Annotated in this window: 46 protein-coding genes; 1 reads left to right on the plus strand and 45 read right to left on the minus strand. The window is 31.5% G+C overall.

The window, feature by feature from the left end:
- Positions 1–420 precede the first annotated feature (420 nt).
- The 11 genes from hisIE to B5G32_RS07420 form a co-directional block, all read right to left on the minus strand.
- Positions 421–1,065: a bifunctional phosphoribosyl-AMP cyclohydrolase/phosphoribosyl-ATP diphosphatase HisIE gene (gene hisIE, locus B5G32_RS07370; RefSeq protein WP_087243278.1), complete on the minus strand. Its 645-nt coding sequence runs from the start codon at positions 1,063–1,065 to the stop codon at positions 421–423.
- Positions 1,066–1,071: 6 nt separating this feature from the next.
- Positions 1,072–1,836: an imidazole glycerol phosphate synthase subunit HisF gene (hisF, locus tag B5G32_RS07375; RefSeq protein WP_087936288.1), complete on the minus strand. Its 765-nt coding sequence runs from the start codon at positions 1,834–1,836 to the stop codon at positions 1,072–1,074.
- Positions 1,806–2,543 (minus strand): 1-(5-phosphoribosyl)-5-[(5-phosphoribosylamino)methylideneamino]imidazole-4-carboxamide isomerase, encoded by a 738-nt coding sequence (gene hisA, locus B5G32_RS07380; protein WP_087243280.1) that lies wholly within the window; start codon positions 2,541–2,543, stop codon positions 1,806–1,808. Before hisA ends, hisF begins: the two co-directional genes overlap by 31 nt.
- Positions 2,540–3,145: an imidazole glycerol phosphate synthase subunit HisH gene (gene hisH, locus B5G32_RS07385; protein ID WP_087936289.1), complete on the minus strand. Its 606-nt coding sequence runs from the start codon at positions 3,143–3,145 to the stop codon at positions 2,540–2,542. Before hisH ends, hisA begins: the two co-directional genes overlap by 4 nt.
- Before the next feature lies 1 nt (position 3,146).
- Positions 3,147–3,734, minus strand: a complete 588-nt coding sequence (gene hisB, locus B5G32_RS07390) for an imidazoleglycerol-phosphate dehydratase HisB (RefSeq protein WP_087304048.1) — start codon at positions 3,732–3,734, stop codon at positions 3,147–3,149.
- A complete protein-coding gene (gene hisD, locus B5G32_RS07395) occupies positions 3,709–5,034 on the minus strand; it encodes a histidinol dehydrogenase (protein WP_087936290.1) in 1,326 nt (441 codons plus the stop codon). The genes hisB and hisD overlap by 26 nt, the downstream gene beginning before the upstream one ends.
- Positions 5,035–5,038: 4 nt before the next feature.
- Positions 5,039–5,656 carry an ATP phosphoribosyltransferase gene (gene hisG, locus B5G32_RS07400; RefSeq protein ID WP_087243284.1) on the minus strand — a complete coding sequence of 206 codons (618 nt, stop codon included), beginning with the start codon at positions 5,654–5,656 and terminating at the stop codon, positions 5,039–5,041.
- Complete coding sequence (locus B5G32_RS07405; RefSeq protein WP_087936291.1) at positions 5,653–6,615, minus strand: ATP phosphoribosyltransferase regulatory subunit; 963 nt, start codon at positions 6,613–6,615, stop codon at positions 5,653–5,655. The genes hisG and B5G32_RS07405 overlap by 4 nt, the downstream gene beginning before the upstream one ends.
- Before the next feature lie 252 nt (positions 6,616–6,867).
- On the minus strand, positions 6,868–8,610 hold the full coding sequence (locus B5G32_RS07410) for a hypothetical protein (protein WP_087936292.1): 1,743 nt from the start codon (positions 8,608–8,610) through the stop codon (positions 6,868–6,870).
- 3 nt (positions 8,611–8,613) lie between these two features.
- Entirely contained in the window at positions 8,614–9,471 is an 858-nt protein-coding gene (locus B5G32_RS07415; RefSeq protein ID WP_087936293.1) for a damage-control phosphatase ARMT1 family protein, read from the minus strand.
- Entirely contained in the window at positions 9,458–9,850 is a 393-nt protein-coding gene (locus tag B5G32_RS07420; RefSeq protein ID WP_087936294.1) for a hypothetical protein, read from the minus strand. Before B5G32_RS07420 ends, B5G32_RS07415 begins: the two co-directional genes overlap by 14 nt.
- 224 nt (positions 9,851–10,074) lie before the next feature.
- Here B5G32_RS07420 and gdhA point away from each other — a divergent pair, with 224 nt between their 5' ends.
- Positions 10,075–11,418 carry an NADP-specific glutamate dehydrogenase gene (gdhA, locus tag B5G32_RS07425; RefSeq protein ID WP_087936295.1) on the plus strand — a complete coding sequence of 448 codons (1,344 nt, stop codon included), beginning with the start codon at positions 10,075–10,077 and terminating at the stop codon, positions 11,416–11,418.
- Between the two features lie 74 nt (positions 11,419–11,492).
- On the opposite strand, the gene B5G32_RS07430 is transcribed toward gdhA, so the two are convergent.
- From B5G32_RS07430 to B5G32_RS07595, 34 genes are all read right to left on the minus strand, one after another.
- Positions 11,493–11,777: a hypothetical protein gene (locus tag B5G32_RS07430; RefSeq protein WP_087936296.1), complete on the minus strand. Its 285-nt coding sequence runs from the start codon at positions 11,775–11,777 to the stop codon at positions 11,493–11,495.
- A gap of 42 nt (positions 11,778–11,819) precedes the next feature.
- On the minus strand, positions 11,820–13,574 hold the full coding sequence (locus tag B5G32_RS07435; RefSeq protein ID WP_087243361.1) for a phosphoenolpyruvate carboxykinase: 1,755 nt from the start codon (positions 13,572–13,574) through the stop codon (positions 11,820–11,822).
- A 96-nt stretch (positions 13,575–13,670) separates the two neighbouring features.
- The gene (locus tag B5G32_RS07440) at positions 13,671–14,168 is read right to left on the minus strand and encodes a hypothetical protein (RefSeq protein WP_087936297.1); all 498 of its coding nucleotides are present in this window, start codon (positions 14,166–14,168) and stop codon (positions 13,671–13,673) included.
- A gap of 27 nt (positions 14,169–14,195) precedes the next feature.
- Positions 14,196–14,696 carry a signal peptidase I gene (gene lepB, locus B5G32_RS07445; protein ID WP_087936298.1) on the minus strand — a complete coding sequence of 167 codons (501 nt, stop codon included), beginning with the start codon at positions 14,694–14,696 and terminating at the stop codon, positions 14,196–14,198.
- Positions 14,697–14,725: 29 nt separating this feature from the next.
- Entirely contained in the window at positions 14,726–15,451 is a 726-nt protein-coding gene (locus tag B5G32_RS07450) for a SigB/SigF/SigG family RNA polymerase sigma factor (RefSeq protein ID WP_087243293.1), read from the minus strand.
- On the minus strand, positions 15,438–15,869 hold the full coding sequence (spoIIAB, locus tag B5G32_RS07455) for an anti-sigma F factor (RefSeq protein WP_087243294.1): 432 nt from the start codon (positions 15,867–15,869) through the stop codon (positions 15,438–15,440). The genes B5G32_RS07450 and spoIIAB overlap by 14 nt, the downstream gene beginning before the upstream one ends.
- Positions 15,866–16,207 (minus strand): STAS domain-containing protein, encoded by a 342-nt coding sequence (locus B5G32_RS07460; protein WP_087243295.1) that lies wholly within the window; start codon positions 16,205–16,207, stop codon positions 15,866–15,868. Before B5G32_RS07460 ends, spoIIAB begins: the two co-directional genes overlap by 4 nt.
- 129 nt (positions 16,208–16,336) lie before the next feature.
- Entirely contained in the window at positions 16,337–17,482 is a 1,146-nt protein-coding gene (locus B5G32_RS07465) for a D-alanyl-D-alanine carboxypeptidase family protein (RefSeq protein WP_087936299.1), read from the minus strand.
- A 588-nt stretch (positions 17,483–18,070) separates the two neighbouring features.
- Complete coding sequence (locus tag B5G32_RS07470) at positions 18,071–19,000, minus strand: DUF1848 domain-containing protein (RefSeq protein WP_087936300.1); 930 nt, start codon at positions 18,998–19,000, stop codon at positions 18,071–18,073.
- 3 nt (positions 19,001–19,003) lie between these two features.
- Complete coding sequence (locus B5G32_RS07475) at positions 19,004–19,678, minus strand: TIGR00266 family protein (protein WP_087936301.1); 675 nt, start codon at positions 19,676–19,678, stop codon at positions 19,004–19,006.
- The gene (gene mgsA / locus B5G32_RS07480; protein ID WP_087298119.1) at positions 19,675–20,055 is read right to left on the minus strand and encodes a methylglyoxal synthase; all 381 of its coding nucleotides are present in this window, start codon (positions 20,053–20,055) and stop codon (positions 19,675–19,677) included. Before mgsA ends, B5G32_RS07475 begins: the two co-directional genes overlap by 4 nt.
- A 57-nt stretch (positions 20,056–20,112) precedes the next feature.
- Entirely contained in the window at positions 20,113–20,919 is an 807-nt protein-coding gene (locus B5G32_RS07485; protein ID WP_087936302.1) for a Cof-type HAD-IIB family hydrolase, read from the minus strand.
- A gap of 12 nt (positions 20,920–20,931) precedes the next feature.
- Positions 20,932–21,684 carry a MurR/RpiR family transcriptional regulator gene (locus B5G32_RS07490; RefSeq protein ID WP_087243301.1) on the minus strand — a complete coding sequence of 251 codons (753 nt, stop codon included), beginning with the start codon at positions 21,682–21,684 and terminating at the stop codon, positions 20,932–20,934.
- Between the two features lie 191 nt (positions 21,685–21,875).
- Positions 21,876–22,679, minus strand: coding sequence for an MATE family efflux transporter (locus B5G32_RS07495; RefSeq protein ID WP_158093991.1), 804 nt, complete (start codon positions 22,677–22,679; stop codon positions 21,876–21,878).
- Between the two features lie 55 nt (positions 22,680–22,734).
- Positions 22,735–23,169: an MATE family efflux transporter gene (locus B5G32_RS07500; protein ID WP_087936304.1), complete on the minus strand. Its 435-nt coding sequence runs from the start codon at positions 23,167–23,169 to the stop codon at positions 22,735–22,737.
- Between the two features lie 182 nt (positions 23,170–23,351).
- Positions 23,352–24,203: a Cof-type HAD-IIB family hydrolase gene (locus B5G32_RS07505; RefSeq protein WP_087936305.1), complete on the minus strand. Its 852-nt coding sequence runs from the start codon at positions 24,201–24,203 to the stop codon at positions 23,352–23,354.
- 72 nt (positions 24,204–24,275) lie between these two features.
- Positions 24,276–25,577 carry a pyrimidine-nucleoside phosphorylase gene (locus B5G32_RS07510; RefSeq protein ID WP_087936306.1) on the minus strand — a complete coding sequence of 434 codons (1,302 nt, stop codon included), beginning with the start codon at positions 25,575–25,577 and terminating at the stop codon, positions 24,276–24,278.
- Between the two features lie 3 nt (positions 25,578–25,580).
- Positions 25,581–26,222 carry a helix-turn-helix domain-containing protein gene (locus tag B5G32_RS07515; RefSeq protein WP_087936307.1) on the minus strand — a complete coding sequence of 214 codons (642 nt, stop codon included), beginning with the start codon at positions 26,220–26,222 and terminating at the stop codon, positions 25,581–25,583.
- A 118-nt stretch (positions 26,223–26,340) separates the two neighbouring features.
- Positions 26,341–26,838, minus strand: a complete 498-nt coding sequence (locus B5G32_RS07520) for a GyrI-like domain-containing protein (RefSeq protein WP_087936308.1) — start codon at positions 26,836–26,838, stop codon at positions 26,341–26,343.
- A 110-nt stretch (positions 26,839–26,948) separates the two neighbouring features.
- Positions 26,949–27,899, minus strand: a complete 951-nt coding sequence (gene fmt / locus B5G32_RS07525; protein WP_087936309.1) for a methionyl-tRNA formyltransferase — start codon at positions 27,897–27,899, stop codon at positions 26,949–26,951.
- Between the two features lie 62 nt (positions 27,900–27,961).
- Complete coding sequence (locus tag B5G32_RS07530; protein ID WP_087936310.1) at positions 27,962–29,374, minus strand: ROK family protein; 1,413 nt, start codon at positions 29,372–29,374, stop codon at positions 27,962–27,964.
- 133 nt (positions 29,375–29,507) lie between these two features.
- Positions 29,508–30,458 carry an Abi family protein gene (locus B5G32_RS07535; RefSeq protein ID WP_087936311.1) on the minus strand — a complete coding sequence of 317 codons (951 nt, stop codon included), beginning with the start codon at positions 30,456–30,458 and terminating at the stop codon, positions 29,508–29,510.
- A gap of 213 nt (positions 30,459–30,671) precedes the next feature.
- A complete protein-coding gene (locus tag B5G32_RS07540; protein WP_087936312.1) occupies positions 30,672–31,688 on the minus strand; it encodes a CapA family protein in 1,017 nt (338 codons plus the stop codon).
- 9 nt (positions 31,689–31,697) lie between these two features.
- The gene (locus B5G32_RS07545; RefSeq protein WP_087936313.1) at positions 31,698–32,456 is read right to left on the minus strand and encodes a MurR/RpiR family transcriptional regulator; all 759 of its coding nucleotides are present in this window, start codon (positions 32,454–32,456) and stop codon (positions 31,698–31,700) included.
- Positions 32,457–32,578: 122 nt separating this feature from the next.
- A complete protein-coding gene (locus B5G32_RS07550) occupies positions 32,579–32,971 on the minus strand; it encodes a DUF5301 domain-containing protein (RefSeq protein ID WP_158093992.1) in 393 nt (130 codons plus the stop codon).
- A 28-nt stretch (positions 32,972–32,999) separates the two neighbouring features.
- Positions 33,000–33,227, minus strand: a complete 228-nt coding sequence (locus B5G32_RS07555; RefSeq protein WP_087297983.1) for a phosphopantetheine-binding protein — start codon at positions 33,225–33,227, stop codon at positions 33,000–33,002.
- A 4-nt stretch (positions 33,228–33,231) separates the two neighbouring features.
- Positions 33,232–34,413: a diaminopimelate decarboxylase family protein gene (locus tag B5G32_RS07560; protein ID WP_087936315.1), complete on the minus strand. Its 1,182-nt coding sequence runs from the start codon at positions 34,411–34,413 to the stop codon at positions 33,232–33,234.
- A complete protein-coding gene (locus B5G32_RS07565; RefSeq protein ID WP_087936316.1) occupies positions 34,406–35,914 on the minus strand; it encodes an amino acid adenylation domain-containing protein in 1,509 nt (502 codons plus the stop codon). Before B5G32_RS07565 ends, B5G32_RS07560 begins: the two co-directional genes overlap by 8 nt.
- Before the next feature lies 1 nt (position 35,915).
- The gene (locus B5G32_RS07570; protein ID WP_087936317.1) at positions 35,916–37,037 is read right to left on the minus strand and encodes a hypothetical protein; all 1,122 of its coding nucleotides are present in this window, start codon (positions 37,035–37,037) and stop codon (positions 35,916–35,918) included.
- A gap of 11 nt (positions 37,038–37,048) precedes the next feature.
- Positions 37,049–38,407, minus strand: coding sequence for an MBOAT family O-acyltransferase (locus B5G32_RS07575; protein WP_158093993.1), 1,359 nt, complete (start codon positions 38,405–38,407; stop codon positions 37,049–37,051).
- Between the two features lie 438 nt (positions 38,408–38,845).
- The gene (locus B5G32_RS07580; protein ID WP_087936319.1) at positions 38,846–39,427 is read right to left on the minus strand and encodes a TVP38/TMEM64 family protein; all 582 of its coding nucleotides are present in this window, start codon (positions 39,425–39,427) and stop codon (positions 38,846–38,848) included.
- 141 nt (positions 39,428–39,568) lie between these two features.
- Complete coding sequence (locus tag B5G32_RS07585) at positions 39,569–40,045, minus strand: pyridoxamine 5'-phosphate oxidase family protein (RefSeq protein ID WP_087936320.1); 477 nt, start codon at positions 40,043–40,045, stop codon at positions 39,569–39,571.
- A 268-nt stretch (positions 40,046–40,313) separates the two neighbouring features.
- Positions 40,314–41,003, minus strand: coding sequence for a GSU2403 family nucleotidyltransferase fold protein (locus tag B5G32_RS07590; protein ID WP_087936321.1), 690 nt, complete (start codon positions 41,001–41,003; stop codon positions 40,314–40,316).
- A complete protein-coding gene (locus B5G32_RS07595) occupies positions 41,000–41,311 on the minus strand; it encodes a hypothetical protein (RefSeq protein WP_087936322.1) in 312 nt (103 codons plus the stop codon). The genes B5G32_RS07590 and B5G32_RS07595 overlap by 4 nt, the downstream gene beginning before the upstream one ends.
- Between the last annotated feature and the right edge of the window lie 296 nt (positions 41,312–41,607).

Raw genomic sequence — 41,607 nt, forward strand, 5'->3', positions numbered from 1 at the left:
GCCTATTCGACCCAATAGACTCTTTGGAAGATGGAATGTCTATACCAAGAAACCAACAACACTCAAATATAGAGTTGATGGCAAACGAAATCCCAAAGTTAGAAAAATGAAAAAGGGATTTTTGCGTACAAAATACTAATCAGTAGTATAGACATCATTTTCTAAAAAAATTATAACTTAAAAACTTAAAAAAATCATTAAAAATGATCAGTATCTTTTTGTGCTTTTTTAGCACAGAAAGAAAAAAAGGGAGAATTTTGAATTTGATCAAATATTCTCTCTATTTTAATGTCATTAAATTGACGACATTGACCCATACACATACTCCTTTCTTCTTCATATGTTCATTATAACATAGTTTGAAAGCGCTTAATATTAAATTTATTTGTTTATCAAAACAAAAAAAGATTATCAGAATCACTAATAATCTCCTCTTTGATGAAATTCTTTTTTATTACCACTGATTTGATGTCTTTCCCTCAATTTCTCTTCTATATCCTCAACCTGAATACCTTGTTGATACATCAAAACCAATACATGATAAAATAAATCACTGATTTCACCAATTAATTCTTCTTGATTGTTGTTTTTTGCTGCAATAATTGTTTCACTGGCTTCTTCGCCTACTTTTTTACAGATTTTATCAACACCCTGTTCCAATAAATAATTTGTATATGATTTTTCAACAGGATGTACCTGTCGATCTGCAATGACATCATAAACTTCATGAAAAATATTCTTTTCAAAAATGTAAGGTATGACTTCCTGAAAGAAACATGAATAGGCTCCAGTATGACAGGCTGCTCCAACCTGTTCAACCAGAATCAGTAAAGTATCCTCATCACAATCTAAATACATCCCTTGAATATATTGGAAATGTCCAGATGTTTCTCCTTTATGCCAAAGTTCCTGACGTGAACGTGAATAAAAATAAGTTTCTTTGGTTGTCAACATTCTTTCATAGGCCTCTTCATTGACATAAGCTAACATCAATACATCCTTTGTTTTGACATCTTGTACAATCGCTGGGATTAACCCATTTCCTTTTTCAAAATCTGGTTTCATCAATTCTCAATTCCTCCTTACTGGAATGTGATGACTGGCACATAATGCTTTCACATCATCAATAGTTGCTTCCTGATAGTGAAATAAAGAAGCTGCCAAGGCCCCATCACAATTTGTTTTTTCAAATACTTCCACAATATCTTCCTGATTCCCACACCCACCACTGGCTATGACGGGAATAGAAACAACGTCAAGGACTGCATTTAACATATCAATATCGAATCCATCACGGGTTCCATCTTTATCCATAGATGTCAATAAAATCTCACCAGCTCCCAGCTGCTCACATTGTTGAACCCATGTGATTAAATCCAATCCCGTATTTTTTCTACCACCAGCCATATAGACATCATAACCACTTTGATCATCACGCATCTTGGCATCAATTGCTACAACGACACACTGCACACCAAATTCATCTGCAGCCTGTTGGATCAATTGTGGATTTAAAATCGCTGCTGAATTGATAGAAACTTTATCTGCTCCACTGGATAAAATCATACGAAAATCATCTAAAGTACGAATACCCCCACCGACAGTTAATGGAATCGACAATTCACTGGCTGCACGTTGAATCAGATCTTTGATAATATCACGATTTTCATAAGTTGCTGTGATATCTAAAAAAACAACTTCATCAGCACATTGTTCATCATATCTTTTCGCAATTTCAATAGGATCACCCACATTTTTTAATCCTACAAAATTCACTCCTTTGACAACCATACCATCTTTAATATCTAAACAGGGAATGATTCTTTTGGCAAGCATGATATCACCTCTTTCAAGTCAATCTGACCTTCATAATAAGCTTTTCCAACAATACAGCCATAATAACCTTGTCTGGCTGCTTCCAAAATATCTTCAGCTCCTTTTACACCGCCAGAAACAATGCAATGTAAAGATGTTGTGTCTTTGATTTTTTGATAGATGGGAAATGATGGTCCCTGTAATGTACCATCTTTAGAAATATCTGTACACACAATATATTGAACTCCCATTTTTTCTAATTCCTGTAAAAAATCTAAGTAGTATATCTGTGTATTGACAAGCCATCCTGAAGTCGATACAAATCCATCTTTGATATCCACGCCCACAACAATACGTTTAGCTCCATATTTCTTTAAAGCTGTTTTTAAAAATTCAGGATTTTCAATAGCTGCCGTACCTAAAATCACACGATCAATCCCTATTTTTTCTAAATATAGTTCTACCGTATCCATTGTTCTGATACCACCACCGACTTCAATAGGAATAGAGATGGTCTGACGAATTTTTTGAATTGTTGAAAGATTTGTTGTTGTCCCATCTTTAGCCCCATCTAAATCTACTACATGTAAATAATTGGCTCCCATATTCTGAAACTGTAAAGCCAGCGTTTCTGGTGATGAAGAATAGACTGTTTTTTGTTGATAATCACCTTTATATAAACGCACTGCCTCACCATCTTTTAAATCAATTGCTGGAATAATAATCATTGCACCATCTCCTTAAACGCTAATAAAATTTTTCTTCCGACTGCACCACTTTTTTCAGGATGGAACTGACATCCCATGACATGATCCTTTGCAACAACAGCCGTGATTCTGGCTTGGCCATATTCACAACAGGCAATGAGTTCATCATCGGTTGGATAAGCCATATAAGAATGAACAAAATAAACATAATCTCCATTTTTTATATTTTTCATTAAGGGATGATCTTGTGTGAGAATCAGTTCATTCCATCCCATATGTGGGATTTTGGCCTGCACATCCATCAATTTGACTTCTCCCTTTAAAAAGCCTAATCCTTCCGTTGGAGTCACTTCATAACCTTTTTCAAATAAAATTTGCATTCCTAAACAGATTCCCAATATTGGAATACCCGCTTCTTTTCTTTCTTTTAAAATATCAATCAGATCATATTTCTTTAAATGTTCCATTGCTACTGGAAATGTTCCTACACCAGGCAGTACAATTCCTTTAGCCTGTCGAATCACATCGTGATCTCGACTCACCACAACATCCATACCAAGTTTCAAAAAAGCATTTTGCACACTCATTAAGTTTCCAACATGATAATCAATAATCACAATCATCCTATAAAACTCCTTTTGATGACACAATCTGATCTTGATGATTTTCATCAATCATGACTGCCTGTTTTAATGCACGTGCAAAGCTTTTAAACATCGCTTCAATAATATGATGGGTATTTTCACCATAGCTTTCATGAATATGCAAAGTCATCATAGCATGATCACTGACTGCTTTAAAAAACTCTTTTGTCATCTCCGTTTCATATTGACCAACTTTCATACAAGGCAATTGTGCATGATAAACAAGGTAAGGACGACCACTTAAATCAAGTGTTGTTGTGACGAGTGCTTCATCCATGACAATAGCCATTTGACCATAGCGATAAATGCCTTTTTTATCACCTAATGCTTCTTTGATACATTCTCCTAAAACAATTCCTAAATCTTCTATTGTATGATGACTATCTACGTTTAAATCACCATGACAAATCACTTTTAAATCAAAACCACTATGGAAAGCCCATAATTCAAGCATATGATCCATAAATCCAATACCTGTATCAATTTGAGCTATCCCTTGACCATCTAGATTTAAGGACATATCAATAGATGTTTCTCTTGTTTCACGCTTTATTTGACTTTTTCTCATATGTATCCTCCTCAAATCTCACTGCAACACTATTGGCATGTCCGTCTAATCCTTCTTTTTTGGCAAATGTGATGACATCATCTTTCAATGCTTCTAAAGCTGCTTTTGGATAATAACTGTATGATGAATATTTCACAAAATCATAAACACCTAAAGCACTATAAAATTTAGCTGTTCCTCCGGTTGGTAAAACATGATTTGTTCCTGACATATAATCACCAAGTGGTTCTGGTGTATATTCACCTAAAAATATAGATCCAGCATTATGAATCAGTGGTAAAGTATTCATTGGATTTTCTACAAGCACTTCAAGATGTTCAGGCGCAAACTCATTAGAAACCTGAAAAGCTTCTTCAATCGAATTCACAATAAATGCTCCACCATAGTTCTGTAACGATTCTTCAATAATTTCTGTTCTTGGTAATAACTGTATCTGTCGTTTCAACTCTTCATTGACCTTTTCAACAAGTGAAGGCGATGTTGTGACCAAAAGAGCACTGGCTAAACGATCATGTTCCGCCTGACTTATTAAATCGGCTGCAATATATTTAGGATTGGCTTTGTCATCTGCCACAATTAAAATCTCACTAGGTCCAGCAATCATATCAATGTCTACTCGGCCATAACAGCATTTTTTAGCTGTCGCTACATAAATATTGCCTGGTCCGACAATTTTATCAACTTTTGGTAAGGTTGCTGTTCCTATCGCAACTCCAGCAACACCATGAGCGCCCCCTACCTTATAAATTTCATCAATCCCACAAACATAGGCTGCTGCTAAAATGCTAGGATTCACTTTTCCATCAGCTTTTACTGGCGTGATGATAATCAGGTTTTGAACTCCTGCAAGCTTCGCAGGAATTGCATTCATCATAACAGTTGATGGATACGTTGCTGTTCCTCCTGGTACATATAAAGCCACTTTTTCTAACCCTCGTACTAACTGTCCCATCATGACACCATTTTCCTTATATAATGACCATGATTTATCCACCTGATGTTGATGAAAAGCTATTAACTGTTCTTTAGTACGCTCTAAAATACGCATAAAGTCTTTACCAACACTTGTGACACCATCCAAGATTTCTTGTTTTGAGACAATCAAATCTTTAGGATTATCAATCATGAAGCCATCTAAATCTCGACAATACTTCATTAATGCCTGATCTCCATTTTTTTCAACATCTTCAATCATATTCATGACAGTATCATTGACCTGTTTGGTCATTTCAGTTTTACGTGATGAAAACTTTTGCACAACATCCTTAAACTGCCCTTGTAAATCATAAACTTTTAACATCTTGTTACTCCCCTTTCAATTTATAAATCAAATCAAAGATTTCTTCTTTTTTAAATTTTAAACTCACTTTATTGACAATCATTTTTGTAGAAATATCACTGATTTTTTCAATAACCTCTAAACCATTGGCTTTAAGCGTTGAACCTGTTTCTACAATATCCACAATAGCATCACTTAATCCCACAACAGGCCCCAGTTCTACTGAACCTTCCAGCTTTATGATTTCAACATCTTCCTGTTTTTGGTTAAAATAATCCTTAGCCACTTTGGTATATTTAGAAGCAATACGTTTACGACGATGAAAAACTTTATCTTTGTAACCAGGATAAGCAGCGACTGCAAAATAACATTTTCCTATATCCAAATCCAACATTTCATAATAATCCTGGAAATCACTATCTTCTAAAGTATCTTTTCCTACAAAACCGACATCAACGATCCCATGTTCTAAAAAAGTCAAAACATCATTGGCTTTCGCAAAAATCATTGATAAACCATCTGGAGTTTCAATCATGAGTTCACGGTCTTTATGAAAAATAGGTTCCATATCAAATCCCTGTTTTGATAACAATTGACAAACCTGCTTTTCAATGCGCCCTTTTGTAATGGCTATTTTAATCATGCTTCTTCCTCCTTTTCTAAAGCTTTGAGAATATGACTTAAATCATAACTAAATCCAATCGCAGGAACCTGCCTTTGAAAATGATTCATAAGTTTATCATAACGTCCACCATTCATAATAGGTTCAGCACTATAAGGCGAATACCCCTTTAACATAATACCTGTATAATATTTCATCATTGGCGTCATAGCTAAATCAAATGTTAAAATGTCTTTCATCTTTGATTGTTGATATAAATGAATGCACTCTTCAATAGCCTCTTTTAGTAATGGATCATCTATCAGTGATTGAACCTGATATAAAACTTGAATATCACCAAAAGCTTGAGGTAACATCAACAACAAATCATGGAGATGATTATCAAAATGATGACTCTCTACAAAGTCTTTCATAGCACTTAAATCACGTCTTTTTAATATATTGACGAATTTCTCATCATCCACTATTTCAACTAAACGGTTATAAAATTGAGCCGATCCCATTTCAATACGTAATGTCTTTAATCTTAAACACTGCATTGTTTCTAAAACAAGCTCTAAGCATTCTAAATCTCCCGCAACACCTGCTTTTCCAAGCAATTCAATACCTGCCTGAAAAAATTCACTGCTTCTTCCTTTATGTCTTTTTTCTTTACGATAAACCTTCCCAAAATAACAATATCTTTTTTCACCATTTTCTTTTTGTGAGCTATACAATCTTGCTAGTGGAACTGTAAAATCCACTCTCAATGCCACTCTTTTGCCTTCATAATTGATATATTGAAACATCTTTTCTTCATCAATTCCAATATCCATATCATTATAAAGTTCCACATATTCAAATGATGGCATCAAAACTTCTAAATAGCCATGTTCAACAAAAATATGTCTTAAATCATTTTCAATATCTCTTAACTTAGACACATTATTCATAATGGCATCAATACTTTCTTCAGGTATTAAATATTTAAACTCTTCCATGTCAATCCCCCTTTAACAAAAAAGACGAGTCTTAATGACTCGTCCAAACCTTCTATAAGTCATTAGATACACCCATTTATAAAGTATATGCAAAACGGGCTGTATCTTTCATAGATATAACCCTAAGTGTTCCAATGGTGATGGCGATGAAATTGTTGATTTAAAATTGTCTTTTTCATAAATATCACCTCATTTTTTATCATTTTAACACACTTTAATAAATAAAAAAAGAATTTTTTGAAAATTCTTTTTTTACCATGCATTTTCCACAACCTGATGACCATCAATGCGATAAAGATAGTCAGTTGTTTGACGTGTTTCATATTCACCATTATTGGTAGGATGATCAGTTGGCATATAACTTATATCATAAAGTCTTGTTCCAATATAATCATGACCATATTTCTTCATGAAAATGATTTCTTGAAACGTCTGACTTTCTTCAACAGAAGAATCAACTCGCCTATTAATATAAATACCATATTCATCATTATTTTGATGATAAATCAACATTGATAAAATTTGGACATCTAGAATAGTTCCTTCTTCATTATTGATTCGTGTGATTTCCCTATCCAATGACTTAATCACTCGATAAATATCCGTATTTTCGTCATGAACTTTCACAACATCCTGTGTAGACTGGAAAGATGTCATATCATCTTGTTGGATAGCCTGTTGATAAGCCTGATATCTTTGTTGATCTTGTTTTTCTCTTCTTTTTTCTATTTCTGATTTTTCTTCTGGCTGTGATGTTGAAGCTGTCACTGTTTCATTGTCTTGGTTCTCTTCTTGACTTTTCTTTTCCTCATTTTCTATATCGTTATCTTGAGAAGTAACATCATTCATATAATCTTCTTGTAAAACAACTGTATGTCCTCTATCTAACTGATAAAGTTCACATCGAAAATCTTTGAATTGAATGATATAAGGATGCTGTAACTTGACATATAACATATGATCACCAATCAACTCTGCCTGATAAGGTTTTGAATTGATTTTAATGACATTTTTATCAATCATTATATTGATATCCTGATGACTATAAGAACTACCCTCATATTCCTCATATAAATCTTGAAGTGTTTGATGTGGTGTCGTTAAACTATAGAATTGATATTGTTGCTGACTTTCAACATACACAACATCATGAAAAGTTCCTATATCATCTATCGAATCTACATACATCAAGGTCGCATCTTTTCCAAACACATAAGCAACATCGCGATAAATCTGAACCCCATTCACATCTTCACGATAAGCTATAGCACCTTGATCAACAAGCAATTGTGTTACATGTGTCATTGGAGACATCAATGACCAAAATGCCACTATCACAGATACTGTATAAAAAACAATCTTATACTTCTTCAATATATTCGCTAAAAAAACACAAATAAAGATAAAAGCAAGAGTCCCTATATCTCCAAATAATCGACTGATATCTATAATCGTTGTTGAAGTCGATAGACAATAAATAATGCCCCCTACTATTTTCATTATAATAATGACACCAAAAAGCATATCTATCATCAATAGCATAAAAGATATTCTTCCAATCTTGGTTGTCTTTTGATTAATCAATTGAGAATATGAATCTTTTAATTGATTGAAAAGAGTTTTCTGATACTCTAAAACAACGATATCATTTTCAAATTCCAAATAAATAACGCGACGCAGTAAATGAATTTTTATTAACTGATGAAAATCAAAAACTTTATCTTGATAAACAAAACATTGGTTTTCATCAACATCCACAACTTCACTCTTTAATCTTTTCAAATCAAAAAAGCTTTTTATATTTTGAATATAGCTTGCTATTAAAACAATTATAATGATGAAAAATAAAAGAAAAAACATGATATAAAAATGATAGGTGATCATGACAACTGGTAAACTAAATAAAAACAAAGCCCCTATCAAATAGTATTTTTGATTGTTTTGTTGTGTTTTCCAAGAAGCTCTATCTATTATTTTTTTCACATGAAGTTTCATTGGCTATCCTCTCTTTCTTTGAGATAGACAGACAAGCGATTTTTCTAAAGCACCTATATATTGACTGATCACTCCACATTTAACCATCAATAAAAAATAAATATTTTTCTTTTCTTCACTTAAGCTTTCAAAATGAGCCTGTCCTTTTGCTATCACTATATCCACCTTATGATAGATTTCAAGAAACTCTTCACTGACACGTGAAAGAACTGTTCCTAATGAACTGTCACCATTAGATATAATGGTTGCATATTCATCAATACCTACCTGATAGGCATCTTCTAATATAGAATCATTAACCACAGCTGCTCCTCTTGTCGCAAAATACAATGTAATATCAGGATTGATATCCTTGATTCTTTTCAACAATAATTTATCTAAACAGATTTCTCCACAATTATCTCCCAAATATAATAAAGATGAAGATGTCTTAATATCAGCTTTTAAATCTTCAATATGGTCAATAGTTAATGATAACTGATCTATATTTTGAAAATACTTTGTTACATCTTGTTTTACATTTTGATGAAGAGGACTAAAATCTATAATATTTCCTACTATTGCATATTTAACAGCCTTTTCAAAAGAATGAATCTGGTTATCTAATTGATTCAGTTGTTTTAAAAACATCTGATTATAATCATGTCTTAACTGATAGTAAGGATCATCATGATGAATATACGCTTTGACCATGGCAAAAACTTCACCTATAATTTCAGGGTTTGTTTTTGTAAAATCAACCTGACTCATATAGGCAAAAAACTGGTGAAACAATTCATCCTGATTCAGACATCCTGTCATACTTGCCATCTTGACAACCTGATTAACCAGACATGGTAAACATTGTTTATTCATTTTCATTGATTTTATCCTCTTGAGTGAACTCATTATAAGTTTCTAAAAAAGCATCACTATTAAAAACATAGATATGACTTGTTTTTTGATGCTCAACAATAATATGATGCTTAGACTTTTTTTGAATGGATTGAATATTTTGATAAGGAATCAATGTTGGTAACATAGCTGCAACTTTCCACTCATAAATCATCATTTCATTATCAAATAAAATAATCTTATATCTTGTAGTCATTAATAAAAGTGCAATCAATGATAATAAAAGACAACCTATGGCCTGTGGTAAAGCTTTTTGCATAAAAGCATAAAGACTTAAAATCATCAATATAATAAATAAGAAAAGACAAAATAAAAATGTTCGATATTCTTTAAATTTTTTCATCATTTTTTATCACCTCTTGTAGTTTAACATATTTTATAAAGAATGAAAACTTTATTCATAACATTATAAAAAATTATTATTTTCAAAACAAATCTATCATTTAATTCTATTTATACTAAAAAATAAGAATTATTTTATCTAAATTTCAAAAAATGTAATAATTTTTTATTAAAATGCTTGTTTTTTATTTATCATTGTATATAATAAGTTCAAGGAGGATTCAAACTATGAAATATATTGAAAGAGTTTTAGAAGATGTAAAAAGAAAAAATGCTGATCAGCCTGAATTTATTCAAGCTGTAGAAGAAGTCTTGGAAAGCTTAGAACCTGTTATTGAAGCTCATCCTGAATACGAGGATATGGCTATTTTAGAAAGATTGGTAGAACCTGATAGAGCCATTATGTTCAAAGTTCCTTGGCAAGATGATCAGGGAAAAGTTCATGTCAATAGAGGATATCGTGTTCAATTCTCAAATGCGATTGGACCATATAAAGGTGGTTTAAGATTACATCCATCTGTCAATTTAGGAATTATTAAATTCTTAGGTTTTGAACAAATCTTTAAAAATTCATTAACAACTTTACCAATTGGTGGAGGTAAAGGTGGTTCTGATTTTGATCCACAAAGAAAATCAGACAATGAAATCATGCGTTTCTGTCAATCATTTATGACTGAATTATATCGTCATATTGGACCAGACGTTGACGTACCTGCTGGGGATATTGGAACAGGTGCCAGAGAAATTGGATATATGTATGGACAATATAAAAGAATCAGAGGAGCCTATGAAAATGGTGTCTTAACTGGTAAACCATTACCATATGGTGGATCTTTAATTCGACCTGAAGCAACTGGATTTGGTGCTGTTTATTATGGTAAAGAAGTTTTAAAACACTTCAATGATTCTTATGAAGGTAAAACAATTGCATGTTCAGGTTATGGAAATGTTGCCTGGGGTGTATGTTTAAAAGCAAGAGAATATGGTGCAAAAGTTGTATCTATTTCTGGTAGAGATGGGTATGTTTATGATCCTGATGGAATTACAACTGATGAAAAGATTGATTTCTTATTAAAAATCAGAAGTTCAAATGATGTCAAACTTAAAGATTATGCTGAAAAATTTGGATGTGAATTCCATGCTGGTGAAAAACCATGGGGATTAAAAGTTGATATGGCTTTCCCATGTGCAACACAAAATGAAATCGGATTAGAAGAAGCTAAACAATTGGTTGCTAATGGAGTGAAATACATTATTGAAGGTGCTAACATGCCTACAACACCTGAAGCCATTGCTTACTTCTTAGAAAATGGTGGAACTTTAGGACCTGCAAAAGCAGCGAATGCTGGTGGAGTTGCTGTATCTGCATTAGAAATGGCTCAAAACTCTATGCGTTATAGCTGGAGCGCTGAAGAAGTTGATCAGAAATTACATGATATCATGGTTGATATTCATGACTCTTCAGTCAAAGCTGCTCAAAAATATGGTTTAGGTTACGACTTAATTAAAGGAGCTAATATTGCTGGATTTGAAAAGGTTGTAGCTGCTATGATTTCTCAAGGAATCTATTAATAAAAAAAGATTGTCAAGATATCATTGATATTTAGACAATCTTTTTTATTTTCATAAATAAAGCATCATACTTATTAACGATTCTTACGATAACTTAATAATAATGGTATGACATTCACCACAAAAGAACCTATTACAAATATCCATAGCATCATAGATAATGTTGGTGCAACATCTGCAATAGCACTCCAATCCCCTGCTAAACTCCAAGACGCTATCATTTGATACTGATCGCAAAGTGTCAATGCCATCAAGAATAAGGAAAGAGCCATAAAAATATGATAATTTTTACCAGCATTATACATATACAAATTCAATAAAGTCATGATAAGAGTTAATATTCCAAATATAATCCACATATATTTCTCCTTTTAAAAAATAGGAAACATTGCTGTTTCCTATTATTCTTCAACAGGTAATTCTTTTAATTCTTCCTCACCTGTTACATATTTTAAAATGGCAATAGCTGCATCTTTTGGTCCTTGATGTTCGTTTCCTTTAATACCTAAACGTGTACGCAACTGTCCAACTTTTACACCTTGCTTAAACATTCTTTTAAAATAATCCTGTAAAATAGGTTCAGTCTGTTCTCTTCTTTGAACTGGTCCAAATGGATTCGCAAAATAGCTTCCTACAAGTCCATATTCTGTTGTTGTTCCTTTTGCCATACGATTTCCTGCTCTGAAGACTTCTAAAGCTTCTTCTGGTGTATCAAAGAAACTTAATGCTTCACCATCTTCATCATAGTTATTTGCATATAAGAACAAATCAACATCATGTTTTGCCACAACATCTTTATAGTCTGTAATTGGAATGACAATACGTGCATTGACTTTATCTGGATTCATAAAGACTGAACGGTCTAATTCTTTAAAGCTATATCCTGCATCCAAGTCATCTAATCTAACAAAAGCCCCAATTTCAGTTCCTGAAGTCTTCACTTTTCCTTTATCACCAAGTGAAAGTACTCCCATATCATCATAGATTGTCTTTAAGTCTGTAATATAAGCAGCTCCAATCACTTTAATCTGTTCAATTGTTTCACTCTTACCAGCTCCACTATCACCCATAACAACGATATTTTTTGTTTCACCATTATGAAGTGTCATTTTAACCATAGCTCCATGGATTGGTAATTCACGATGATTAATCTTTTGAACATTATGCAATGTTAAACACATTTTTTTCATATATCCAAAATAATCAAAATCATCACTTGCTGATAATAAAGCAACAATCATATCATTAGATTCATCCTGATAGAAAGCCTGATTCATTTCACCATCTTCATAACCATAAACATAAATTAAATCTGGTTTACGATTACGATATTCAGATTCATCAGCCAAATCAAACAAGTTACATAATGTTACACCTTGTGCCATAAATTTTACGTTAAAGTAAACAAAACATAACAAATCTCCTACTTTTGCAGGATAACATAACCATGATTCTGCATCAAACTTTTTATCTTCAATAGGATTTGTTTTGATTTCTGGAAAGACTCCATCACGTTTATTACGTTTAGAATAAGCAATAAATGGTGGATGAATAACAACAGATTCAATAAATGGAATTTCATCTAAATTACGATATTCATATGGTAAAAATGGTCGCATATGTGTTACAGCTAAACCAGCATTTACCCCTGCAGTAATCTGACGTAAAACTTTATCTTTCTTTCCAATCGCTGATTGAATAGAACGATAAACTTCTAATACCAATTCTTCAAATTCACTTTGTGCATCTGCAAACTGAACATTTTGATAACCTGCTCTTTTTGTTTCATTAAAAACAATTGCATATCTTTGTAAACGACGCCAGAATAAATAAATATCTTCAACCAAAGCAATAAACATATCACGATCTTTAAAATATGCTTTTGTCTGAGAACGCATAGCACAAACTTCTTCTACTGACATGACTAATAATAATTTAAAAACATCTCTTAAATCTCTTAATAAGTCAACATCATCTTCTTCAATAGCATGTAAATATTCATAAATAGTTGTATCAGTTCTTTTAATATGTTTAATATATTTTTCTAAAACTTTCGCAAAAGACTCACTTTCAATTAATTGACAACGACTTTGACAGAATTCTTCAGAAAAATTTAAAATTGCATTACCACGAGTAATATTAAATTTATATGCCATATTTTCACCCTTTCCTTTGAGAGATGTTTTTCCATCTTTCAAATATGAAACAATTCTATCAAAAAAATGCCATCTTGACTACAAAAATCATAAAATTTATGAAATGATAGCGGTTTTATTTTCTATTTTGATTTGATTTTCATTTTTTAACAGTATTTTTTCTATATAATAGACAGAAAGGTATATATTTTTATGAGAAATATAAATATGTTGATTATTTTTACTTACATTTATACAATTTCCATTATATCTGATTTCATCTCTTCCAAAATCAATATGATAAGTCACATCATGTAATTGATAAACCATCGTATGTTTACCATAGTCAACATAGACCTTGGCATTTTGATCTTGAATCACAAACCAGTTATATAAATCATTGAGAGATAAATAATATTGATCATCTTTTTGAAATCCTTTGAAATCAAACGTATAAATTTTTTCATCCTTATGATATGTGCCTATATAAGTTGTCATAGCTCCCTGATATTCATAATAACGACTTCGATGACAATACATATATCCAATCGTCCCAATGAGTAAACATAAAATCACACCTACTAATAATACACGTTCATATCTTAATTTTTTCATAAAACCTCCCAAAAGAAAAAGGTCTTATCAAAAGACCTTAAAAAAGACACGACCAACAACCTGATCATCAAAATCAATATATCCTATATTTCTAGAGTCAACACTGTGATTACGATTATCCCCCATCACAAAAATCTTACCTTCTGGAATATCATAAGAAAAATCTTCATTACCTTCCATAGGTCCATTGATATAATCTTCATTCAGTAATTGACCATTACGATAAAGCTGATTATCTTTCATTTCAAGACGATCACCTGGCAACCCAACAATTCTTTTAATAATCTGATCTTCACCCTCAACCACATGATACTTCACAACAACAATATCATTATAAGAGGGTTTCCCTCTTTTATAAAAGAATTTATCAACCAAAATGATATTTCCATTTTGATAAGTCGGCTCCATTGATGAACCCACAACTCTTGATATCTGAACAAAATATAGAACGCCCAGTGTGAAAACCACTGTTATAATAATGACTTTGATATATTCTAATAAAGATTTTTTAAAATCACTTTTTTCCATTTTTCTCGCCTCTGATGTATTATAGCATACTATTTTCCATCTTTTAAGCGTGTTCTTAATTTTGTCACAATTTTCTTTTCTAATCGAGAAACCTGTACTTGAGAAATACCTAAATATTTCGCAATTTTATCTTGATTATAATCCAATTGATAACGCATATAAATAATCATTTTTTCTTTATCATCCAGTTTTTCCATTTCCATTTCTAAAGCAATCTTTTCAAACCACATTTCATCACTTTTATCAATCAGACGGTCTTCTACACTGATCGTCGATCCATCTTTTTCATAAATGGGTTCATTTAATGATGTTGGATAATAAGAAGCATCTATGGCTTCTACAACGTCCTGTGGTTCAACACCTAAATACTTGGCGACATCTTCAATCGTTGGTTCCTGATTGTTTTGACTTTGCAGGTATTCTTTTGCTTTGGTGACTTTAATATTTAATTCTTTTAAAGAACGAGAAACTTTAATGGTTCCATCATCTCTAAAATAGCGTTTAATTTCGCCCATAATAATGGGTACTGCATAGGTTGAAAACTGAACCTGATATGATGTATCAAAATGATTAATAGCCTTCATCAAACCAATACAGCCAATCTGAAATAAATCCTCTTTATCATAATAACTATTTTTAAATCTATGCACAATTGACCAAACTAATCCTAAATTATCTTTAACGACCTCTTCTTTAGCCTGTTCATCCCCTAAACGGACTTTTTTTAAAAGATCCAATGTTTTAGATTGTGTCATGATTCTTTAAACTTTTTGTGATGATAAGTTTTGTTCCTATATTGACAACACTTTCTATCTCTAACTGATCTGCCAGTGTTTCAATAATGGTTAATCCCATTCCTGCATGTTCAAGGTCTTTTGCAGTTGTATAAAAAGGTGCTTTGACTTCTTCTAAATTTTCAATCCCCTTACCATAATCCTGTACAATCAGTTGAACCTGACGTCCATCAATCTTCATTTTCATAACCACAGAACATTCTGTATTTTGATTATAACCATGAATAATAGCATTACTGACTGCTTCTGATACAATTGTTTTCCATTCAATAATTTCATCAATAGTTGGATTTAAAGGTGTTAAAAAAGCCGCTACCGTTGTTCTGGCAAAATTTTCATTATCCAAGATAGCGCTAAAACTGACTTCCATTTGATTCATAATGTTCCCTCCTTTAAATTTTCTATTGATTCATAATAAGGCATAATCTGAAACATTCCTGTTAATTCAAAAAGACGATAAGCCACAGGATTTAATCCTGTTAAAATCAGTGTACGATGTTCAAATTTCAACTGATTATAACGTCCTAGCACAAGTCCTATGCCTGAACTATCTATAAAAGATGTATTTTGAAAATCAAAAATCACATCTTCTTCACTCTCATCTATCAAATCACTTAACTGTCCACGATAAACCGGTGCCATAACACTATCAATTTCACCATAAAAATGAACAATAATCAGATGATTTGCTTTTTCAATCTCTATATGATTATCCATATCTCTTCCTCCTTCTTTGGTATCATATACCAATTCTAAATGAAAAAAAATCGTTTCGCTAAAACTAGAACTTATTCAACAAAACTAGAATATTTATGCAAAATAAAAAATCCATCACAAGATAGATTTTTAAAGTAAAACTTTGAGTTGATTGACGACTTTTTCTACAAAAGATAAGGCTTCAACATCCGTTTTCACAGTAACATCAAAAGAACCAATGTTGACATCTCCACGCATCAATAACAGATGACCAACCACTTCACCTTTTTTTAATGGTGGCACAAGATTTGTATAATTCATCTGATAAGTGACTTTGGTCGTATCATTTTTATCTTGAACATACTGAATATCAACTTTTGCTATGATTTCCACTTGAGATACACGGGCATTATCAATGTTAACTTTTTCAATGACATCATTTTTTTGAAATAAGGTGATGTTTTCGTATAAAGAAAATCCATAATCCAAGAGTTGTGATACTTCCTGATTTCTGACTTTAGGATCACTTTCTTTTAAAACAATCGCTATTAATCTTAAACCATTTCTTTTGGCAGTTGAAACAATACAATAGCCTGCTTCTTTGGTATAACCTGTCTTTAATCCATCAGCTCCTTGATAAGATTTCAATAACTTATTCGTATTCACAAGCCAAAACTTATGAGCAGTATCTTCACGGATGTAACTATCATATAAAGAAGTTGTCTCTAATAAACGTTCTCCACCCATTTCTATTAAATAGGCGGCCATTGTTCCTAAATCCAAGGCACAAGTATAATGATTATCATCATGTAAACCGGTAGGATTCACAAAGTGAGTATTCACCAATTTGAGTTCCTTCGCTTTTTCATTCATCATTTTCACAAAATTATCATTCGTTCCAGCAATACGTTCTCCAATCATCACACAGGCATCATTAGCAGAAGCAATACTAATCGCTTTAAACAAATCTGCGACACTCATTTTTTCTCCTTCTTCCAGGTAAATCTGGCTACCACCCATACTGGCTGCATAGGCGCTGCATGTCAACTCTTCATCCCATTTTAAACTGCCTTTTTCAATAGCTTCAAAAAGTAAAATCATGGTCATAATCTTTGTGGTAGAAGCTGGAAAAAGCTTTTCTTTTTCATGATTTGAATAAAGAACCTGTCGACTTGATGCTTCCATTAATAAGGATGCTGAAGCATTTGGTGCTAATTTTAATTCTTCCCCATGAACCGGTGTTATCTGGAGACATAATACGAAGACACATAAACAAATCAAGCATTTTTTTATCATCAAAACACCTCAATTTATTATATGAAAAAAAGCGAAAAACAGTCCATTTTTACAAAGATTGTTTATGCTTACTTCAACAAAAAAACTTATTCTATTCACTTCATTCATTTTTGTATTAAAATGATAACAAATCACAAAAACCACATATCTCATAAAAATGAGAAATGTTGATCTCATTTATTATGTAGACATATTAACAAAACAAATCATTTGTACAATTTGTTGAAATAATGAGTTTATATGTCGAAAAATATCGTTTTTACAAAGTTTTAGACTTACATGTCTGAAACTATTGTTTTTTTATATTTTCGGATATAATATATAAAAAAGATAGGAAGAATTTCATAACTAAGCTTATAAACCGTCCCGAATATTGAAATCAGCTCATTTCAAACAAAGATATTCATCTTGTTAAAATTGTAACTGGTATTTGCAGATGTGGGAATAATGTAAAGTTTTACATAATGGTAAAAATAATTTTATCAATGGATAGAAGCTATATTAAATCCTATGAGGGTATCAAATCTTTATACCTTATTGATTGGCTCTTATCTTAAAAATGCAAGATGGTAATCCACCTTGCATTTTTTATATATCCAAAGATAATTGTCTGTTTTTATAACTTTTTTGTTTAGCCTGCTTGATGATATCATCTTCATGAACATCTCCTATCAGCAATGGAGATAAAGGATCATGAAGTTGATAGTTTTCTATAACTTTTTGCTTATTTTCATTTGCATAACAATATAAACAACCATGTGGGCATGTATTATATTCCCCTATATCTCGACTAGGATAACAATGACAATGTTGTCTTAAAGGCTGACTAGACACAGATATAAAATCATATCCTGTTATATCTTTGAGTATTCTCGCATTCAAACAACTTTGTGATAAAACACCATACTCTGAAAAATCATATGGTTCTGCACACATTTGAATCTGAAATTGATATTTTTTAGCAATCTGTACAAAAGCTTTTACCAGCTGTTGTTGCCAAAACAAAGGAACTTCCTGAATACCAGGAAAGTTTCTTTTTGTTTTTTGATAAAGATCAATAAAACTGATCACACAATGATGAACATAACCTTGAAGCTGAGAGAGGATATCTTCAAAATAATAAAGATGCTTCTCTATGGTATATTCCTGATTGATAAAAATAGGATCATATCTGATGCTAACAGCTTGCTTTCCTAATTGAGAAGATAGCTTTTGAATGTCTGATATGACATTGTGATAATCAGGAACATGAGGCTCTATATCGCGACCATAAGGCGTTATGGTCACATAGAAATAAGAAGGATAAGGCTTCAGTTTATCTAAACGAGATAATATAGGTCGAGGATTTTTTGTACAGAAAATAAAACAATCAACAACATCCTCATTAATCAAATATTTGGTAATCTGGGTTGGATAATAAGGATTTCTCACATAGACATATCCTTCTTTGATACGTTGAAATAACCAGTCACTATAAAAAGCAACGATATCTGTGCGACCACTTATATTAAAAATCATCGTCTACTTACCAGTTGGTATAAAAGGAATAATACTATTGGCGACTGTTGATATTGGCATTGTCTGTAAAACGACACGTCCTGGTCCTGTAATCACTGTATTGAATAAACCTTCGCCACCTAATAATTTATTTTTCATGCCTGGTACACTTTGTATTGCCAATTGACACGTCGCATCCATGATAGCCAGATTTCCTGAATCAACAATCAGCTGTTGCCCTGCTTCTAGCTGATATTCAACCGTTGCGCCATCAAGTTCAATAAATGCAATACCATGTCCCGATAAACGACTCATGACAAAACCTTCACCACCAAAAAGACCTGTAGATACTTTTTTATTAAAGAATACACTTCTTTCTACTGTTTCTTCACATGCCAGAACAGATGATTTTTGGACAACGATTTCCTGTCCAGGCGCAATATCATATTTACGAATTTCACCAGGAAATGAAGAACCAAAAGCAATTTTACCAGCTTCTCTAGCCTGATAGACATTTAAAAACATTGTTTCACCTGAAAACATTCTCCCAAAAGCTTTCCCTATACCACCGCTTGTTGTTTCCATCGTCATACATGGATCCATCCAAGCCATAGCTCCACTATCACTCACCATTTTTTCTCCCTTTTCTAATTCACAAATGACAACTGGAAAAGGCGTTCCTTGAATTTCATACTTCATTCTATACTTCCCTCACTTTCTAAAGTTTTTATAATCAGTTCTGCTGTTTTTTGATGTGATGCTAGAGGAACCTGATGCACATCACAAACACGCATTAAAGCATTAATATCTGGTTCATGTGGCTGTGCTGTCAAAGGATCTCTAAAGAAAATCACAAAATCCATTTTTCCTTCTCCCACATATCCTCCAATCTGCTGATCTCCACCATATGGTCCAGATAAACAGCGATGAACTTTCAAATCTGTATTTTCCATAATTTTAAGTCCTGTTGTTCCTGTCGCAAATAACGAATGCTGTTTAAAAAAAGATTCATGTTTTTTCACAAATTCAATCATTTCCTGTTTTTTAGAATCATGTGCTATCAAAGCTATATTCATCCCTATCACCTCCTATTTTTATTATACATGAAAAAAAGCCTTCATCAAAATGAAAGCTTATAAAATATGTTTTTCAATAAATTTTCCAATACCATCATGATCATTATCATCAGTGATATAATCAGCGACGCTCTTTGTCTTATCACTACCATTCGCCATGACAACACCCACACCAGCATGAAGTGTCATATCATAATCATTATCGGCATCTCCAAATGTACATAATTGTTCCATTGAAATATCATGCATTGCCATAACTTCCTGTAATCCATGTGTTTTTGTGACTCTTGGATCCATATATTCATATAAAACACTGGCTGTTTTTAAAGAAGATGATTTATATTTATCATTTGAAAATGTCTGACTTCTTTCCACAACTTTATCCATATATTCAGGATTACAGATAATAATCAGTTTAGGACGTGGCTCCTTTAAGAATTCATCAAAATCCACAACCTCATAAGGCACACGATCATCCCTAGATAACATTTGAATATAACCATCATCTTTTGGTGCATACAATACACCTTGATATGGCACTGCAAAATTGACATCCATATCTTCATAATGATGAATAATGTCTTTAATCAGTTCTCCATCCAATGGATAGCTAGATTTATCGACTTGAAGAGTATAATCATAAATTTCAGCGCCACCTGTTCCTACAATCGCATCTACCAAACCATCAATACCCCAAATATTTAAAAGCGTTTTGACACTATGCACATCTCTACCAGTTGATAAACCAAATAAAATTCCTTTTTCTCTTGCTTTTTTAATCATTTCTACTGTCATTGGTGAAACAATTCCTTGACTATTTAATAATGTTCCATCAACATCACACATAATTGCTTTAACATCCATAAATGAAACCTCCTAAATATAATATTTTGTATAATAATAAATACGTAAAACATCAAAAATCATCATCATCTGATAATTGAATTGAATACCATCAAAACGTCCTGGAACCTGAATCACATATTGTGCTCCTAAATCATTTTTATTTTTATATTTAACATTTTGTGTCAATAATACAATTTGAGCATCCTGGATATTTTGATGCGCACTTTCTTTTAAATAATCATGCAATGTTCTTCCTGTTGCACTCATAAAAATAACGACATCATCTTTTTGGAATTGAAAATCTTTCACAAAATGATGATATTGAATCACTTCTTTACCAAAAGTAATAAAATCCGTCTGGAACTCTACAGCAATACTTGTTGGATACAAAGCTCCAATAAGAATCACACGTTTATTTTTAAATATAAGTTCACAGATTAATTCTAATTCCTTCACAAGATTTTCTTTATCATAAGATGAATCTAATTGTTCAATTAGTCCAGCAGCAGAAACACCTAACATACGTGCACGAATCTGAGAAACACGAAGCATATAATCCGCAATCAGTTCGTCTTGAAAATCTTCATATGTCTGGAAACCTAAGTGACGACAGAAATCTAAAATCTCATCTTCACTAAAATGTCCTTCCTCCATGACCCTTTGCAATGAATAATCTTCCATCTCCACATAATGATGAACAATAAACAATCCAATGCGATACATATGGTCATCATCTAAACATCCATTTAAATACTTTAAAATTCTTGATAAAACAATATCCATATATGCTCCTCCTTCCATATAGTTTTATTATAAAACTTTTTTCCATTTTAAAGTCTTTTTTTCTCAAATAGATAGAAGATACTTTTATTGTATCAAAAAAATCTATAAAAAACTTTTTTCTATTTTTTATAGATATAAATTTTCATGAAAAAAGCCAAAATTCATCAAATATTGAAAAAATTTTTTCATGACTATTCATTTGATGCAAGCATTCCATAACGGAATTTCAATTTTCCAATAAGTATTGTCATCAATTCTACAAATGGAAAAGCCAGCCAGATCCCTTTTAATCCCCATAAAAAAGCAAATAGACAGGCTACAATGATAATACCAATACAACCTCTTAATAAAGATAAGCGAAATGCTGATGAAACCTGATTCGTTGTACTTAACAAAGCAATCATTAAATAATTATAACCAAGGAATAAAAATCCTATAAAATAGTATCTTAATCCTTCATTGGCTAATAACTGTAAAGTCTGATGATTTTCATGATTAAATAAAGCAATCAAATGGGATGATAATAAATAAGCTATACACAATACACATAATCCTATGATAAAGACAACATAATGCCCCTGTTGATATAAATATTGAATATCCTGATCTTGGCCTTGACCAAATGCTCTACTTAATAATGGTTGAATGCCTTGTGAAACACCAGTAAAAATAGCCAAAACAATCAATGCCAGATTCGCCACAATACCATAAGCTGCTACCCCAATATTCCCTGCAAATTTTAAAATCAACAAATTAAAAACAACAAGGACAATACCAAAAGACAGTTCATTAATAAAGCTTGATAAACCTGGCTCTATGATAGCTTTCATTTGAGATAAATGGAAAGAAATTTTTGTAAAATGAAATTGATTTCTTTTCAGTAAAATATAAATCATCGCGATTATGACACTCATAGTTGGTGCTAAACCAGTTGCTAAAGCTGCACCTAATAGACCCATATGGAATGGATACATGAAAAGATAATCTAAGATCATATTCGTTAAACTTCCTACAATCATCATACACATAGATAATTGTGGAGACCCATCATTACGAATAAATGACATAAAAAGATGGTGCAAACATTAAAATTGTTTTTAAATAAGTTGTACATAATGATAATATGTCCTGATTCGCACCGAGACATTGAGCAAGCCATGATGAACCATATAAACCAGTCAAAAGAAAAAGAATACCCATTCCTAAAGCCATAGCAAAAGATAAAGTAAATGTTTGATTGGCTTTGTGATGATGTTCTTGAGATTTCAAAATCGTATAACGACTTGCTCCACCAATCCCAATCATCATGGCTAAACCATTCATCAGTCCAAAAATAGCAATTGCAATATTTAAAGCTGCTAAACCATCAGGACCTAAGCGATGTGATACAAAAAATGTATCTACTAAAATCGTTCCAGATGAGCCAATCATCCCCATCACAGCAAACATCATATATTTCCAAAATTCTTTTTTTAATTCTTTCATCTCTATCCTCCTTAAATCATTGAACAAAATAAAAAGGTGCTTTGACGCATTCCTTCTCAGATCTACGGAATACGTTCAAGCACCTCAAGATATATTCATCCGATGACAAATATTCATGTGCATTCTTTTATTTTTGCTAGGCCATATTAATATGGTCACTATATAAAGTCAAATATTTTATTTTAAAGATTTTCATCAATCAAATGCATCTCTTTCATCACTTTATAAATACCATCAGCATCAGGATCAGTGAAGAAATACTTTCCTAAGGCTTTTAAATTATCTGATGCTCCTTCATAAACAACACCTGTATCAACTTCCTGAAGCATCTGATAATCATTCATACTATCACCAAAACCAATTGTATCTTTCATCTGACCATGAAAATGATTCACAACCTTTAAAATACCATCAGCTTTTGTACAATGTTTTAAAATAATTTCACCATTGATAAAATCATCTTCTTCTTTTGAAAAAGTCACAATATTAAAGAATTCTTCTAAAAATGGTACACAGTCATAAAAACTTTGTTTATTTGGAGCAATAAAGCACACTTTTGTGACACCTGTCGTTAAAATATTAAAGTCTTTAATTGGCAAACGATTTTCACCCATACGTCTGAGCTGGAAAAAGCGCATTAATTCAAGATTGTTTTCACAATCTTTTTGATGTTTCTGATCAAAAAATTCATTCACACCTGGTGTCTGATACAAAGCTTTTTTTGTTTCTAATGTAAATAAAATATGATTATTAATGAATAAAGTCATGACTTCAGATAGAATATATTGATTCATAAAGTTTTCAAAAATATATTCTCCGTCCACAATGACAAATCCTCCAGCACTACAAATAGCACCATCGAATTCAATATTTCGAATATCCCCAACAATAGACGTTGGAGCACGCCCTGTACAAAGAAAAGCACGATGTCCATTTTGTCTTGCATTTTGAATGGCCAACTTTGTTTTCTCTGTTACCATTTTAGATTTTCCTACTAATGTCCCATCAATATCAAAAAATAAAAATTTTCTCATTATTTCACCACCGCATATTATTATACATCATTTTTCAACATCACATATAAAAATATCACTTTTTGAAAATAATTATGACAAAACTTCATCAATGAGTTGTGGCTTTCCAACAAATTCATCTGAAAAATCATAAGCATTGAAAATCTCAGTTTCAAGCTCCTGACTCAAACCCGTATTTGTATGTACCTCAACTAATACTTCACCTTTTTTTACAAAATCCCCTATTTTTTTATGAAGAACTAAACCGACACTATAATCAATGTCATCATCTGTTTTTTCACGTCCTCCACCTAGTTTCATACTCACTATTCCTAAAGGCTTTGCTTTTAAATCTTTGACATATCCTGTTTTTTGACTATAAACAGGAATCACCTCTTTCGCTTTAGGAAACATTTCTGGATGTCTGATAAAGGCATCATCGCCACCTTGTGCTTTCACCATAGCACATAATGTACGAAGTGCTTGTTTACTTTCAATAGCATCTTCAAGCATTTTTCTTGCAGTAATGAGAGAATCAGTTTTTTGAGCTTGAATTAACATATGACTTCCGGCCTGTAAACAAAGCTCTAATAAATCTTCTGGTCCATGCCCATTTAAAGTATCAATAGCTTCTTTGACTTCCAGACTATTTCCAATAGCATAACCTAACGGCTGACTCATATTAGAAATGGTTGCTCTGGTATCTTTGCCAAGCGAATCACCAATTTCAATCATTGTACGTGCCAATTCTTTAGCTTCTTCAATTGTATTCATAAAGGCACCATCACCATATTTGACATCTAACAATATCGCATCACTGCCGGCCGCCAGTTTTTTTGACATGATAGATGATGCAATTAATGGAATACAGGAAACAGTTGCGGTAACATCACGTAAAGCATACATTTTTTTATCAGCCGGATCTAAATGCCCACTCTGTCCAATAATAGCCAATCCACAATCATTAACCTGCTTCACAAAATCTTCTTCATCAATCATAATATGAAGTCCCGGTATAGATTCTAATTTATCCAATGTTCCACCAGTATGTCCTAATCCTCTTCCACTCATTTTAGCTACTGGTACTCCACAGGCTGCCACAATCGGTCCTAAAACCAAAGATGTTTTATCACCAACACCGCCAGTGCTATGTTTATCAACTTTGATTCCTTGAATACGACTTAAATCAATGACATCACCACTATGCATCATTTCTTTAGTTAAAATAGCTGTTTCTTCTTTATCTAAACCTTGAAAACAAACGGCCATCAACCATGCACTCATCTGATAATCAGGTATATTACCTTTTGTATAACCTGCTACAATAAAGTGAATCTCTTCTGGAGTATGTTTGAATCCATCTTTTTTCTTTTCAATCAAATCAACCATTCGCATATTTTATTCCTCACTTTTCTTTTTTAAAAGATTACGAAATCTTATATCTCCATTATACACTCCCCAGATTGTGAATGCACTATTTATCCAAAAATCAATATGAATAAGCATACGATTCCATTCATAACCAAAAAATGCAATAAGTCCACTTACCAAAATAAAATAAATAGCCCACATCAAAACATATCCTAATTTAATCTTTTTAAACACAAGATAATAAGCCAACCAATATCCATATGACAAATAATACATATTCATAAATGGAGCCAAATGATCTTCTAATTTTAACCACCCTAAATCCAAGTGCCAGATAAAAGTTATCCAAAATACACTTAACATAGAAATAATAAACAAAGCTATATTCCATCTTTCATTGCGTTGCATCTTATGATAATCTTCTTTTAAAACTTGTGGAACAACTTCATGATGTTCTGTTTCATATTCTCCTAAGAAAAATTCACTTATAGTTATTCCTAATATTTCACATAAAGGGATATAAAGCGAAGCATCAGGAAGATGAATGCCTCTTTCCCATTTAGATACGGATTTATCTGTAACAGAAAGTTTTTCTGCCAATTGTTTTTGAGTTAATCCTTTTTTCTTACGACAAGTTGCTATGAATAATCCTATTTTCTTTTGATCCATAATGATTCCTCCTGTCTTCATTATAACGAAAATGGATAAAAAGGACACCACGTAAAAGTAGAATCATAAAAAAAAGCAGTTCATCATTCCAATAAACTGCTTAAACTTTTCTGTTTTCTTATTTTTTCAATTGAACAGGAATCCAAACCTCACTGTAGGCATAATGATCTTGATGTTCATCCATTTTTGTAAAAGAAAATGATAATGAATATGCCAGTTCATAATCAGAAGTTGGAAGCCACTTAGCATAAATGCTTGCCATTGTGTTTTGTAAAGTTGATGGGAATGGTCCTTCATTTGGAAATACTGCCCATGTAAGTGGAGGAACTGAAAGTTGATCGAATTGATCACTGATATCAACGCATGTCGTTAAGACACCAATCATATGTGTCAGTTGTCCTTTTTCTTCCAGAAAATCAGTATCAGAATCATAAGATACATTCACAATTTCATATGGTTCTATATTTTGTAGTTGATGCAACTCTCTTTTTTGTTCCTCTGTTATTTCACTTGCTAATTGTACAATTTCATTATTCACACCTTCAAATTGAAGTGATACACGTTTACTGACTCCTACAAAACGAAATGCTTCTTTTTGAATGATTTTATAATCCATACTCTTCCTCCTTCAATGGTTATGGTCAAACTGTATGAAAAGTATCTTTTTATACAATAACCTATCTTAAAAATAGGATATCACAAAAAGAAATAAAAAAATACAAAGTTTTATTCAAACTTTGTATCGACTTCAAAAATGCAATGTCCATTCAAATAATCTTTAACAGACATTCTTTTTTTACCTTCTAATTGTAATTCTGTAATCAGATAAACGCCATCATTCACTTTAACTCCAATAGCATCTTTAAAAATCTTGACAATTGTTCCATTGTCCTGATGAGCATGATGTTTCATCGCATTTTCACATTGATGAACCTGTCCTGCCCAGATTTTAACAGTCTTTCCCTGATAAGTTGTATAACTTCCTGGCCATGGATTTGTTCCACGAACTTTATTATAAACTTGTCTAGCAGACATATTCCAGTCAAGACGTTCATCTTCTCTAGAAAGAGTAGGCGCATAAGTCACTAGATTTTCATCTTGAGGTATACGTTGATTTGTTCCCTTTAAAATATCTGGTAATGTTTCTTTTAATAATTCTGCACCTAAATCACTTAAACGATCATATAAAATACCTACTGTATCTTCTTCTAAGATAGGTGTTTCTTTTTGGGCAACCATATCTCCAGCATCCATTTTTTTGACCATATACATAATTGTGACACCTGTTTTCTCTTGTCCATCAATAATAGCCTGATGTACTGGTGCACCCCCACGATATAATGGTAACAATGATGCATGGACATTAATACATCCTAAACGAGGAATATCCAAAACAGCCTGTGGTACAATCTGACCATACGCTGCTGTAATAATCAAATCAGGTTTTAAATCTGCAACTGCCTGGTAATCTTCTTTAATACGTGCAGGTTGAATAACAGGAATATCATATTTTAAAGCTTCTACTTTTACATCTGGCATTGTCAAAACTTTTTTTCTCCCTACATAACGATCAGGCTGAGTGACAACACCAACAATATTGTAATCCTCTTCTATCAGCATTTTCAAAACAGCCAACGAAAATGATGCTGTTCCCATAAATACAATTCTTTCTCTCATTTCATTCACTCACTTTCACTATCTTATAATATTAGGCTATTTTTCCATTTTATACAATCTTTTTAATTCTTTTTTAAATCATTGACACATAGTTTTGTAAGACCATCTAGCATATATGGACTCACTTCTTTAATAGAGTAAAGCTCTGGCATATAATCTTCAGGAATAAATGATAAGAGTTTATTTCTGACTTCATTCATATCATTTGTCATAGGTGAGTACACAGCAATTGCTTCAGGTCCCATAATACATATTGAAGGTAATAATGATTTTGTCACAAGCTCTAATACACCTTCTTGTGTCCATGCCAGTTTTGCACATTCATCAGAAAATTGCATACGATGAATAAAATAACGGACTTCTCCTGCAACCCCATTTCTTCCTGTCACAATCTGACCATGAGAAATAATACCTTGTCCTCCTACACCAAAACCAAATGGTTGTGAGTGAAAGATAATATTTTGATATTCAGGATGTTCCAAAGAAAATCCCACAACTGCAGCATTAGCATTATTACATACTAAAACTTTAATTCCATATTTCTTTTCAAATTCATTTTTTATATCCAGAATTTTTTCATCAGGTGAATTTCTTAACTGTTGGTCATCTTTAACAATTCCTGGTGTTGCAATACCAATCATATCCACATATTGATGTTTTAATAAAACAGTATCAATAATATCATAAAGATCATAAACATTTAAAGAAGGTTTGATAATCATATTATGATCAATAATTTCACAATGATCACTCAAACGATAATAAATTCTTGTTTGTGCCTTATTATTAGAAATCACAATAGATAAAATACGATTTTCATATTCTATACAATGCGTATGATGTTTTTGAACTTCCTGTGTTTTGTTAGTATAATATTCTTCAAGTTCATTTTGTAGAAATCTTAAAGCCCCTGGAGCATCATATGAAGCAAAAACAGTTGTGGGAATCTGAAGGACTAATTTATCTGTTAAACTTTCTTTTAAACGATTCAACATATAACCAATCTGTGGTGCAATCAAAACCACATCATATTTTTCAACTTCTTCATAAATACTTAAATAAGAAACAGCATCAAAATGATAATCCAACCCTAACATTCCTGCCACACTATTTAAGTTCTCTGCAAACATAGACGTTGTCAAACCAGATGAGCATGATAAAAGAACTTGTAAAGTTTTTTCATTTTTTAAACCAACTAATGTTTCTACCATTTCATCAAATAATTGTTTTGCATGATCTTCATCATTCAGCTCAAAATGAAGATAGAATTTCACTGAATCATCTTTTTTAGAAACAATAGAGAACTCTACAATTGTACTTTGTTCAATAACAGTAAAACGAATAGAAGCCTCACCATAATCCGTAACTAATCTGATTAAAGATTCATTATCTTCTACAATCTGATAATCATCATTATATTGTTCTTTAATCCATGATTGAAAATCAAAATCCAATTCCTTTTTCTTAGTATCCATATATTTTCCTCACCTTGATATTTGTTAATAATATTGTATCATTCACCTTTATCAAATAAAACCCTTAAATAAAAAAAGTAGAACAATGCTGGCATTGTTCTACATAAAACTTTCGTTTTTGTCCTTCTACTTATTATATGCATTTTTCGTATAAATAATCAACTATTTTTTTTACAAATTCATAATGAGATACGAGTATATTGTCTTTAATAAAATAATCCCTATGTTTAATAAATCTGACATGAATTAAATCTTTTAATCTGTTAAATTGTTTTTCTTTTAAGACAGAACTCGTACAAACTTCATTAAATAAAAATAAAGTGGCTATAAAATCATGGATTACTGGATTCATAATTTTTTTTCGTCTAGAATTTTTACTGATGTTTGGTATTTTTGTTAATAAAAGCACTAATTCTTTGTTTGGTTCAATTATATTTTTTGTGTTATTGTATAAATGTGTGTGAGTATAGGGTTTTCTTAAAGTGTTTAATAAGCAATTATTATGAGCTGATGCATTTCTAATAAATTTTAAAGGCCATAACAAATGATTTATTGTTCTAGACTTATTTTCTGGATAAAGTTCGTAATATAATTCAAAAAGTTTAATAAAATCACCAAATGAAAGGACTTCTACAATGTTCCATATAGCCCAATTATTTTGGTATTTATGAATCAAATCAGCACATGCAGAATCATTCTTCTTATGATTTATATTTTGTTTAATATATGGATATTTTATAAAAAGTTTATCAATAATATGATATCCATCTTCTTTATCATTGTGAGTTAAATCATTAATTAATTTTACTTTTAAAAAATGCTCTGTATCTAAAGATAGTTTGATAATATATTCCCTTAAATACATATCAAGTTTTGATAATTCCACTAAATATGCAAAATCTAAGTTAATATATACATTTTTTACTTCATTGTATTCAAAAGATTTAGCGAAAGATTTTAACTTAAAGTAATATGTATGGTGTGTCAAATATTGTATAGCAGATTGCTCATTGATAATATTAAACTTAATATTTTTACTCTTTAGATTTATAATTTGTTGTGAAACTGAACACTTTGTGCGCATGATTATTCACCTCCAAGTTATTTTAGCATTGTTTCATTAGATAATGTAAGTGAAAGAATTATATCATTCTTCAATAAAAATGAAATCCTATACCTTTACAAAACATAGAATTGACTTTTTCAATTTACCAAATTTATATATTTTAAACATCATATCATAAAAGCTGTTGACCATATATACTTTATCAACAGCCTAAAGCAGCATGAATTCATGCTATTTGATTTCATTCACTTTTTCTAAAACACGACTGGCATCCTCACCCTCTACAATTGTTGGCTGATAATTATTACGTGATGATACAGATGATATCATACATGGGATGACTTCATGTTCTTCTTGAACCAATTCATTATTTTCAAATGAGAATGTATGCTGATAAATCATTGTATCTTTATCACTAGGATTTTTATTCCCACCAAAACAAAAATTCCCTAAACTATAAACAATCTTCTTACCCTTATATGTTTCAATTCCCTGTAAAACATGAGGATGAGAACCAATAATTAAATCTGCTCCAGCATCAATAGTCTGTTTAGCTAAACTGCGTTGTGATTCCATTGGTGCCTTGTCACGCTCAATACCCCAATGATAATAAACAACCACAATATCACATTGAGCTTTTAAATCACTTATTGCTTTTTTCATTTCAGCAGTGAGTTCATATGGAAAAGCATAACCTAAAAATCCCACTTGAATTCCTTTTACATCCATCATACAACTTTCATCATAGCCAAAATGCTTGATTCCTTTTTCATCCAAAATTGCCTTAGTATCTGTCATACCTTGTTCAAAATGATCTTTAGAATGATTATTAGCTAATGTCACAGCCTCAATATCACCATCAGCCAATATATCAACATATTCAGGTTTCCCCTGAAAAACAAAAGTTTTCTCAGCATAATCTTGGCTTGTTGTAAGTGGACCTTCTAGATTGGCAATCGTTAAATCATCTTTTTCAAAAACATCTTTAACATTCTTGAGATAATAAGCACTATCTTGATTCTGTTTTTCATATTCCTGATCAAAAGATCCTTCATAACCCTGTCCAATATAATTTCCTAAAGTGATATCACCAACAAATGATAAAGTTATTTCTGTCTTCTTTACTTCAGGTTCTTGAATCTCTACTTGCTTTTCTTCATCAACTTGTGATGTCTGTTGTTGACTTTGACAAGCTGTCATCATTAAAATAGTTGTTAATGCTAAAAAATACTGTACTCTTTTTTTCATAACTCTCACTTATTCTTCTTCATAAAATTTTTGATAATATCTGATTCTTAATAAATCTAAAATCATCATTGTCTGATAGCTAAATTCCAAACCATCAAATGTTCCTAAAACATGAACAACGTAATCAGGGCAGACATTTTCGAATTGAACATATTTCATATTTTGAGTCATCAGCACAACATAGGCATCACATAGATGCTGATTGACCATTTTTTTCGCATTTTGTTCCATTGTACGTCCTGTTGCTGTGATAAAGATGACAACATCATCATCAGAAAATTCAAAACGTTTATCAAAATGATGATATTCGATTACTTCTTTTCCCAATGTAATCAAATCGGTCTGAAAATCAACCGCAATACTGCTTGGATATAGTGCTCCCACAATAACAACTCTTTTTGCATGAAAAATCAAATCACAAATCTGATCAATGGTATGTAAAAACTCTTCTTTAGAAAATTTAATATTTAAATGTGATAAAAACTTATCTACAGAAGTATGTAACATTCTGGCATTGATCTGGTCCAAACGAATTTGTTTATCAATGATAAGCTGTTGATGAAACTCTTCATAAGAATGAAATCCAAGATGATAAAAAAAGTCTTGTACTTCTTCTTGAGAACACTTTGATGATTTGATAAATTGTTCTAAATCATATTGACAGATTTCATTATAATGTTTAACCACAAAGCTACCAATACGATACATATGATCATCATTTAAGCAGCCATTTAAATATTTTAAAATACGTGATATTAATATTTCCATCCTTTCCACCCCTTTTTTCTATTATACAACAAAACAAGAATGAAAACTAATATTTCTCCCACTATAAAATAAATCAATCCATACAAAAAGAGGCACTCATGCCTCTAACATACACACTACTCTTATCTAAGATAACGAGTAATACTGTTATATTCATCCTCACTCATCTGATAAATACCATTGTAGGGTTCCTCTATATAATGTTGATTATCTTTCTTATAAAGATAGATAAAGGTTATGTCACCATATTTTGAATGAAACTCAAGTCTAATCTTTTGACTAACATTGAAAGGAGTATTATTCATACTCTCTTGTTGAGTTTTTTTCCCTTTCAAGAGAGTAGCAATATCAGCTATTGCATCTTGATCAGTCAATTCCTGAATGGTCTTTTTTTGAATTAAAACGATACTTTTTATTTTTTTTAGTTGAGGAACCTCAATCTGATAAGTGGTTCTAGATATATACATTCCACATAAAATGCCAATAATAAGCATTATAATTGCTGTTGCTTTCATTCTTTTTTTATAAATATGTACATGTTTTCTATTCATCTTTTAATCTTTGTATCATTTTCCACATAGCTTCTGCTGAATTAAAGTTTTCTGGAACGATATCTGAAGCTCCAATCTGAACATCAAACGTATCATTGATTTCAGCTACAATTTCTAAGATTGCAAATGAATCCAATTCACCATCATCAATCAATGTCTGACATTCTCTAAAATCAATATCACCATCAATTTCTTCTAATAATTCTAATAATTTTTCCATTTTCTTATTCTCCTTTGTAATTTAATATATTTGTTTCAAAACGACTACGTTGTAAACATAATCCATTCTGTTTTGAATAAAGATAAATACTTGGTAAATCACGACTTAAAAAGAGCGATATACCTTCACACATTGCATATGCACCTACTCGTTGAAATTCTAAAATATCTCCAATCTGTGGATTCTCTAAAGGTAAAGCCTTAACCAGATTATCATTGATTGTACACAAAGACCCGGACACATGACATTGAATAATTTGACCATTTCCCTTTTCTTTTTTGATTTGACGATAATGTGGAATTTTCATAGCCATCATCTGACCATAATATGTTATCTGATGCATCCCACCATCAACAATGCAATAGGGAACCTGATTGACTTTATAATCAACAATCTCGGTATAATATTGCCCACAATTAGCTGCAATAAATCTTCCTAATTCCAAAATAATCTGCCCTTGAAAATGAAGTCCCTCTAAAAGTTCTTTAAAACCTTGGAGAAGTTCAACTTCATCATAGACCTGACTTCCATGAAAATATTCCACATAGAAGCCCGGTCCAAACTCCAATTTTTTTGCAACATATCCATACTCTTTTTCTAATCGCTGTAAAAGTGTATCAACATATTTGAGTTCTTGTTCATATAACTTTAATTTTTTTCTTTGAGTTCCAGAAAAATGTTGAATTCCAACAATTTCAACATGAGAATATTGTTGGCGAGACTCAATGAGATGACATATCTCTTTTTCTGACATACCAAACTGATTCCCTGTTGTTATTCTCAGTAATACTGGTACCTGACAATCCAATTTTTTAGCTATTTCATGTATCATAGTAAACTGATGTACAGATTCACTTGTATAAACAAGACAATCACGATATGTCTTCATAACCTTTAAAATATCATCAGCGTTTTTATATACACCCGATAAGACGACTTTTTCCATAGGTATGCCTGCCCTTTTACAAATTTCAAATTCACCATGAGAACAGACTTCATAACAATCAATGATCCCCTCAATACTTTTAATCACAAAGGGATTAGCTTTCATAGCATAACATAACTGTATATTCTTTCCTAATATGCCTTGAATAAACTCTATTCTTTCTTGTAAAACATCTATGTCAAATACATATGCTGGTGTTGCTAAATCTGTGATAACATCCTGATACTGTGGTTTAAACATTGCAATCCTCCTTCATCATTGATTTTAATTTCTGTCTATCAATCTTTCCATTTTTTGTGAGAGGGAACCCATGAACCTTATAAAAAATATTAGGAATCATAAAGGCAGGTAATTCTTTTTTTAAAACACGTGTCAATTCACGACGTTCAATATCACCATCATAGAAAGCAACGATTTTATGATTTTCATAAAGGCAACAAGCTCTTTGAATCGTTTCAACATGTTGCATGGCCTTTTCAATTTCACCCAGCTCAATTCTATGTCCCATATGTTTAATCTGAAAATCTTTACGTGAGGCAAAACATAATTCACCTTGTTTGTTGTAATAACCTAAATCACCAGTACGATAAATGATTTCTCGATAATAAGGATTCAGAGGATTTTGACAAAAAGCCTGGTGTGTCTGTTGTGGATTGTTGTAGTATCCTAGACTGACGGCAGTTCCACTGACACAGATTTCACCCAAGACATCTGGTATTATCACTTCCTGATTGTGTTCATCCAAAAGAAAGACTTTTTCATTTTGAAATGCTTTTCCAATAGGAATGACATCATCCTGATCCATTTGACTTATTATATGATAAGCACAATTACATGTGATTTCTGTTGGCCCATATAAATTAACATACATTGTATCTGGTAAATAAGACTGCCAGATACGAAGCTGTTTCATTGGCATGACTTCACCACTAAACATTACTTTAGATATCTTATGAGGTACTTTATATTCAAACCCTTTCAAAGTTGAAATAATGCAAACAGCTGATACAGCCCAAATAATTGTTGTGACTTCTCTTTCACATAAAAAATCTAACAATTGAGTTGGTATTGAAAAATATTGCCTTGGTATAATTTGCATAGTTGCTCCCGTTTTGATTGTTGAATAAATATCTTTGACGGAGACATCAAAGTCCCAGGGAGCCTGATTTCCAATAACATCATTTTCATTAATATGAAATGTTTTGGTAAATGTTTCAATAAAATCAATCACACTACGATGTGCGACACATACACCTTTAGGAATACCGGTAGAACCTGATGTGAAAATTGTATATAACGGCATTGTATCCGTATGCTGACTCGCAATACTATCTAACTTTTTTAGATTAACATGTCCGTATAAATCTTCTAATAAGATAACATCACTTTCCATTTGTTTCTTTTTGAGTGCCTCTATATATTTTTGAGATGTCACTATCATTTTTGAATCTAACGTCTTCATAATATGATTTAATCTTGTTTGGGGCTGTTTCATATCCAGCAAAACATAAAATCCACCAGCATAAACGACACCAAAAAACAGACAAATCGTATCTACACTCTTTTCCATAAAAATAGGAACTGGCTGCCCTATTGAAATCTTTGAAGCCAATGCACTACCAATCTCCTGTGCTTTTCTATATAGCTCTTCATATGTTATTGATTGATCTATATCTGCAAAAGCAACCTTATCAGGATATTTTCTGGCACTCTCTTTTAAATAATCTAAAACATTATACATTTTATATCTCCTGTTTCTCTATAATTTCTTTAACTTCTTTATAGTTATATCTTCTCTTCTTTCCTAAACGAATCTGCTCATCTGCCCATTTATATATTTTTTCATAAGCTGTCACTTCCTGTTGATAACGTTGAATTATCTTCTCATCATGTTGAGTATCTGATAAATGATACTTTTCATTCAATCGTTTTCCTAAATACATCGTTAGTTTCTTTTGACCATAAATATTCAAATGATTCTGATTATAAAAATCTGTCTGTGGATTTAAGCCAATCTCATCAACATAATCATCCATATCTATATACTCATAACCATATTGATGTATCAAAGCTTTTGCAGCGTTATTACGTTCACGTTCTGGTATCATTTTTTTTGAATAATAACGTGGCATATTGGTAAATAAAATATTTTTTAAACCATGATTTTGACAATAGTCTAATAACTCTTTGAGATGCAGTCCTGATAAACGATACATGGGTCTTTCTTGCGTATGTGTTTTAATAGGAATAGAAGATTTTTGTGGTGTAATTTGAGCTGTTCCTTGAATACCCATTGAAGATAAATGAATATCATCATGATGCGTTAATTCATCTATACTGGCATTGACATTATCTTTGAATTTTGCCCAATTGGAATGATATTTTAAAAATGGAACATAATAAGACAACCGATCATCTTCAGGAACCAGCTCTTGAATTGTCTTGATCTTATTTTGAGAATAAGGCATATTATCAATCCATGCTCTCAAAGATCCTTCCTTGCTTTCAAACTTATCATCATATAATATGCCATTAATATCAATAATAATCACTTTAGGATTTTGAGTCTTTAAAACTTCAATCAGCATTGATTTTGCAAGTCCCATAGGAGCACCATTTGTTCCAAGAGAATAACTCGTATACCCAAACTCTTTAAATGCTAGAGGAGCAGAATAATTCGTAAATGTTGTACTGGCTCCTATCATGACCATATCAAGACTATTGTTTTCTAACTTATAGAAGTTTTTGACACGTACAGCATCAGAACTATATGCCTGACGACACATTACAAAATTCATCCCACAGACCAGACCTGCAATGAGGATTGTCATAATAAAGATTTTAAATTTCTGAAATTTTGTCATATAATTCCTCCTTAAAACTGCATATATACAAATTGTGTTTGATCATATCCTGGACCATACATGCCAAACAATAAAATAATGAGAAATGCAACAAGATAAAGTCCCCAGCGTATCCAGATAGACCTTTTTTCGATACGCTCACGAACACTCTTTTTCTCCTGAAGAATATCTACAATCAATAAAACAATCAACCCTATCAACAAAACAACATAATTTTTACCATTCAATCCAAATGAAACAAGCTCTTTTTTAATATCTAATGGAAATTCATAAAAATGAAAGCATTTAAGAAAAATACGCCATCCATCTGTAAGTGTCACTGCTCTAAAAATAATACATCCTACACAAGTTATCCAAAAGGTACGCAATATCTGAAAGAGCTGAAAGCTACGAGATTGAACAGATATATGTAGCTTTTGATTCAAATAATTCCAAACTGGTTTCATCAGTCCACTGATTGCTATTATGAATCCATAAAAGATTCCCCAGATAATATAATTCCATTGTGCTCCATGCCATACACCCACCAAAAAGAAGACTAGTAAATTTCCTAAAGCGATAGGTAAAGTTCGACCAATGTGTTTACCAAAACGCTTCTTTGCGAATTTTCCTATTTGTCTAACCCCGGGAGTCAATGAGAATGGATAAAAAACATAATCTTTCATCCAACTTCCCAATGACATATGCCATCTTCTCCAAAATTCTGAAACAGTCTTTGAGAAATAAGGACGACGAAAATTCTCTGCCATGGTCATTCCCATTGTCTGTGCACATCCACGTGCAATATCTATACAACCTGAAAAATCAGTATAATCCTGAATAGCATACATAAAGACTCCTAAAGCAACACCCATACCTGAGACATTCATATAATTTTCAAAGACAAAATCAGCTATAACTGCAGCTCTATCAGCAATAATCATTTTCTTAAAATAACCCCATAACATTAACTGTAAGCCAAATTTCAAATCACGATAACTTGCCTTTTTGGGTGCATAAAGTTGGGGAGCCAGATCTTTAAATCTACCAATAGGTCCCTGAAGAATTTGTGGAAAGAAAGACACAAATAAAGCCACTTTTGCCAGATTGCGTTCTGGTTCAATTTTCCCCCAATAAACATCAATAACATAAGACATGGTCTGAAATGTATAGAAAGAAATTCCCAATGGTAAGATCAGATGAAGTGTTGGTATCTGACTTCCCAAAGACAATGTTTCTAATAAATGATTCATATTTTCTGAAAAGAAATTAAAATATTTTAAAAATAATAAGATTCCAAAATTCAATACTAATGTGAGAATCAGTACTCTTTTTCTTTTCAAATGACATTTCTTTTTATATTCTTTTGTTGATGTTTGACTCCTTTCCATCTGATATTGCTTGCCCATATACAGAGTGGCCATATAAGAACTCAGTGTCGTCAACAAAATAAATATCAAGAACTTCACACTTGCATAACAATAAAAAAAGTAACTGGAAAGCAACAGAAAAACCCATTTCCACTTTGCGGGAACAAGAAAGCTTCCGACTAAAACAAATAGGAAAAACAATAAAAAAACCAATGTATTAAAAGCCATAAAATCATTCCTTATCAATCTTATTTTTCATTTCTTTTTTACAAAATTCATCATATAAAATTGTTATGAAATTACTATGGAAATTTTGTGTATTTCTTGTGTACTTTATAAAAGTTTCATTTCAAAAAAAGAAGTCAATCATAACGATTGGCTTCTTTTGATATATCAATATAACATCACTTTAATCAAATCATTTTTATATGTATTAATCTGTACGGCAAAGCTCAACATTTAAAAGAACTGTCCTAAAATGCCTAACAGCTCTTTTATTCCATAAGAATAGAAAAACAATCCTATTGGTTTACAAAGAATATTAATTATCATAAATTTTCTTGTTGACATACTGGTAAGACCAGCAATCATACATAATAAATCATCTGGAAAACCGGGCAACAAAATGGCTAAAGAAAAAAAGATTTCAAATTTTTGACCTTTATCAAGCCATCCAATATATTTATCATATGTTTTTTGATCAGTGACTTTCAATATAAAATTTTGACCATATTTTTTCACTAATCGAAAAACAATATAAGAACCAATAAGCAATCCTACATAATTATATAGAAAGCCTTCAACAGCTCCAAATACAATAACACCTATCCCACTACTGACACCACCAGGGATAATTGGAATAATGACCTGTACAATTTGAATAAGTATGAATATAACAGGTGCGATAACCCCTGTTCTTTTTAAATATAACTGTAGACTTTCTGGATGAGACAAATAATGGGCTTGTCCCAAATAAACAAGAAATAGACATAATGCAACAGTTCCTGCTACTGTTAACCATTTCGTTGATTTTAAAGTCATACTTTCCACCTCAGTAAAAGTATAACCCCAAAAAAAGAATAAAATAATGTACAAATTCTTAATATTTTCTAAATATTTTGTATTTTGACTTATTTTTCTAATTAAAATAAATCAAAGTCGATCATGATTTAGACACACCCTTTATTTTTCATGAATCTTCTTACCTGAAATATGTTCAATTTCAATAGCAACCAGTTGAACACGATCAATACTCTTTTTAATGACATATTCCACTTCTTCTACTGTTGGGAAATATTTTAAAGCTAATGTTCTCGTTTTATCTTCTGTGACTTGACGATCTTCAATCAATTTGGCACGCCCAAAGACAACACAAGAGGATACATAAAAAGCCCAATCTCCCTCTATCAGATAACCATCATCCCATGTTGTCAAACATATTTTATCATTGTTTTTTATTGCATCAATCTTATGTCCAGCTTTTGCACTATGAAAATAAATTTTATTTTCATCTTCATCATAATAAAAATTAATAGGAATTGTATATGGATAACCATCATCTCCATGAACTGATAATGCTGCTCTTCTATTCTTTTTTAATAACTCTTTAGCTTCTTCTACAGAAATCTCATTTTTCACTCTTCTCATGTTTCTAAACATAACAAAATCCTTCCTCTTTCATTATTCCTTTACTCTATTATAAAACAATTCTCTATCAATAGTAAAATGTTAAAAACATGAAAACATGTATTGTATGTATAAAATCTTTAATGAGATATCTTATTTTCATCACTATCTTTAACAAGAGTATATTTTACCTCGAAAATATGAAAACTTTTCTATAAGAAATCATCATATTTTTTCTTCTCGTTTATTTTTTGCATCATTTTTCACAAATGAACAATGAATACGAAAATAGATGAGAATATTATTTCTCATCTATGATATCAAACAGCCTCTCAAGGTTTAAATTATGCAAATTGTTTTTAAATCTTTTTTTCTCTTTTTTAGAAAAGTTCGTATATATTCTTTTCCAGTCTTCAATATATTTATCATTATATTCAATAAAAGATATTAATTTATAGATACTCTCTGTGTCTTTTAACTGCTTTTCAGGTTTTCTGGCATCGTTTATGAGAATTTTATGCATACAATAGGCAACAGGAGTAGGAATTTGCATTTCTATATCGTATTTTTCTAGATAACATGTCATAACATTTTGAGAATCTCCAAACATTTCACATTCCGATAAACACTCAGCATATACATTGAGAGGTTCAATCTTTTCAGTAGGATTCATGTTACGGGTTGTCCTTGTGAGAAATTCAATCTCCAATTCATTACTGAAAAATTTTGTTTTAGGTGGACAACTCGACTCATCAAAAAAGAAGCCATGTTTTTCCATTGTTTTTATAAAATCTAATCTTGTATTAGGTTTTTTCATTTCATGATAATAGAAATCTATATCCGTTGTTCTGATATTAGCTTCATAGCTATCCAATATTTCCTGATAAAATAATTCACACCATGAGCCTATAAGAACGACATATTTTTCAATATGATAATCTTTTAAAATATCAACGACTTCTTTTAAATGATTTGGATTTCTATTTATCATATCATACTCACCATTTTTTCAAGAATAGGTATATCAGATTTAACGCTTTCCAATTCTTTGATTAATTGATGTCTTGTATCAATAAACTCCTGTAATTCCTGTTCCCTTTCTTTTGTATACTTTCCAATGTATTTATCCTTTTTTTCTTTGGAAGAATATACGTATATATATTCTTTTCCAGAAATAATCTTTATTTTTATCTGAGTATAAACATATTCGTCTTTTAATCTTTTTTCAAAAGCATTTTTAGCACGCTGTTTTCTATTAAGTTCTTCTAAAAGAACATCCTTCAAATATAGTAAAGACATACATATCACCCTCGTCTTTCATACTTATATTATACTTAATTATCTAAAAATGTATACATTATTTTATAATTTTATATAAATTTTTAAATTAAGGTTAATTGTAAAAGTAAATTCTACTTTAAAAAATAAAGTGGAATTTAGTCTTACGAATTTTAATGTTATATGCTATTGATTATCTGTTCCTCATTTTCTGGATTAATGATATGAATGAAAATATTTCTAAAAATAAACATATGACCGCTGATCAACGTAATGAGATTTTTACCATGCTAGAAAATGGTGATTCCGTTTCTAAA

Source organism: Massilimicrobiota sp. An80 (genome assembly GCF_002159255.1).
Taxonomy (GTDB): Bacteria; Bacillota_I; Bacilli_A; order Erysipelotrichales; family Coprobacillaceae; genus Allocoprobacillus; species Allocoprobacillus merdigallinarum.

What these genes read in the sequence shown, in the direction of transcription:
- B5G32_RS07450 (WP_087243293.1), bottom strand. Translation starts at nt 15,451, where the DNA reads ATGACACAATCTAAAACATTGGATCTTTTAAAAAAAGTCCGTTTAGGG.
- B5G32_RS07440 (WP_087936297.1), bottom strand. Translation starts at nt 14,168, where the DNA reads ATGAAAAAATTAAGATATGAACGTGTATTATTAGTAGGTGTGATTTTA.
- B5G32_RS07475 (WP_087936301.1), bottom strand. Translation starts at nt 19,678, where the DNA reads ATGAAGTATGAAATTCAAGGAACGCCTTTTCCAGTTGTCATTTGTGAA.
- B5G32_RS07485 (WP_087936302.1), bottom strand. Translation starts at nt 20,919, where the DNA reads ATGGATGTTAAAGCAATTATGTGTGATGTTGATGGAACATTATTAAAT.
- B5G32_RS07515 (WP_087936307.1), bottom strand. Translation starts at nt 26,222, where the DNA reads ATGGATCAAAAGAAAATAGGATTATTCATAGCAACTTGTCGTAAGAAA.
- B5G32_RS07535 (WP_087936311.1), bottom strand. Translation starts at nt 30,458, where the DNA reads ATGCGCACAAAGTGTTCAGTTTCACAACAAATTATAAATCTAAAGAGT.
- hisB (WP_087304048.1), bottom strand. Translation starts at nt 3,734, where the DNA reads ATGAGAAAAAGTCAAATAAAGCGTGAAACAAGAGAAACATCTATTGAT.
- B5G32_RS07565 (WP_087936316.1), bottom strand. Translation starts at nt 35,914, where the DNA reads ATGTATAATGTTTTAGATTATTTAAAAGAGAGTGCCAGAAAATATCCT.
- B5G32_RS07595 (WP_087936322.1), bottom strand. Translation starts at nt 41,311, where the DNA reads ATGTCTTTACTATATTTGAAGGATGTTCTTTTAGAAGAACTTAATAGA.
- B5G32_RS07570 (WP_087936317.1), bottom strand. Translation starts at nt 37,037, where the DNA reads ATGACAAAATTTCAGAAATTTAAAATCTTTATTATGACAATCCTCATT.
- B5G32_RS07575 (WP_158093993.1), bottom strand. Translation starts at nt 38,407, where the DNA reads ATGGAAAGGAGTCAAACATCAACAAAAGAATATAAAAAGAAATGTCAT.
- B5G32_RS07500 (WP_087936304.1), bottom strand. Translation starts at nt 23,169, where the DNA reads ATGAAAGAATTAAAAAAAGAATTTTGGAAATATATGATGTTTGCTGTG.
- mgsA (WP_087298119.1), bottom strand. Translation starts at nt 20,055, where the DNA reads ATGAATATAGCTTTGATAGCACATGATTCTAAAAAACAGGAAATGATT.
- hisF (WP_087936288.1), bottom strand. Translation starts at nt 1,836, where the DNA reads ATGCTTGCCAAAAGAATCATTCCCTGTTTAGATATTAAAGATGGTATG.
- B5G32_RS07510 (WP_087936306.1), bottom strand. Translation starts at nt 25,577, where the DNA reads ATGCGAATGGTTGATTTGATTGAAAAGAAAAAAGATGGATTCAAACAT.
- B5G32_RS07590 (WP_087936321.1), bottom strand. Translation starts at nt 41,003, where the DNA reads ATGATAAATAGAAATCCAAATCATTTAAAAGAAGTCGTTGATATTTTA.
- hisG (WP_087243284.1), bottom strand. Translation starts at nt 5,656, where the DNA reads ATGATTAAAATAGCCATTACAAAAGGGCGCATTGAAAAGCAGGTTTGT.
- B5G32_RS07415 (WP_087936293.1), bottom strand. Translation starts at nt 9,471, where the DNA reads ATGAAAATGAATAAACAATGTTTACCATGTCTGGTTAATCAGGTTGTC.
- B5G32_RS07405 (WP_087936291.1), bottom strand. Translation starts at nt 6,615, where the DNA reads ATGGAAGAGTTTAAATATTTAATACCTGAAGAAAGTATTGATGCCATT.
- B5G32_RS07560 (WP_087936315.1), bottom strand. Translation starts at nt 34,413, where the DNA reads ATGTTTAAACCACAGTATCAGGATGTTATCACAGATTTAGCAACACCA.
- B5G32_RS07530 (WP_087936310.1), bottom strand. Translation starts at nt 29,374, where the DNA reads ATGGATACTAAGAAAAAGGAATTGGATTTTGATTTTCAATCATGGATT.
- B5G32_RS07490 (WP_087243301.1), bottom strand. Translation starts at nt 21,684, where the DNA reads ATGGATATTGTTTTATCAAGAATTTTAAAGTATTTAAATGGATGTTTA.
- B5G32_RS07470 (WP_087936300.1), bottom strand. Translation starts at nt 19,000, where the DNA reads ATGATTTTTAATATAAGTGGTCGCACAGATATCGTTGCTTTTTATAGT.
- B5G32_RS07460 (WP_087243295.1), bottom strand. Translation starts at nt 16,207, where the DNA reads ATGGATAATCATATAGAGATTGAAAAAGCAAATCATCTGATTATTGTT.
- B5G32_RS07495 (WP_158093991.1), bottom strand. Translation starts at nt 22,679, where the DNA reads ATGATCTTAGATTATCTTTTCATGTATCCATTCCATATGGGTCTATTA.
- lepB (WP_087936298.1), bottom strand. Translation starts at nt 14,696, where the DNA reads ATGGAAAAAAGTGATTTTAAAAAATCTTTATTAGAATATATCAAAGTC.
- B5G32_RS07585 (WP_087936320.1), bottom strand. Translation starts at nt 40,045, where the DNA reads ATGTTTAGAAACATGAGAAGAGTGAAAAATGAGATTTCTGTAGAAGAA.
- B5G32_RS07545 (WP_087936313.1), bottom strand. Translation starts at nt 32,456, where the DNA reads ATGGAAATATTAATATCACGTATTTTAAAATATTTAAATGGCTGCTTA.
- hisH (WP_087936289.1), bottom strand. Translation starts at nt 3,145, where the DNA reads ATGATTGTGATTATTGATTATCATGTTGGAAACTTAATGAGTGTGCAA.
- hisIE (WP_087243278.1), bottom strand. Translation starts at nt 1,065, where the DNA reads ATGAAACCAGATTTTGAAAAAGGAAATGGGTTAATCCCAGCGATTGTA.
- B5G32_RS07420 (WP_087936294.1), bottom strand. Translation starts at nt 9,850, where the DNA reads ATGATGAAAAAATTTAAAGAATATCGAACATTTTTATTTTGTCTTTTC.
- gdhA (WP_087936295.1), top strand. Translation starts at nt 10,075, where the DNA reads ATGAAATATATTGAAAGAGTTTTAGAAGATGTAAAAAGAAAAAATGCT.
- B5G32_RS07580 (WP_087936319.1), bottom strand. Translation starts at nt 39,427, where the DNA reads ATGACTTTAAAATCAACGAAATGGTTAACAGTAGCAGGAACTGTTGCA.
- B5G32_RS07465 (WP_087936299.1), bottom strand. Translation starts at nt 17,482, where the DNA reads ATGATAAAAAAATGCTTGATTTGTTTATGTGTCTTCGTATTATGTCTC.
- B5G32_RS07550 (WP_158093992.1), bottom strand. Translation starts at nt 32,971, where the DNA reads ATGAAAGCAACAGCAATTATAATGCTTATTATTGGCATTTTATGTGGA.
- B5G32_RS07410 (WP_087936292.1), bottom strand. Translation starts at nt 8,610, where the DNA reads ATGAAACTTCATGTGAAAAAAATAATAGATAGAGCTTCTTGGAAAACA.
- B5G32_RS07520 (WP_087936308.1), bottom strand. Translation starts at nt 26,838, where the DNA reads ATGGATTATAAAATCATTCAAAAAGAAGCATTTCGTTTTGTAGGAGTC.
- spoIIAB (WP_087243294.1), bottom strand. Translation starts at nt 15,869, where the DNA reads ATGAATCAAATGGAAGTCAGTTTTAGCGCTATCTTGGATAATGAAAAT.
- fmt (WP_087936309.1), bottom strand. Translation starts at nt 27,899, where the DNA reads ATGAGAGAAAGAATTGTATTTATGGGAACAGCATCATTTTCGTTGGCT.
- hisA (WP_087243280.1), bottom strand. Translation starts at nt 2,543, where the DNA reads ATGATTATTATTCCAGCAATTGATTTAAAAGATGGTGAGGCAGTGCGT.
- B5G32_RS07555 (WP_087297983.1), bottom strand. Translation starts at nt 33,227, where the DNA reads ATGGAAAAATTATTAGAATTATTAGAAGAAATTGATGGTGATATTGAT.
- B5G32_RS07430 (WP_087936296.1), bottom strand. Translation starts at nt 11,777, where the DNA reads ATGTGGATTATATTTGGAATATTAACTCTTATCATGACTTTATTGAAT.
- hisD (WP_087936290.1), bottom strand. Translation starts at nt 5,034, where the DNA reads ATGTTAAAAGTTTATGATTTACAAGGGCAGTTTAAGGATGTTGTGCAA.
- B5G32_RS07540 (WP_087936312.1), bottom strand. Translation starts at nt 31,688, where the DNA reads ATGAAAAAAAGAGTACAGTATTTTTTAGCATTAACAACTATTTTAATG.
- B5G32_RS07505 (WP_087936305.1), bottom strand. Translation starts at nt 24,203, where the DNA reads ATGAGAAAATTTTTATTTTTTGATATTGATGGGACATTAGTAGGAAAA.
- B5G32_RS07435 (WP_087243361.1), bottom strand. Translation starts at nt 13,574, where the DNA reads ATGGCATATAAATTTAATATTACTCGTGGTAATGCAATTTTAAATTTT.